Origin of the sequence: Agromyces sp. CCNWLW213 (assembly GCF_037199545.1) — a bacterium.
In the GTDB taxonomy this organism is placed as follows: Bacteria; Actinomycetota; Actinomycetes; order Actinomycetales; family Microbacteriaceae; genus Agromyces.
In genome coordinates this window covers 111,615-160,512 of record NZ_JBBBDX010000008.1, presented here as the reverse complement: position 1 = coordinate 160,512, position 48,898 = coordinate 111,615, and the positions used below count along the sequence as shown (strand labels likewise).

The 48,898-nt window shown below is 73.4% G+C and carries 45 protein-coding genes (1 of these 45 running past the window's edge); 21 read left to right on the top strand and 24 right to left on the bottom strand.

All coding sequences use genetic code 11. The features are described from left to right. Positions 1-89 precede the first annotated feature (89 nt). Both WBQ80_RS14825 and WBQ80_RS14820 read right to left on the bottom strand, forming a co-directional pair. A complete protein-coding gene (locus tag WBQ80_RS14825) occupies positions 90-506 on the bottom strand; it encodes a CBS domain-containing protein (RefSeq protein ID WP_336573581.1) in 417 nt (138 codons plus the stop codon). Between the two features lie 104 nt (positions 507-610). Beyond that, a complete protein-coding gene (locus tag WBQ80_RS14820; protein ID WP_336573553.1) occupies positions 611-1,552 on the bottom strand; it encodes a DUF1214 domain-containing protein in 942 nt (313 codons plus the stop codon). A 164-nt stretch (positions 1,553-1,716) separates the two neighbouring features. Between WBQ80_RS14820 and WBQ80_RS14815 the strand changes: the two genes are divergently transcribed. Then, positions 1,717-3,258: a DUF2868 domain-containing protein gene (locus tag WBQ80_RS14815; protein WP_336573552.1), complete on the top strand. Its 1,542-nt coding sequence runs from the start codon at positions 1,717-1,719 to the stop codon at positions 3,256-3,258. Next, a complete protein-coding gene (locus tag WBQ80_RS14810) occupies positions 3,255-4,748 on the top strand; it encodes a DUF3482 domain-containing protein (protein WP_336573551.1) in 1,494 nt (497 codons plus the stop codon). Before WBQ80_RS14815 ends, WBQ80_RS14810 begins: the two co-directional genes overlap by 4 nt. Before the next feature lie 121 nt (positions 4,749-4,869). Here WBQ80_RS14810 and WBQ80_RS14805 read toward each other — a convergent pair whose 3' ends face one another. Both WBQ80_RS14805 and WBQ80_RS14800 read right to left on the bottom strand, forming a co-directional pair. Further along, positions 4,870-5,319, bottom strand: coding sequence for a DoxX family protein (locus WBQ80_RS14805; protein WP_336573550.1), 450 nt, complete (start codon positions 5,317-5,319; stop codon positions 4,870-4,872). Between the two features lie 77 nt (positions 5,320-5,396). After that, positions 5,397-6,287 carry a bifunctional helix-turn-helix transcriptional regulator/GNAT family N-acetyltransferase gene (locus WBQ80_RS14800; protein WP_336573549.1) on the bottom strand — a complete coding sequence of 297 codons (891 nt, stop codon included), beginning with the start codon at positions 6,285-6,287 and terminating at the stop codon, positions 5,397-5,399. Positions 6,288-6,501: 214 nt separating this feature from the next. On the opposite strand from WBQ80_RS14800, the gene WBQ80_RS14795 reads away from it, so the two are divergent. Next, positions 6,502-6,720 carry a hypothetical protein gene (locus WBQ80_RS14795; RefSeq protein ID WP_336573548.1) on the top strand — a complete coding sequence of 73 codons (219 nt, stop codon included), beginning with the start codon at positions 6,502-6,504 and terminating at the stop codon, positions 6,718-6,720. A gap of 77 nt (positions 6,721-6,797) precedes the next feature. Here the strand turns inward: WBQ80_RS14795 and WBQ80_RS14790 are convergent, their stop codons facing one another. Together WBQ80_RS14790 and WBQ80_RS14785 are read right to left on the bottom strand one after the other, a co-directional pair. Beyond that, positions 6,798-9,119, bottom strand: coding sequence for an immune inhibitor A domain-containing protein (locus tag WBQ80_RS14790; RefSeq protein WP_336573560.1), 2,322 nt, complete (start codon positions 9,117-9,119; stop codon positions 6,798-6,800). A 181-nt stretch (positions 9,120-9,300) separates the two neighbouring features. Further along, positions 9,301-10,266, bottom strand: a complete 966-nt coding sequence (locus WBQ80_RS14785) for a transcriptional regulator TrmB (protein WP_336573559.1) — start codon at positions 10,264-10,266, stop codon at positions 9,301-9,303. Positions 10,267-10,381: 115 nt separating this feature from the next. Between WBQ80_RS14785 and WBQ80_RS14780 the strand changes: the two genes are divergently transcribed. From WBQ80_RS14780 to WBQ80_RS14760, 5 genes are all read left to right on the top strand, one after another. Further along, complete coding sequence (locus WBQ80_RS14780) at positions 10,382-14,269, top strand: S8 family serine peptidase (RefSeq protein WP_337282591.1); 3,888 nt, start codon at positions 10,382-10,384, stop codon at positions 14,267-14,269. A 38-nt stretch (positions 14,270-14,307) separates the two neighbouring features. Beyond that, positions 14,308-15,003 carry a nucleoside/nucleotide kinase family protein gene (locus WBQ80_RS14775; protein WP_336572787.1) on the top strand — a complete coding sequence of 232 codons (696 nt, stop codon included), beginning with the start codon at positions 14,308-14,310 and terminating at the stop codon, positions 15,001-15,003. 53 nt (positions 15,004-15,056) lie between these two features. Next, the gene (locus tag WBQ80_RS14770) at positions 15,057-16,091 is read left to right on the top strand and encodes a hemerythrin domain-containing protein (RefSeq protein WP_336572788.1); all 1,035 of its coding nucleotides are present in this window, start codon (positions 15,057-15,059) and stop codon (positions 16,089-16,091) included. Positions 16,092-16,153: 62 nt separating this feature from the next. Further along, a complete protein-coding gene (locus tag WBQ80_RS14765) occupies positions 16,154-19,207 on the top strand; it encodes a DEAD/DEAH box helicase (protein ID WP_336572789.1) in 3,054 nt (1,017 codons plus the stop codon). A gap of 98 nt (positions 19,208-19,305) precedes the next feature. Next, complete coding sequence (locus WBQ80_RS14760) at positions 19,306-19,779, top strand: GyrI-like domain-containing protein (protein WP_336572790.1); 474 nt, start codon at positions 19,306-19,308, stop codon at positions 19,777-19,779. A gap of 39 nt (positions 19,780-19,818) precedes the next feature. Here the strand turns inward: WBQ80_RS14760 and crcB are convergent, their stop codons facing one another. Next, positions 19,819-20,211 (bottom strand): fluoride efflux transporter CrcB, encoded by a 393-nt coding sequence (gene crcB, locus WBQ80_RS14755; protein WP_336572791.1) that lies wholly within the window; start codon positions 20,209-20,211, stop codon positions 19,819-19,821. Then, a complete protein-coding gene (locus WBQ80_RS14750) occupies positions 20,208-20,666 on the bottom strand; it encodes a fluoride efflux transporter FluC (protein ID WP_336572792.1) in 459 nt (152 codons plus the stop codon). Before WBQ80_RS14750 ends, crcB begins: the two co-directional genes overlap by 4 nt. A gap of 63 nt (positions 20,667-20,729) precedes the next feature. Here WBQ80_RS14750 and WBQ80_RS14745 point away from each other — a divergent pair, with 63 nt between their 5' ends. After that, positions 20,730-22,400, top strand: a complete 1,671-nt coding sequence (locus WBQ80_RS14745) for an acyl-CoA dehydrogenase family protein (protein ID WP_336572793.1) — start codon at positions 20,730-20,732, stop codon at positions 22,398-22,400. A gap of 46 nt (positions 22,401-22,446) precedes the next feature. Then, entirely contained in the window at positions 22,447-22,914 is a 468-nt protein-coding gene (locus tag WBQ80_RS14740) for a methyltransferase family protein (RefSeq protein WP_336572794.1), read from the top strand. A 30-nt stretch (positions 22,915-22,944) separates the two neighbouring features. On the opposite strand, the gene WBQ80_RS14735 is transcribed toward WBQ80_RS14740, so the two are convergent. The 10 genes from WBQ80_RS14735 to WBQ80_RS14690 form a co-directional block, all read right to left on the bottom strand. Beyond that, the gene (locus WBQ80_RS14735) at positions 22,945-24,351 is read right to left on the bottom strand and encodes a maltokinase N-terminal cap-like domain-containing protein (RefSeq protein ID WP_336572795.1); all 1,407 of its coding nucleotides are present in this window, start codon (positions 24,349-24,351) and stop codon (positions 22,945-22,947) included. A 46-nt stretch (positions 24,352-24,397) separates the two neighbouring features. Beyond that, positions 24,398-25,750, bottom strand: coding sequence for an MFS transporter (locus tag WBQ80_RS14730; RefSeq protein ID WP_336572796.1), 1,353 nt, complete (start codon positions 25,748-25,750; stop codon positions 24,398-24,400). 93 nt (positions 25,751-25,843) lie between these two features. Beyond that, on the bottom strand, positions 25,844-29,050 hold the full coding sequence (locus tag WBQ80_RS14725; RefSeq protein ID WP_336572797.1) for a M14 family metallopeptidase: 3,207 nt from the start codon (positions 29,048-29,050) through the stop codon (positions 25,844-25,846). Between the two features lie 148 nt (positions 29,051-29,198). Continuing rightward, complete coding sequence (locus tag WBQ80_RS14720; protein ID WP_336572798.1) at positions 29,199-31,271, bottom strand: ABC transporter ATP-binding protein; 2,073 nt, start codon at positions 31,269-31,271, stop codon at positions 29,199-29,201. Continuing rightward, complete coding sequence (locus tag WBQ80_RS14715) at positions 31,268-33,001, bottom strand: ABC transporter ATP-binding protein (protein ID WP_336572799.1); 1,734 nt, start codon at positions 32,999-33,001, stop codon at positions 31,268-31,270. The genes WBQ80_RS14720 and WBQ80_RS14715 overlap by 4 nt, the downstream gene beginning before the upstream one ends. Positions 33,002-33,145: 144 nt before the next feature. Further along, a complete protein-coding gene (locus WBQ80_RS14710; RefSeq protein ID WP_336572800.1) occupies positions 33,146-33,319 on the bottom strand; it encodes a CsbD family protein in 174 nt (57 codons plus the stop codon). A gap of 150 nt (positions 33,320-33,469) precedes the next feature. Then, positions 33,470-34,216: a DUF429 domain-containing protein gene (locus WBQ80_RS14705; protein WP_336572823.1), complete on the bottom strand. Its 747-nt coding sequence runs from the start codon at positions 34,214-34,216 to the stop codon at positions 33,470-33,472. A 90-nt stretch (positions 34,217-34,306) separates the two neighbouring features. Beyond that, positions 34,307-35,080 carry a lysophospholipid acyltransferase family protein gene (locus tag WBQ80_RS14700; RefSeq protein WP_336572801.1) on the bottom strand — a complete coding sequence of 258 codons (774 nt, stop codon included), beginning with the start codon at positions 35,078-35,080 and terminating at the stop codon, positions 34,307-34,309. Positions 35,081-35,152: 72 nt separating this feature from the next. Beyond that, positions 35,153-36,175, bottom strand: coding sequence for a TerC family protein (locus WBQ80_RS14695; protein WP_336572802.1), 1,023 nt, complete (start codon positions 36,173-36,175; stop codon positions 35,153-35,155). 259 nt (positions 36,176-36,434) lie between these two features. Beyond that, a complete protein-coding gene (locus WBQ80_RS14690; RefSeq protein ID WP_336572803.1) occupies positions 36,435-36,974 on the bottom strand; it encodes a GNAT family N-acetyltransferase in 540 nt (179 codons plus the stop codon). A gap of 81 nt (positions 36,975-37,055) precedes the next feature. Between WBQ80_RS14690 and WBQ80_RS14685 the strand changes: the two genes are divergently transcribed. The 3 genes from WBQ80_RS14685 to WBQ80_RS14675 are packed head-to-tail and all read left to right on the top strand — an operon-like array spanning position 37,056 to position 40,318. Continuing rightward, positions 37,056-38,126 (top strand): permease, encoded by a 1,071-nt coding sequence (locus WBQ80_RS14685; RefSeq protein WP_336572804.1) that lies wholly within the window; start codon positions 37,056-37,058, stop codon positions 38,124-38,126. After that, positions 38,119-38,937, top strand: coding sequence for a TIGR03943 family putative permease subunit (locus tag WBQ80_RS14680; RefSeq protein ID WP_336572805.1), 819 nt, complete (start codon positions 38,119-38,121; stop codon positions 38,935-38,937). The genes WBQ80_RS14685 and WBQ80_RS14680 overlap by 8 nt, the downstream gene beginning before the upstream one ends. Next, positions 38,927-40,318 (top strand): hypothetical protein, encoded by a 1,392-nt coding sequence (locus WBQ80_RS14675; protein WP_336572806.1) that lies wholly within the window; start codon positions 38,927-38,929, stop codon positions 40,316-40,318. Before WBQ80_RS14680 ends, WBQ80_RS14675 begins: the two co-directional genes overlap by 11 nt. A 21-nt stretch (positions 40,319-40,339) precedes the next feature. On the opposite strand, the gene WBQ80_RS14670 is transcribed toward WBQ80_RS14675, so the two are convergent. Together WBQ80_RS14670 and WBQ80_RS14665 are read right to left on the bottom strand one after the other, a co-directional pair. Next, positions 40,340-40,708 carry a DUF2510 domain-containing protein gene (locus WBQ80_RS14670; RefSeq protein WP_336572807.1) on the bottom strand — a complete coding sequence of 123 codons (369 nt, stop codon included), beginning with the start codon at positions 40,706-40,708 and terminating at the stop codon, positions 40,340-40,342. Further along, positions 40,705-41,523: a sulfite exporter TauE/SafE family protein gene (locus WBQ80_RS14665; RefSeq protein ID WP_336572808.1), complete on the bottom strand. Its 819-nt coding sequence runs from the start codon at positions 41,521-41,523 to the stop codon at positions 40,705-40,707. Before WBQ80_RS14665 ends, WBQ80_RS14670 begins: the two co-directional genes overlap by 4 nt. 325 nt (positions 41,524-41,848) lie before the next feature. Here WBQ80_RS14665 and cspE point away from each other — a divergent pair, with 325 nt between their 5' ends. Further along, the gene (gene cspE / locus WBQ80_RS14660; protein WP_067944966.1) at positions 41,849-42,052 is read left to right on the top strand and encodes a transcription antiterminator/RNA stability regulator CspE; all 204 of its coding nucleotides are present in this window, start codon (positions 41,849-41,851) and stop codon (positions 42,050-42,052) included. Positions 42,053-42,217: 165 nt separating this feature from the next. After that, complete coding sequence (locus WBQ80_RS14655; RefSeq protein WP_336572809.1) at positions 42,218-42,574, top strand: TFIIB-type zinc ribbon-containing protein; 357 nt, start codon at positions 42,218-42,220, stop codon at positions 42,572-42,574. Positions 42,575-42,658: 84 nt separating this feature from the next. Here WBQ80_RS14655 and WBQ80_RS14650 read toward each other — a convergent pair whose 3' ends face one another. Both WBQ80_RS14650 and WBQ80_RS14645 read right to left on the bottom strand, forming a co-directional pair. Further along, the gene (locus WBQ80_RS14650) at positions 42,659-42,982 is read right to left on the bottom strand and encodes a DUF7882 family protein (protein ID WP_336572810.1); all 324 of its coding nucleotides are present in this window, start codon (positions 42,980-42,982) and stop codon (positions 42,659-42,661) included. 152 nt (positions 42,983-43,134) lie between these two features. Then, entirely contained in the window at positions 43,135-43,611 is a 477-nt protein-coding gene (locus tag WBQ80_RS14645; protein ID WP_336572811.1) for a VOC family protein, read from the bottom strand. Between the two features lie 192 nt (positions 43,612-43,803). Here WBQ80_RS14645 and WBQ80_RS14640 point away from each other — a divergent pair, with 192 nt between their 5' ends. Genes WBQ80_RS14640 through WBQ80_RS14625 form a run of 4 tightly spaced genes read left to right on the top strand, consistent with a single transcriptional unit; the run spans position 43,804 to position 45,641 of the window. Then, positions 43,804-44,157 carry an ArsR/SmtB family transcription factor gene (locus WBQ80_RS14640; RefSeq protein WP_336572812.1) on the top strand — a complete coding sequence of 118 codons (354 nt, stop codon included), beginning with the start codon at positions 43,804-43,806 and terminating at the stop codon, positions 44,155-44,157. Then, a complete protein-coding gene (locus WBQ80_RS14635; protein WP_336572813.1) occupies positions 44,154-44,645 on the top strand; it encodes an SRPBCC family protein in 492 nt (163 codons plus the stop codon). Before WBQ80_RS14640 ends, WBQ80_RS14635 begins: the two co-directional genes overlap by 4 nt. A gap of 1 nt (position 44,646) precedes the next feature. Further along, positions 44,647-45,087: a VOC family protein gene (locus WBQ80_RS14630; RefSeq protein ID WP_336572814.1), complete on the top strand. Its 441-nt coding sequence runs from the start codon at positions 44,647-44,649 to the stop codon at positions 45,085-45,087. A gap of 32 nt (positions 45,088-45,119) precedes the next feature. Further along, entirely contained in the window at positions 45,120-45,641 is a 522-nt protein-coding gene (locus WBQ80_RS14625; RefSeq protein WP_336572815.1) for a metallophosphoesterase family protein, read from the top strand. Between the two features lie 11 nt (positions 45,642-45,652). Here the strand turns inward: WBQ80_RS14625 and WBQ80_RS14620 are convergent, their stop codons facing one another. Beyond that, the gene (locus tag WBQ80_RS14620; protein ID WP_336572816.1) at positions 45,653-46,561 is read right to left on the bottom strand and encodes an arginase family protein; all 909 of its coding nucleotides are present in this window, start codon (positions 46,559-46,561) and stop codon (positions 45,653-45,655) included. Between the two features lie 96 nt (positions 46,562-46,657). On the opposite strand from WBQ80_RS14620, the gene WBQ80_RS14615 reads away from it, so the two are divergent. Together WBQ80_RS14615 and WBQ80_RS14610 are read left to right on the top strand one after the other, a co-directional pair. Next, positions 46,658-47,524, top strand: coding sequence for a PhzF family phenazine biosynthesis protein (locus WBQ80_RS14615; protein WP_336572817.1), 867 nt, complete (start codon positions 46,658-46,660; stop codon positions 47,522-47,524). A 70-nt stretch (positions 47,525-47,594) separates the two neighbouring features. Beyond that, on the top strand, positions 47,595-48,584 hold the full coding sequence (locus WBQ80_RS14610) for an aldo/keto reductase (protein WP_336572818.1): 990 nt from the start codon (positions 47,595-47,597) through the stop codon (positions 48,582-48,584). Positions 48,585-48,594: 10 nt separating this feature from the next. On the opposite strand, the gene WBQ80_RS14605 is transcribed toward WBQ80_RS14610, so the two are convergent. Continuing rightward, positions 48,595-48,898, bottom strand: partial view of a hypothetical protein gene (locus WBQ80_RS14605; protein WP_336572819.1) — the 3' portion only. The gene runs 62 nt beyond the window's last position; only the last 304 of its 366 coding nucleotides appear in the window; its start codon lies off the right edge, out of view — the gene reads right to left on this strand; its stop codon occupies positions 48,595-48,597.

Sequence of the window (48,898 nt, the reverse complement as noted above, 5' to 3'; positions counted from 1 at the left end):
CCCCCCCCCCCCCCCCCCCCCCCCCCCCCCCCCCCCCCCCCCCCCCCCCCCCCCCCCCCCCCCCCCCCCCCCCCCGCGGATCGGAGGTCCTACTCCTCGGAGATCTCGGCGACGGTCTGTCCCGTCTCGCCCGCGGAGAGCGAGCGCGCGATGTCGGCCTGGCTGATGATGCCGACGAGGTCGTGCCCGTCGATCACGGGCAGGCGGCGCACCTGGTGCTGCTGCATCATCTTCAGCGCCTCGCGGATGTCGTCGTCGGCGCCCACCGTGACGGGCTTGCCCTCGGCGAGGCGGCCCGCGGTCACGCTCGACGGGTCGCCGCCGTCGGCGATGCACTTCACGACGATGTCGCGGTCGGTCAGCATGCCCTTGAGGCGGTCGTCGCTGCCGCAGATCGGCAGCGCGCCCACGTCGAGGTCGCGCATCTTGCGTGCGGCGTCGACGAGCGTCTCGTCCTCCTTCACGCAGGTGGGGTCGGGCGTCATGAGTTCACGTGCGACGGTCATGGGTCGTCCTCTCTCGTGCTCGTGCCGCCCACGCTAGGCACGGCGCACGGATGGCGCACGGGGGTTGACGCGCCCGGCCCGGCGCGGCAACGCGACCCGCGGCGCTACGAGACGGGACGGGCCTCGGGGAACGTCCACGACCCGTCGACGACCTCGGGACGCGGACGGTACAGGCGCACGACGTAGTTCCAGCCGTCCATGAGCCCGAGCCGGTTCGGTCGGCCGTCGTCCGGCCCGCCGAAGTGGATCGTGACCGTGCCATCCGGGTCGCGCTCGGCCGTGACGCTGTTGACGCTCACGAGCCCGCCGGCATCCTGCAGGTAGCCGTCGGCGTTGTAGACGGTGACCGACCAGAACGCGTCGACGGGCACGTCGCCGACCGTGAGCGCGTACTCGCCGACCGGCAGCCGCGGCTCGACGTTGACGTAGAACGCCTCGGACGTCGGCAGCCCGCCCCACCCGGCCGCCGTCCCGATGAGGTGGTGCACCGGGTCGACCTCGTCGCGCCGCCCGAAGGCGCCCGCGAACCCGCCGAGTCCGCGCGCGAGGGCGAGCAGCGCCTGCCGGGTCTCGGTGAGCGAGGCGTCGTCCCACTCGGGCACGGCGTAGGGCTCAGCGGATGCCGCGTCGAGGGCGAACGCGTCCTGCAGCGCGTTCACGGCCGCGACATCCGCCTCGTCGTCGGGGTCGACCAGGATGCGCGCGGCGAGCAGCACGTACCGCGACCCGAGGTCGTCGGCGTGCAGCCGGTGCTCGCCGGGCTCGTGCAGCACGACCGGGATGTGGTGCTCCTCGGTCACGACCATGACCGAGAGGTAGCGATCGCCCGCGTCGGGGACGGTCACCGTCGCGCCCTGCGACGCGTCGACGAGCGCCGTGCTGTACAGCGTGTCGCGGTTCTGCCGGATCACCGGCTGGTTGTCGAGCGGGGTCGGCGTGCGGTTGTGCAGCCACTGCCCCGTGCCGCCCGCCTGGGCGACGATCGCCGCGAACATGCGGCTCGTCTCGGCGCGGGCGAAGTTGTCGACGTTGACGTGCTCGGCCATCCGGGTTCCCCTCGATCCGTCGGCGTTCCTCCGGTTCACCATATCCACCGAACTCGGGCCGCGCGAGGTGCCCTCGCGGAGGGGGGAAGCCGGGATGCAGCGCGGGCGGCGCGCCATCCGCAAGCCCCGACCGGCGCGCCGCCCCCGCGCATAGAGTGACGCGTATGGACGAGTCGGCGGCCCTCGACGTCACCGCCGCGCGCGCCGTCGAGACGGGCGAGCGCGACCGCGTCCTGTGGTCCGACGCCGACCGCGAGTGGGCGAGCCGCGCCGCCGCGGCGATCGTGGGGGAGCGCGCGAGCGCCGACGACTTCCTCGCCCGCCGCGCGCAGCTCGTGCTCGAGCGCATCGGCACGCGCCAGCCGGGCGTGACGCGCACGGTGCGCGGCATCCGGTGGCGCCCCTGGGTCGGCGTCGTGACGGTGCTCGGCGCGTTCGCGCTGGGCGTGCTCGTCGACCGCATCGGCGGCGGATCGAGCATCAACCTGCTCGCGCCGCCCGTGTTCGCGCTCGTCGCGTGGAACCTCGTCGTCTACCTCTGGCTACTGGTCCGTCCGTTCGTGCTCCGCGGCGGCGCGGTCGGGCCGGTGCGGGCGGTCGTCATCCGGGCCGCTGCGGTGCGCGGCGCGGTCGACGGATGGCGCGGCGAGGGCGCGCTCGCCCGGCGATCGGTGCTCGGCGCACTGCCCGGCGACTGGGCGCGCATCGCCGCCCCGCTCTACTCGGCGCGCGCCGCGCGGGTGCTGCACCTCGCCGCCGCGGCGACGGCGCTCGGCGTGATCGCGGGCCTCTACACGCGCGGGCTCGCGTTCGAGTACCGCGCCTCGTGGGAGAGCACGTTCCTCGGCGCCGAGCAGGTGCACGCATTGCTCGCGTTCACGCTCGCGCCCGGTTCGCTCGTCACTGGCATCCCCGTGCCGGATGTCGCGGCGATCGAGGCGATCCGCGCGCCCGCGAGCGAGAACGCCGCGCCGTGGATGCACCTCATGGCCGGGACGGTCGCCGTCGTCGTGATCGTCCCGCGGCTCGTGCTCGCGCTCGCCGCGTGGCTCGTCGAGCGCCGCCGCGCCCGCCGGGTCGCGCTGCCGCTCGACGACCCGTACTTCCGCCGCCTCGTGGGCACGTGGGTCGGCGAGGCGACGCCCGTCCGCGTCATCCCGTACAGCTACACCCTCGCCGCCGAGGCGCGCGCGGGCCTCGAGGCCGTGCTCGCGCAGGCGTTCGGCAACGCGCCCGCGACGATCGAGCGGTCGGTCGCGTGGGGCGACGACGTGCCCCCGGACAGCGGTGCGACCGCGGCGGCGACGGATGGCACGGGCGCGGGCGGCATCCGCCTGCCCCTGTTCTCGCTGACCGCGACGCCAGAGGAGGACGCTCACGGCCGGTTCCTCGACGCGGTCGCCGCACCGGATGCGGCGCCCGCGAGCGCCGGGCGAGGACGCACGGCCCGCGGCGGGCCGGCCGGGGCCGCGCCCTCCGCCCGCACGGTCGCCCTCGTCGACGAGTCGGCGTACCTCTCCCGGTGGCCCGACGACGAGGCGCGCCGGGAGGCCCGCCGGGCCGCCTGGCGCGACCTCCTCGAGGCGCACGGTGCGAGCGCGCTGTTCGTCGACCTCGCCGACCCCGACCCGGCGCCGGCGGCCGCGCGGCTCGCGGACGCGGCATCCGTCGTCGCCCCGCACCCGGACGCGAGGACCGCCCGATGAGCGCGCCCGACGTACCGGGCCTCGACGCCGGCGCGGTGTCGCTCTCGCTCATCTCGCACACCAACGCCGGCAAGACCACCCTCGCGCGCACCCTGCTCGGCCGCGACGTCGGCGAGGTGCGCGACGCACCCCACGTCACCGCCGAGGCGACCCCGCACCCGCTCGTGCAGACCGCCGACGGCGACCTGCTCACGCTCTGGGACACGCCGGGCTTCGGCGACAGCGTGCGACTCGTCCGGCGGCTGCGGCAGGACCGCAACCCGATCGGGTGGTTCCTGTCGCAGGTGTGGGACCGCTACCAGGACCGCGCCCTCTGGCTGAGCCAGCTCGCGGTGCGCAACGTCGCCGAGCAGGCCGACGTGGTGCTCTACCTCGTGAACGCGGCCGAGACGCCCGACGACGCCGGCTACCTCCGCCCCGAGCTCGAGGTGCTCGAGTGGGTGGGCAAGCCGGTGCTCGTGCTGCTGAACCAGACCGGACCGCCCCGCGAGCGGTCGGCCGAGGAAGCGGATGCCGCGCGCTGGCGGGCCGCGCTCGCCGACGCGCCGCACGTGCGCGGCGTGCTCGCGTTCGACGCGTTCGCGCGGTGCTGGGTGCAGGAGTTCACGCTGTTCGACACCATCGAGGACCTCGTTCCCGAGGGGTCGCAGGCGGCGTTCGGCCGGCTCGCCGCCGCGTGGCGCGACCTGCGCATGGACGAATTCGACCGGTCGATGGCCGCGCTCGCGTGGCCGGTCGCGCGGGCCGCCGCCGACCGCATGGTGCTGCCGCCCGAGCCGATGGCCTCGCGCGTGAGCGGGTCGTTCGGGCTGCCCAACCCGGTCAGGTCGCAGGCGCGGGCGGATGCCGCGGAGCGCATGTCGTCACGGCTGCGCGCCGACCTTCGGGAGAGCACCGACGAGCTCATCGCCATCCACCGCCTCGAGGGACGCGCCGCCGACGAGGTGCTCGACCGCGTCGCCGACGACGTCCACGTCGACGCCCCGCTCGACGAGGGGCGGACGGCGGCGCTCGGCGGCGTGGTGTCCGGGGCGCTCACGGGGCTCGGCGCCGACCTCGCGGCGGGCGGGCTCACCTTCGGTGCGGGCATGGTCGCCGGGGCGATCGTCGGCGCGCTCGGCGGTGCGTCGCTCGCGCGCGGGGTCAACGTGTTCCGCGGCCGCAGCGACGCGAGCCTGCGGTGGGAGGACGCGTTCCTCGACGGCCTCGTGACCTCCGCGCTGCTGCGGTACCTCGCGGTCGCGCACTACGGCCGCGGCCGCGGCGCCTGGGTCGAGGGCGAGTACCCGCCCTTCTGGCGCGAGCTCGTCGTCGAGGCGGTGCTCGCGCAGCAGGAGCGGCTCGCGCTCGTGTGGGCCCAGTCGCGCGAGCCGGGCGTCGACGACGAGCGGATGCGGGACGAGCTCGAGGCCGTGCTCCGGTCGACGGCGCTCGGGCTGCTCGAACGGCTCTACCCGGGCGCGCTGCGCGAGGCCGAGTTCGCAGGATGACTCGCGGCACGGGTGCTGTGCGGCGGGCGTGCGCCGCGGCATCCTGCGAACTCGGTGCCGCCGCGCCCGAACGGCGCGGGCACCGGGAGAGGGACGGGCGACGGACCACCCGGCCGGGGACTCACGCGTCGCGCGGCCGGCCTGCGCCCGCGGTGCTCCACAGCGCCCACGCGACGAGCACGGGCTGGAGGAACAACCGCAGGAATCGCGCCCGATCGGTGCGCATGAGCGGGACCGACCGGCCGGTGCGCCAGTGGTGCACGTTGCCGGGGAACACGGCGACGAAGAACGTCGCGACCGCGATTCCCACCCGGCTCCGCTCGCGCGGCGGCGCGGCGACCAGGGCGACTCCGAGCATCGCCTCGGCGACGCCCGACGTGACGACCACCGCGTCCTTGGCGGTGCGATCGGATGCCACCCAGTCGGGCACCGCGATCCGGAACCCGCTCCTCGCGAAGGTCAGGTGCGCGACCCCCGAGAACGCGAGCAGGCCGGCGAGCGCCCATCGTGCGGTCGATCGGATGGCGGAGCGGGGTCGAGGACGGCGGACCGGGCGGCGTCGGCGGGGCATCGCCCCAGTCTCGCACCGGCACCGCCCCGGTCCGGACCGGGGCGGTGCGCCCGGCGCCCGAGCCCGGCCCGTCACGGTCAGCCGAGCCGCTTCTCGAACCAGAAGTCGGCGTAGCGCTCGCCGTTGAAGTCCGGGATCTCGATGTAGCCGTTCGCGCGGTACAGCGCGATGGCCTCGGTCAGCGTGCGGTTGGTGTCGAGGCGGACGGATGCGGCGCCGAGCCGCCCCGCGGCCGCCTCGACCTCGCGCAGCAGGCGCGCCCCCAGGCCGATGCCGCGCGCGTCGGGCGAGACCCACAACCGCTTGACCTCGGCGAACTCGTCGCCGTCGCGGCGCTTCACGCCGACGCATCCGATCGCCGTGCCGTGCAGGAATGCGACGAGGAACGCTCCGTGCGGCGGCCGGAACTCGTCCTCGCTCGTCGGCCGCGCCTTCGCGGGATCGAACCCGATGTCGAACCGGTCGGCGAGTTCGGCGAAGTACGCGGCGATGCTGGCGCGAGCCGCAGGTTCGGCGGGGTCGACCGCGCGCACCTCGACGGCGGAGGCGGTCATGAGCCGCCGCACCTCGTCCATCGCGTCGAGCAGCCGGCTGCGCTGCCGATCGGTGAGCGGGTCCAGGATGCCGCGGGCGAGGTCGTCGGACCCGCGGTCGAGTTCGCGGCGCTCGGCGCGGCCGCGGCCGGTGAGCTGCACGACGCGGACCCGCGAATCGGCGGCCGACGGCGAAACGCGCACCAGTCCGTCGGCCTCGAGCGCCCGCAGCTGGCGGCTGAGGTACCCGGAGTCGAGGCCGAGGCGCTCGCGCAGGTCGCGGAGCTCGGCTCCGTCGGGCCCCGCGGCGCCGACCTCCCACAGCAGCCGCGACTGGCCCAGCGGGCGGCCGCGAGCGAGGTAGTGGTCGTCGAGCGCGCCGATGCGCTCGGTCACGGTGCGGTTGAACTCCCGCACCCGAGCGATGCAATCCATATGTCTGACCGTAGTCAGACATTCCCGTGGTCTCAAGGGGTCGGGGGCGCGAGCCCGCGATCGCGCGTCCGGCAGCGGCGCGATCGGCTTCAGTGGTCGCACGCGCGGATCGGCGGGTTTCCACGGATGCCGGGCCGCCACGGGAGCGGGATGCTCGAAGCATCCACCGACGGGCCCTATCCCGCCACCGCCCGCTCACGGAGGGATCGAGACCATGGACCTCGCGAACCACCACCTCGCCCAGTCGACGCAGTCGTACGACGCCATGCACGCCGAGCGCGTGAACGAGTACCGCCGTGTCGCTGCGGAGCGCCGCGCCGAGGGAGCCGCCGGCGCGACCCGGGGAAGCGAACCGCTGCGCCTCCGGATCTGGAACGCCCTCGTCGAGGCCGCCGCGCTGCAGCGTCCGCGGACCCACCGCTTCGGCCACTGACCGCGCCCGGACGCGGAAGCGGGCCCGCTCCCGGAGGAGCGGGCCCGCCGCGTCATCCGTCGACCTCGGCCGACGACCTACGGCTGGATGGCCGGGTTGACGACGCTGACCGTCATGACGCCGCCGGTCTCCTGCGTGAGGACCTCGACGGCGACGCCGTGGCCCGCCACCTTCACGCCGCCGAGCGGGTTGCTCGCGTGGAAGTAGGCGTCCTCGTCCGCGTCCGAGAAGATCGCCGTCTGGCGGTCGTTCGGCGGGGTCGCCTCGGCGAACCCGACCGTCTGCGACTTGCCCTTGCCGACCGTGACCTCCTTGTGCAGCACGACGCCGTCCGACTCCTGCAGCCCGAAGGTCGCGTCGAGCGGCTGGCGGCGGTTGCTCGGCGCGGTGCCGTCCGGGTAGGTGAACTGCGCCGGGCGGGCGTCCACCGGGAGCGCCAGGCCGTGGCCCTCGTGCTCGATGGTGTTGTTGTCGCTGTACGCCTCGTCGACCGCCCACACGAGCATGCCGTCGGCGAACGGGAAGTGCTCGACCTTGTCGGGCGCCGTCAGGCCGTAGCTGAACTGGTACGGGCCGGTCTGCAGCGTCCGGTCGTAGTCGACGTACGTGCGGTTCTCGACGAGGTAGTAGCGGTCGCCCTCGCTCGTCTCGGTGCCCGTGCTCCGCGTGAAGCCGTCGGCGACCCAGCCGTTGTCGCCCTGCTCGACATCGTCGGTGAAGAGCGTGCTGCCGCCGTTCTTCACGACGAGGTCGTCGAGGAACGCTCCGGCGTAGTGGACGCCGCCGTCGGTCTGGTAGCGGAAGCGGAAGTCCACCTTGCCGCCACCGGGCACGGTGTACCGCAGCGTCGACCAGCGGCCGTTCGACGACCCGTCGAGCGGGCTGCCGATCTGCGTCCAGTTCGCTCCGCCATCCGTCGAGTACTCGGCGTACAGGTAGTCGTACCCGGCCTCGATGTCGTACCACGCCTTCGCGGTGACCGTCGCCGAGCGGATGCCGGTCAGGTCGAGCTCGCGCTCGAGCGTGGTGTTGAGGTCGTCGGCGCTGCCGGACCACCAGGCGTACGAGCCCGAGGCGGGCGCGGTGTACTCGGTCGTGATGCCCGCGTCGGGGACGTCGACGACGAGCGCCTGCTCCTGGCCCTCGACCTGGCGGGCGGCGGGGCTCAGCGTGAACTCGCCGTCCTCGCCGGGCGAGACGACGTCGTAGTCGAGCCAGCCGAGCTGGAGCTTCTCCCACGGACCCATGTAGTTCGGCGTGTTGCCGATCGAGTCCGTGCCGTCGCCGAGCCACGAGCCGCTCGACATGAGCGTCCAGAACCCGGTCGAGTTCTCGCCGCCGGCGGTGTCGTAGAAGTCGGGCAGGCCGAGGTCGTGGGCGTACTCGTGCGCGAACACGCCGAGGCCGCCGTTCTCGGGCTCGGTCGTGTAGTCGCCGATCCAGATGCCCGTGTCGCCGATCTCGGTGCCGCCGAACTTCACCTGGACCTCGCCAGCGTCACCCGCGACGGTGGGGCCCGTGGTGCCGTAGTCGGTCGAGTTGACGTACCAGCGGTGCGACCAGATCGCGTCCTCGCCCTGGGCGCCGCCGCCGGCGTCCTCGCCCTCGCCGGCGTGCACGGCCTGGAAGTGGTCGAGGTACCCGTCGGGCTCGTCGAAGTCCCCGTCCTCGTCGTAGTCGTAGCGGTCCCAGACGTCGAACTCCTCGAGCTCGGCCTGGATCTCCGCGAGCGACTTGCCCGCCGCGACGCGCGAGTCGTACCACGCGTCCGCGGCATCCTCGACGAACCGCCATGCGCCGCCGTAGTCCTCGACGGAGTTGTCGCCGTACGTCGAGGCGTTGCCGGGCACCTTCACCCAGTCGCTGACGGCTCCGTCGACCGTGTAATTGCCCGACGACTGCTTCGAGTAGAAGTCGGCGAACGACTCGCCGTCGCCGAAGAACAGCTCGTCGTAGTAGGCCGGGCTGAAGTCGTCGATCCAGAACGTGCTGTTGTCCGTGCTGCGGTCGGGCTCGGCGATCTGGTTGTGGAGCGGGCCGGGCGTGGTGCCGAGCTTGCCGCTGCCCTGGTCGCCGAACTCGGCGAGGATCGTGAACAGCCGGCCGGTGCCGGTCACGGCCGCCTGGTAGTACTTGTCCTCGGCCAGCTGGACGACGCCGTCCTCGCCGGGCGACGTCTGCCCCGACAGGATGAGCTGCTGCGCGGCCTTGCGCCGCTCGTTCTGCCGTTCGGTGAGGGGACCGGGGCGGTTGTCGGGTCGTGCCTCGGCGGCGCTCGCCGGGGCGGTGTTCGGGTCGGTCGCGGGTGCGGCGATCGCGGCGGGGCCGAAGGCGGCTCCGGCGACCATCGTCGCGCTCGCTGCGACGGCAGCGAGCATTCCGCGCGTGCGTGTTCTCACGTGCTCTCCTTCAGGGAATCGCCCGGGATCCGGGCAAATGTGAAGGGAAGCTAACACGCGACCCGGCTCCGGGAGAAGCGTTTCCGGGGTCTTGACTTAACCTCGCGATTCGGCTGGAATCCGCACCTCGGGGAGCCGGCTCCCGCCCGCCGCCGGAGGTGCGCGGTGCCCTCCGCCGGGCTCACACCCACCCGCGTCGCACTGCCTCCGCGCCGAGCTGGATGCGGGTCGTCACGCCCGCCAGCTCCATGAGTTCGGCCACCCGGCGCTGCACCGTCCGCACCGAGACGCCGAGTTGCGCCCCCGCCGCGGCATCGGTCATGCCGAGCAGCAGCAGTGCGAGCAGTTCGCGGTCCACCACGGCCTCGGGTGCCCGCACCTCGGCGCGATCGGCGAGCAGTCGCGGGGCGTCGCGCCACATCTCCTCGAACATGGCGAGCACGAGGTCGAGCAGGCCGCTCGGGTGCACGAGCAGCGCGCCGGAGACGCGGCGGTCGCCGTGCGAGTACATGGGCAGCAGCGCGAGCGACTCGTCGGCGATGAAGAGCCGGGTCGGAAGGGTGGGGCGCACGCGCACCTCCTCGCCGAGCGGCTCGAGGTCGCGGACGACATCGACGAAGCCGGGACGTTCGAGGACCGCCGTCTCGACGACGACCCGGTAGCGGACGCCGCGCGCGAGGGCGAGGTCCTCCTCGGTGTTGTCGGCGCCGCTCAGCAGCGCGACGTCCTCGAGCACGAACGCGCTGACCTGCCGTTCGGCCGACGCCTGCAGCTGCCCGATCCGCTGCACGACGGCCTCCGGACCCAGGACGACGTCGACCACGTCGGGCGCCGACCGCTGCGCGGCCCCCTCGCGGTAGAGGTCGCTGAGGTGCACGAGGGCGTCGTGCGCCTCGGTGAGCCGTCGTTCGCGCTCGAGGAGGATCGGCCGCAGCGCGACGGACGGCGGCGAGGCCACGACGCGGTCGGGCGCCGACGCCTGCCGCGCGATGAGGCCGAGCGCCTCGAGGTCGTCGAGGATGCCGCGCGCGTCGCGCACGCCGAGCGCCGCGAGCCGCGCGACGTGCTCCGCGTCGGCCGAGGGCAGCCCGAGCAGCAGGCGATAGACGGAGGTGTGCTGCTCGTCGAGCCCGATCGCATCCAGCATGCGGCGAGGGTACCGGATGGCGGATCGTCGCCATGGCGGAACTCCGCCAACCTTTCGGCGGGAAGGGTGTGGGACGGTGCTGAGCACGACCCGTTCCCCGCGAGAGGTTCCCTCCATGCCACGACGCTCCACCCCCGCACGCGGACGCAGACGTCCGATCATCGCCGCCATCGGCGGCCTCGCGATCGGCATCGCCGGCGTCGGCGCCACCCTCCCCGCGGCGGCCGACCCGGCGGGCGGCGACGGAAGCGCCACGGCGGCGCCATCCGTCGCCGCCGCCCCCACGGGGTCGCACCGGGTCACCCTGATCACCGGCGACCGCGTCACCGTCACCGACCTTGCCGACGGCACGCACGCGGTCTCCGTCCAGACCGCCGTGCCCGGCGCCGGGTACCGCAGCGTCACCGCCGACGACGAGGTCAGCATCATCCCGAGGTCCGCCGAGGCGTACCTCGCCGCGGGGGTCCTCGACCCCGACCTGTTCAACGTCACCCGGCTCATCGAGTACGGCTACGACGACGAGTCGGTCGACGCCACCCCGCTCATCGTCGAACTCGACTCCGCACCCGTGGCCCGTCGCGCCGAGGCCTCCGTGCCCGGCCTCGACGTCGGCACCGAGCTCGAGAGCATCGACGGGGCGGCGGCGTCCGCCGGTCATGCCGACGCCGCGGCGACCTGGGCCGCGCTCACCGGGGCCGCCGACGACGGGGCCGCCGGTCCCGGTCCCTTCGCGGCCGACCCGGGCGAGGCGCGGCTCGCAGGTGGGATCGCCGCGATCCACCTCGACGGCAAGGTGCGGGCGACGCTCGACACGAGCGTGCCCTGGATCGGCGCACCCGAGGCGTGGGCCGACGGGTTCACCGGGACCGGGGTCACGGTCGCGGTGCTCGACACCGGCTACGACGACACCCACCCCGACCTCGCCGGCCGCGTGCTCGCCGAGTCGGCGAGCTTCGTGCCCGACGAGGAGGTCGCGTGGGACCCCAACGGGCACGGCACGCACGTCGCGTCGACCATCGCGGGCACGGGCGCGGCCAGCGACGGCGCCCACCGCGGGGTCGCCGACGGCGCGAACCTCCTCGTCGGCAAGGTGCTCGACCAGACCGGCTACGGGCAGGACTCCTGGATCATCGACGCGATGGAGTGGGCCGCGAACCGCGCCCCGATCGTCTCGATGAGCCTCGGCTCGATCCAGCCCTCCGACGGCGAGGACCTCATGGCACAGTCGCTCGACGGCCTCGCCGAGCGGACCGGCGCCCTCTTCGTCGTCGCCGCGGGCAACTCCGGCGCCGCCGAGACGATCGGCTCGCCGGGCTCCGCCGAGCACGCGCTCACCGTCGGCTCGGTCGACGACCCCGACGGCGCCCTGTCGTGGTTCTCGAGTCAGGGACCGCTCGTGCGCTCGGGCGCGCTGAAGCCCGACCTGGCCGGTCCGGGCAACGACGTCGCCGCCGCGCACTCGGCCGACCACCCCGGCGACGGCGCCTACGTCTCGATGAGCGGCACCTCGATGGCGACCCCCCATGTCGCGGGCGCGGCCGCCATCGTCAAGCAGCAGCACCCCGAGTACACCGCGGCGCAGCTCCGCGCGGCGCTGCTCAGCACGGCGAGCGACGTCGGCCTCACGCCCTACCAGGCCGGCGCCGGCGTGCTCGACGTGGGCGCGGCCGTGGATGCGCCGGTCGTGGCATCCGGTTCGGGCGACTTCGGCATGCTCGCCTGGGGCGAGGAGCCGAACCCGGTCGAGCGCACCGTCGAGTACGCCAACCGCACCGACCGCGAGGTGACCGTGTCCCTCGAGGTGGACCTGGCCGACACGACGCCCGGCGAAGGCGAGCGGCTCCCGGCCGACGAGGCCGGAGACGCGGTCGCACTCGACGCCGACGCGCTCGCGATCCCCGCCGGCGAGAGCCGCACCGTCACGCTGACCGCGGACCCCGCGAAGGTGCCCGCCGGAACCCAGCTCTCAGGAGCGCTCGTCGCGTCGGCGGACGGCGAGCCCGTCGCCCGCACCGCCCTCGGCGTGATCGCCGAGGCCGAGCGATACGACCTGACCGTCACCGCGACCGGCTTCGACGGCGAGCCCATCGACGCGGTCGGCGTGCTCTATAGCCACGAGCTCGACGCGTACGACCTCGTCGGCGTCGCCGGGGAGCGCACGCTGCGCCTGCCCGAGGGCACGTACTCGCTCATGTCGGTCCTCGACCTGCCCCGGGAGGCGGACACGATCGCGACCGTGCTCGTGGGCGACCCGGACCTCGTGCTCGACGGCCCGGCCTCGGTCGCGTTCGACGCGCGCGCCGCCGAACCCGTGACGGTCGACGTCGGCGAGGAGGGCCTCGAGGCGATCGTGCGCCGCATGGACGTCACGGCCGACGGCTTCGCCAACGGCGTGCTCGCGCCGGTGTGGACCGACGAACTGTGGGCCGAGCCGATGACGGCGCCGAACGTCGAGCACTTCGACTTCACGACGCGGTGGCGCCTGCAGGAGGCCCGCCTGGACCTCACCGCGGGCAGGACGCCGCTCGACCTGATCCCGCAGGCCGGATCGGTCCGGCTCGACGGCGACCTCAAGGCCCGTGCCGTCGCGGCCGGTGCCGGGAGCATCGACGAGCTGGCCGCGGCCGAGGTGAAGGGCAAGGTCGCCGTCGTCACCCGGTCCGACCTGGTCGCGCCCGCCGAACGCGCCGCGAACGCGCTCGCGGCGGGCGCCGCGATGCTCCTCGTGGTGAACGACGCCGACGGCGAGCTCAGCGAGTGGGTCGGCGGCGACGACGGACTGACCGACGTCGGCATCCCGGTCGCGGCGATGAGCGGCGTCCAGGGCCGGCAGCTGCTCGAGGAGATCGCGTCGGCGAAGCGCGGTGTGACCGTGTCGGGCACCGGTGTCGCGAACGCCGAGGAGATCTGGGACATCGCCCGTTACGACGAGGGCGGCATCCCGGGCGACCTGCACTACGAGCCGAGCGGGCTCGCGCGCGTCGACACCCGGTACCAGGGCGAGGCCGGCGACCCGCTCGCCGAGTTCCGGTGGGACTTCGCCCCGAACGGCGCCTACGGCTTCGGCCTGCCGATGGCCATGGGCCGTGGCATCGTGCGCGCGGAGTGGGTGGACCCGAGCGTCGACTGGTACCAGGACGTCACGGTGCTCGACGTCGGGTGGCAGGTGCGCGACGTGCTCCGCTCGTACGAGCCCGATGAGCGCGTCGAGACCGCGTACTTCTCGCCGATCGTCCGTCCGTACGTCGGGCAGGGCTACTGGGCGCCGCACCGCATGGCCGACGGCATCCAGGTCAACCTCCCGTCGTGGGCCGACGGCGGCGAGCCCGAGCACACCGGCACCTTCGACGTGTTCGCCGGGCACGAGGGCTTCGCGCAGACGACCGAGTTCTACCTCGACGGCGAGCTGCTGGCTTCGTCCCCGTGGCAGGGCGTCAACGTCTGGGAGCTGCCCGACGGCGACGCCGAGGCCCGGGTCGTGAACACCGCCACGCACGACGGCAGCGCGCTCGCCTCGTCGACGCGCACGCACACCGAGTGGACGTTCACGACCACCGGCGCCCGCGACGACTGGTCGACGCAGTTCCAGCCGATGATCCAGGCGTTCTACGACGTCGAGACGGATGCCGCCGGCACGGCCGGCACCGATCGCAGGAAGGGCGCCCCGGTCGCGCTCGGGTTGGAGCTCGGCCACGTGGCCGGCGCGGTCGGATCGGGCGCCATCACCGAGGCGACGCTCGAGGTGCGTCTCCCCGGCGGCGACTGGAGGCGCGTGCCGCTCGAGCTCGTGTCGGCCGACGACTCCGGCCCGGGCGAGGCGCCCGAGGGCGTCTTCGCCGAGGGTCGCGCGTGGGTGAGCGCCTACGAGGCGTCGCTCCCGGTGCCCGACCCCGGCGCATGGGTCGACCTCCGGGTGACGGCGACGGATGCCGCGGGCAACACGTTCAGCCAGGAGATCGAGCGCGCCGTGGCGGTGGCCCCCGCGAAGGGCGCCCGCGGCTGATCGGACCGTGCGGGCGGTGCGTGCGTCATGCTGGAACCATGGACGCGTCGAACGCCGCACCGCCGCACGCAGCGATCGCCCTGCCCGCGCTCGTCGAGCTGGTGCGCGACGCGCTCGCCGCGGCATCCGCCGACCGGGTGCTCATCGGCATCGCCGGCAGTCCCGGCGCGGGCAAGTCGACCCTGGCCGACGCGCTCGTCGCCGAGCTGAACGCGGCGGATGGCGCGGGCGCGGCCGTGCACCTGCCCATGGACGGTTTCCACCTCGCGAACGCGACGCTCGACCGGCTGGGCCTCCGGGGTCGCAAGGGCGCCATCGAGACGTTCGACGGCTGGGGCTTCGCGTGCCTCCTCGCCCGCGTGCGGGCCGAGGCCGACCACGTCGTGTACGCGCCGAGCTTCGAACGCGACGTCGACGAACCGGTCGCCGCGGAGATCGCGATCGAACCGTCGGCGCGGATCGTCATCGTCGAGGGCAACTACCTGCTCGTCGACGCCGAGCCGTGGGACCGGGTGACCGACCTGCTCGACGAGTCCTGGTTCCTCGAGGCGACGGAGTCGGAGCGGGTCGACCGGCTCGTCGCGCGCCACACCGCGTTCGGGCGGACGCCGGAGGCCGCACGGGAGTGGGCGCTCGAGGTGGACGGCGCGAACGCGCAACTCGTCGAGCCGACGGTGGCCCGCGCCGACGTCGTCGTCTCGGCCGCCACCTGGGAGGTCGCGGTCGGCGCCTGACCACGCCGTCCGGCCCCGGCCGCCGGCGTCGCCCACCCGCACCCGAATCGGGGATGCCGTCCGACGCCGCCTCCCTCGCCGCGGCGGTCGCCGCCGGAAGCCTCGTCGTCAGCTGGCTGCGCGTCCCCGAGCGTGTTCCCGCGTCCGCCGGCACCGACCCGTTCGGCGCCGGGCTGCTCGCGGTCGGATTCGTCTCCGGGACGGCGCTCGCGCGCTGGCTCCCCGCCGCGCCGTCCGGCGCTCGCACCCATCGGCTGGGCGGGGCCCCCGATGCGAGGGTCCGCCGCACCTTGCCACGGCGGCACCGGGGTCGTAACGTCGCGCGCAGCAGCATCCGTCGCCGACGATCGGAGCACGACATGGCCGCGACCGCACTGCCGCCCAGCGGCGACCTGCCCGGATCGGGCCCGAGCGGAACGGGACCGGGCGGCCGGCCCGCCGCGAAGACGTGCGACGCGCGCGGAATGGTCGAGATCCACCGGATGTACCGGGCCACGTTCGGCGAGGCCCCGAGCCTCGTCGAAGGCGTGACCGAGGGCGATGCGCCGCACGCCGACACGGTCGGCGACCACCTCTCGATGCTCTCGGTGAGCCTGCACGCCCACCACGAGTTCGAGGACGAGCACCTCTGGGACACGCTCGAGGACCGCGCGCCCGCGTGCACGACGCACGTCGAGCGGATGAAGGAGCAGCACGCCGTCATGCTCGTGCACCTGAACGAGCTCGACGCGGCACTGCCGTCGTGGCGGCGCAGCGGCAGGGCGACGGATGCCGCGCCGGTGCTCGCGGCGCTGGGCGGCGTGAACGACGCCCTCGCCGTGCACCTGCCCGACGAGGAGGACAACATCGTGCCCGTGATGGAGACGGTGCTCACGCAGAAGGAGGTCGACGCGGCCTCCGTGCACGGTCGGCAGGCGACGCCGAAGGGCAAGACGTGGGCGCAGCTCGGCGCGATCCTCGCCGCGCAGCCCGACGGCGGGGACGCGTGGCTGAGGTTCCACCTCCCGCCGCCCGTGCGCGCGGTGTGGCGGCTGGTCGGCCGGCGTGCGTACGTGAGGAACCGCGCCGAGCTCGTCGGCCGGAGCTGACCGGGCTCACGGCTCGGAGGTCGGCGGGCGCCGAGGTCGGCGGTGGGTGCGAGCATGGGACCATGCCCCGATCCGAGTCGTCCGCGTCGCGCGCGGGCCATCCCGGAGACGCGGCCGCGGCGGCCGACTGGCGGTCGCGGCTCGAGGGACTGACCGGCGAACGGTCCGGCCCGGCGAGCGTGGGCGAGCGCCCGCTCGGGCTGCAGTTCGAGCTCCGGCGGCGCGTCATCCGCCGACCGGGCCGGTTCCAGGCCGCGCGCGATGAACCGGCGCGCCGGGCGGCCTCCGTCGACCGGCTCGGGGTGCGCCCCGTCACCCGCGGTGCGCGCGGCGCGTGGATCAAGGCCGGGCTCACGTGGCAGAACATCGCCGACCAAGGCGAGTCGGGCGGGTACGACCCCGCGCAGGCGCGCTGGTTCGCGCAGTTCGCGGCGCTCAAGGGCGCTCCGGCCGGAGGCATCCCCACCTGGGGCTCCGAGCTGATCACGGTCGACGAGTACGCGTCGCCGCTGCTCTGGGCGCTGCTCGCCGAGGCGCGGCGGCTCGGCATCCACCTCGTGGGGTCGGATGCCACGCCCGATCTCCGGCTCGGCGAAGCGGCGTGGGTCGGGCTCGATGCCGGCGTCGACGACGACGGCGACCTCGCGCTGGTGCCGGAGGTCGACGTCGACGGGGTCGCGTCGGAGGTCGAGCACGCCCGGCCGATCGCCGAGCACGGCGTGTACCGGTTCGACTTCGACGCGGGCTCGATCGAGCTCGCGCCCGTCCCGGGCGGGCTCGTCCCGGCTCAGCTCGCCGTGCTCGGCGGCGCCGACGTGCTGCGCGTGCCGGCCGCCGACCTCGACGAGTTCCTCCGCTCGCACCACCGCCCGCTCGCGCGGACCCTCCCCATCCGCAGCGACGACGGCAGCTTCGCCCCGCCGCCCCCGCCGCCGGCGCAGCTCGTCCTCACCGCGACGCACGCACCGGGCGGCCGCCTGCGGCTCGCGTGGGCGTGGGACCACGGCGACGGCCGATCGAGCCCGCTCGCGGCATCCGCCGACCCGGTGCGGTTCGACGGCGAGCCGGCCGCGGCGCGCGGCGAGGTGGTGCGCGCCGCACTCGAGGTGCTCGCCGGGTTCGAGTCCGACCGCGACGCCACCGCCGAGGCGGTCCGTTCCGTGCTCGAGCACGCGCGCGACGACGAGGTCGAGCTGCACGACGCCGACGCGGCGGCGTTCGCCGATCGCGTCATCCGGCGCCTGGACGGGCTCGACCGGGTCGACGTCGTGATCGCCGGCGAACCGCCCCGCTACCGCGAGCTCGCCGAACGCCCCGTCCTCACCGTCACGACCGTCGAATCGGGGCAGTCCGACTGGTTCGATCTCGGCGTGGTCGTCACGGTCGCCGGACGGCAGGTGCCCTTCCTGCCCCTCTTCCGTGCGCTGTCGACCGGCGCCCGGCGGCTCAAGCTCGTCGACGACTCGTACCTCTCGATGCGGCGGCCGGAGTTCGACGAGCTCAAGGAGCTCATCGAGGAGGCCGGCACGCTCGCCGAGTGGGAGACCGGGCTGCGCATCCATCGCAGCCGCGCGAGCCTCTGGGCCGACTTCGAAGACCTGGCGGATGTCGCCGAGCCGGCCGTGAGCTGGCGTGCGACGGTCGCGGGGCTCGCCGACGACGCCCAGATCGAGCCGCTTCCCCAGCCCGGGGGGCTCGCGCTGCCCCTCCGGCCGTACCAGCTCGAGGGGTTCCGATGGCTGGCGTTCCTCTGGCGGCACCGGCTCGGCGGCATCCTCGCCGACGACATGGGGCTCGGCAAGACCGCGCAGACCCTCGCGCTCGTGCAGCACGCGGTCGACGCTGCCCGACCCGCCGAGGCGGCGCGCCCGTTCCTCGTCGTCGCGCCCACGTCGGTCGCATCGAACTGGGTGCGCGAGGCGGCGCGCTTCACGCCCGGCCTCCGCGTGGCGTCCGTCGCCGCCACCGAGGGCGCCGGCCGGCCGACGGTCGCCGACACGGCCGCGGGCGTCGACCTCGTGATCACGACCTATGCGGTGCTGCGCCTCGACGCCGACGCGTTCGCCGCGCTCGAGTGGAGCGGGCTCGTGCTCGACGAGGCGCAGTTCGTGAAGAACCCGGCCACGAAGGCGCACGAGGCGGCCCGCGGCATCCGTGCGCCGTTCCGCCTCGCCGTCACCGGCACGCCCGTCGAGAACCACCTCGGCGAGCTGTGGGCGATCATGAACCTCGTCGCGCCCGGGCTCTTCCCCTCCCGGCGCGCGTTCGACGAGCGGTACCGGCGCCCGATCGAGGAGGACGGCAATGCCGAACGCCGCGACCTGCTGCGTCGCCGCATCCGCCCGCTCATGCTGCGTCGCACGAAGGAGGCGGTCGCGCCCGAGCTGCCGCCGAAGCAGGAGCAGGTGCTGACCGTCGCGCTCACCCCGCGGCACCGCCGGCTCTACGACGCGACGCTGCAGCGCGAGCGGCAGAAGCTGCTCGACCTGCTCGACGACGACCTCGACCGGCAGCGGTTCATCGTCTACCGGTCCCTCACGCTGCTGCGCATGCTCGCGCTCGACGCGTCGCTCGTCGACGAGCGGCACGCAGGGCTCCCGTCGGCGAAGCTCGACGCGCTCTTCGAACAGCTCGACGACGTGCTCGCCGAGGGGCACCGGGCGCTCGTCTTCAGCCAGTTCACCTCGTTCCTCGGCCGGGTCGTGAGCCGGCTGGATGCCGCTGGCGTGCCGTTCGCGTACCTCGACGGCGCGACTCCCGCACGCCGGCGCGACGACGAGATCGCCCGGTTCCGGTCGGGCGAGGCCTCCGTGTTCTGCCTCAGCCTGAAGGCCGGCGGCGTCGGGCTCAACCTGACCGAGGCCGACTACGTGTTCCTGCTCGATCCGTGGTGGAACCCGGCGAGCGAGCAGCAGGCCGTCGATCGGGCCCATCGCATCGGGCAGGAACGCCGGGTCATGGTCTACCGCCTCGTCGCCGAGGGCACGATCGAAGAGAAGGTCATGGCGCTGAAGGCTCGCAAGGGCGAGCTCGTCGCCTCGGTGCTCGACGGCGACCCCGGGGCGACGGAGGTCGCGCTCACGGCCGCCGACGTGCGGGCCCTCCTCGACGGCTGAGGTCGCAGGGTGCGCGCAACAACGGCGGGACCGAAGCCCCTCGCCGCGGCGCCCGCGACGACGCAGACTGCGGGCAGTCCCGAACGCGAGGAGGCGACATGACCCACGACGTCAGCATCACGGCCGTGCCCGAGCGGCACGTCGCCGTCGTCCGCACGAGCACGACCTTCGCCGACATCCCGGCCTTCATGCCCACCGCGTTCGAGCGCGTGGCGGCGCACCTCGGTCCGCTCGGACTGCTCGGCGACGGCCCCGCGGCCGCGAAGTACGCCGACATGGATCCCGCGGGCGGACGCGTCACGGTCAGCGCCGGCTTCGTCGTCCCCGAGCCGATCGCGGGCGACGGGACGATCGTTCCCGACGTGCTGCCCGCGGGCGAGGTCGCGACGACGACCCACGTGGGCCCGTATGCGACGGTCTCCGAGGCGTACGACGCGATCGCGGCGGCGGCGGCCCTGCACGGACGCGAGCTCGACGAGTCGACGATGTGGGAGGAGTACTGGAGTCCCCCGGGCACGCCCGACGACCAGACGAGGACCGTCGTCTCGTGCCCCCTGAAGCCCGTGGCCTGAGCCGTCGCCGTGGCCGCCGCCGTCGGCGCGCGCCGTCCGTCAGGCCCCGAGGCCCCCGAGCAGCGCACCGAGCCCGAGCCCGAGGAGCGCGGCGAGCGTGCACGCGACGAGCGCGCCGAGGCCGTTCACCAGCGCCGCACGGTACCGGCCCTCCTGGACCAGCCGGACCGTCTGCATGCTCGCGGTGCTGAAGGTCGTGTACCCGCCCAGCAGGCCCACGCCCACGACCGTCGCGACCTCGGGCGGGAGCCATCCGTTCGCCGCGACGCCCGCGACCGTGCCGAGCGCGAAGGACCCCGTCACGTTGACCAGCACCGTGCCGAACGGGAATCCGGCGCCCGCGCGGCGGCCGACCGCCACGTCGACGGCGAACCGCAGCGCCGCGCCGATCCCGCCCGCCACCGCCGTCGCGAGGAACAGCACGACGGTCACGTCGATCCCCCCGTCGCACGGCCGCCCGGGCGCGCCGCGGCGAGGCTGCCGCCCAGCGCGATGCCCGCGACGCTCATCGCGGCCCCGAGCGCGACCGTGCCCAGCGCGTACGCGATCGCCCAGCCGGCGAGCCCCGACACGGCGAGCGACGCCGTCGCCGCCGCGAGCGCGCTGTAGGTCGTGAAGCCGCCGAGGACCCCGGTCCCGACGAGCAGCCGGAGGTCGCGTCGGCGCCCCTCGTCGGGCCCGGATCGCACGAGGAGCTCGAGCAGGAGTCCGAGGGCGAAGGCCCCGGCGAGGTTGATCGCGAACGTCGTCACCGGGAAGCGGTCGAGGTCGGGGGCGAGGAGCAGCAGGCCCTGGCGGACCGCCGTGCCCACCGCGCCGCCGACCGCCACCAGGCCGAGCAGTCGCCGGTACGTCCGCGGGTCGGCGTCGGGCTGTGGGTCTCGCATGTCACCTCCGCGGCCAGCCTCGCACAGGGCGATCGGAGAGGACGAGAATCGACGCGGAGGTCGATGATGATCACGCACGAGGTCGAGAACCAGCCGCCGCCGCGGGTCGACGTGGACGAGTTCGCGACGAACGTCCCGCTGGTCGAGGCGATCGAGCGCTGGGGCACGGATGCCGCGGCGCCGACGCTCCTCGCCGCCGGCGCGCTCGTCGGGTCGGCGGGGTTCCAGCGCGATGCCGAACTCGCGAACACCCGTCCGCCGGTGCTCCGCACGCACGACCGGTGGGGCACCCGGATCGACGAGGTCGAGTACGACGACGCGTACCACCGCGTCATCCGCTCGGCCGTCGCCGCGGGCGCGCACACCTCGGCGTGGGTCGACCCCCGTCCCGGGGCGAACGTCGACCGCGCGGCCGCGTTCCTGCTGTTCGCGCAGGTCGAACCGGGCCACGCGTGCCCCCTGTCGATGACGCACGCGGCGGTGCCGGTGCTCGAGCAGGCCGCGCCCGGCCTCCGGGACGCGTGGATGCCGCGGCTGCTGAGCCGGGAGTACGGCGCGGATCTCGGCGCGGGCCCGGCTGCGCCGGGGGAGGGCGCGGGCAAGCGCTCGGCGCTCGTCGGCATGGCCATGACCGAGAAGCAGGGCGGTTCCGACGTGCGTGCGAACACGACGCGCGCCGATCCGACCGGCGACGACGGGTCGTGGGGCCGCGAGTACCGGCTCACCGGGCACAAGTGGTTCTGCAGCGCGCCCATGAGCGACGGATTCCTGGTGCTCGCGCAAGCGCCGCGCGGGCTCTCGTGCCTGTTCGTGCCGCGCGTCCTGCCCGACGGATCGCGCAACCCGTTCCGCATCGAGCGACTCAAGGACAAGCTCGGCAACCACTCCAACGCGTCGAGCGAGGTCGAGTTCGACGGAACCCGCGGCTGGCTCGTCGGAGAGGAGGGCCGCGGCGTCGCGACGATCGTGCAGATGGTGACCCGGACCCGCCTCGACTGCGTCATCGGCACGGCCGCCGGGATGCGGCAGGCGGTCGCCGAGGCGACGTGGCACGTGCGGCACCGGCGGGCGTTCGGCGCGGTGCTCGTCGACCAGCCCGCGATGGCCGCCGTCGTGGCCGACCTGGCGCTCGAGTCCGAGGCGGCGACGCTCACGGCGATGCGGCTCGCCCGGGCCTACGACGCCGACGCCTCCGACGAGGAGCGCGCCTTCCGACGCCTCGCGACCGCGGTCGCGAAGTACTGGGTGTGCAAGCGCGGGCCGGGCCACGCGGCCGAGGCGCTCGAGTGCCTCGGCGGCAACGGCTACACGGAGGCGTTCCCACTCGCCCGCCGGTATCGAGAGCAGCCGCTGCTCGCGATCTGGGAGGGGTCGGGCAACGTCATCGCGCTCGACGTGCTCCGCGTGCTCGCACGCGAGCCGGAGGCGTTCGAGGCGTTCTTCGCCGTCGTCGGCCGGGCGTCCGGCGAGCATCCGGGGTTCGACCTCGGAGTCGCCGAGGCGAAGTCGGTCGTGGTCGAACTGGCGGGCATGGATGCCGCGTCTGCGGCGTCGCGTGCGCGCGAGCTCGCCGAACGGCTCGCCCTCGTGCTCCAGGCGTCCCTGCTGCTCGGGTACTCGCCGCCCCCGGTCGCCGACGCCTTCGTGCGCACACGCGTCGAGGGCGGAGGCGGCACGCTCTACGGCGCCCTCCCTCCCGGAGTCGACACGGCGGCGATCCTCGCCCGAGCGTGAGCCGGCGCCCGCAGCGCCCCCGGGTCCGGTACGCGAGAATGGCCGGGTGAAGGACCGTGCGAACTGGCTCGTCGCCCTGCAGTTCCTGCTCATCGGCGTGCTGCTGGTGGTGCCGTTCGCCGTGCCGGGGGACCCGCTGTGGAGCGGGCAGCAGTCCGCGGTCCTCGCCGTGCTGCTCATGATCACCGGCGTCGTGCTCGCCGGCGCCGGGGTGGCCGCCCTCGGCCGCGACCTCGTGCCCTGGGTGGCTCCGCGCCCGGGCGCGACCCTGCGGACGACCGGGGTCTACCGGCTCACGCGCAACCCGATCTACGTCGGCATGCTCGTGGCCGCGGCGGGATGGGTCGCGTGGTTCGCGCGCGTCGACCTCATCGTCGCGTGGGTCGCCCTCGCCGTCGTGCTCGCGGTCAAGGCGCGCGTCGAGCAGCACCGGCTCGTCGACGCGTTCGGCGACGAGTACGTCGAGTACGCCGATCGCACTCCGCTCATGCTCTGGGCCCGCGGCATCCGCTGACGGCCACCCCAAGGGCGCGGCCGGGTCGGCTCAGCCGACGGGCGGCACCGCGGCATCCGTCGACGCCCGGAGCGGCCCGCTCTGGAGCAGCTTCGCGATGGCCCGCAGCGGGATCGGCGCCCAGTCGGGCCGGTTGCGCGTCTCGTAGATGGCCTCGTACACGGCCTTGTCGAGCTCGAACGCCGCGAGCAGGTCGCGGTACCGCACGAGGTCCATGCCCGACGCGGCGACGTACCCGTCGATGAAGGCCTGGCGAGCGGATGTCGCCCACGCGCGCGCCTCCTCGGCGCGCTCGGGGTGCACGAGCTCGGTCGCGCCGGCGACGTAGTCGAACGAGCGCAGCATGCCCGCGACGTCGCGCACCGGCAGATCGGGTCGGCGGCGCTCGTGCATCGGTCGCATCGGCTCGCCCTCGAAGTCGAGGATGAGCCAGCCGCGCCCGGGCGCCAGGATCACCTGCCCCAGGTGCAGGTCGCCGTGGATGCGCTGCAGTTCGGGCCACGCGCCGGCCTGCGCGCGCGAGTAGAACGCGTCGATCGCGTCGCGATGCGCGGCGAGCGACGGCACCTCGTGCACGGCGATCCCGAGACGCCGCTGCCATGCGACGGCGACGGCCTCGACGAGGTCGGATGCCGCCGGCTCGCGCTCGAACAGGGCGCCGAGCGAGAGGTGCACCTCGGCGACCGCGACGCCGAGCGCGTGGGCGTCGTCGGCGAAGTCCTGGCCCGCGGCCGCCGCGAGGAGCGCCACGCGCCACGCGTCCTCGACACCCGGCAGGAACTCCTGGGCGAACGCGAGGTGGCCGCGCGCGCGGCCGTCGGGGCGACCGGAGTCGTCCCATTCGCCGATGACGTCGCCCACGCTCGCCGGCACGTGTCGTGAGCCCGACGCCGCGAGTGCGGTCTGCAGCGTCACGTCCGGGTTGTCGCCGTGGTGCAGCTGCCGGTACACCTTGCAGATCACCGGTGCCGAGCGCTCCGGGCGGTACACGATGGAGGTGTTCGACTGCTCGCCGCCGAGCACCTCGGCCAGCACGTGCTCGACCGGCGGTGCGGCATCCGTCACCCCGGAGAAGTGGCCCGCCGCCCACGCGCCGTGCGCGACGGCCCGTCCGCCGTGCACGATCAACTCGAGCAGTGCGTCGGTGAAGGCCGGGTCGTGCGGGCCGTCGTACAGTGCCGTGCCGTCGTCGAGCGTCGCGATGAGGTGGGCGGATGCCGCCGGCGAGGCCGAGGACCGCTCGACCACGGGCACCTGGTAGAGCACGGGCGGCTCCGAGGCGTCGTCCATGACCAGCAGCGAGCGCACGCGGACGTCCGCCTGCCGGACGGGGAGCTCCCACGAGCCGATCTCGCGCAGGCGCGGGGTGCGTCCCTTGCCGCCGAACCACCGCTGCTCCGGCATCCACTCCGCGATCGCGGCCACGGCGCTGTCCATGCCTGAACCCTATGGCCGACGCTCTCGCGAGTCGAGGATCGACGCGTCAGGCTTCGGGGTCGCGGCCCCGGTCGCGTCGCCGGCTGCGCGGCTCGTCGAGACCCAGGTGCACGCGCGTGCGCCGCCGCTCGATCACGATGAACAGGCTCCCGATGAGCCAGAGCGGCACCTGGGTGAGGAACGCGAAGCGGAAGGCGTCGAGGGTGTAGCGGTCGGGCGTGCCGGCACCCTGCGCGTCCATCGCGATGCCGATGAGGAGGATCGCGAGGAGCGCCGCGAGGAAGCCGCCCACGTTCGTGATGCCGGTCGCCGTGCTGAGGCGGTGGCGCGGGTTGAAGGTGCGCGCGTGGTCGAAGCCGATCATCGAGGCCGGGCCGCCGGCGCTCATCGCGAAGGCGAGTGCGAAGAGGAGCCACAGCGGTGCCGTCCCGGGCCAGGCGATCACGACGAGCCAGGCCGCCGCCTGGATGCCGATGAGCGGCAGCACGAGCAGGCGCGACCGACGCATCGGGTGGCGGCTCGAGAGCGCGCCGATCACCGGGCCGACCAGCACGCCGAAGACGACGTAGACCGTGAACAGCAGCGAGGCCATCCCCGTGGTGAGCCCCTGCCCGATCGTGAGGAAGGGGAAGCCCCACAGGAGCACGAACGCGGTGCCCGAGAACGGCGTCGTGAAGTGCGACCAGAACGCCAGCCGCGTGCCGGGATGCGCCCACGACTCGCGGAACCCCTGGCGGAGGTCCGCCGACGAGCGGACCACGTGCACGGCGCCCGTCACCGTGTCGACCGAGACGTCGGCGGCACGGCCCGGCGGGCGGTTGCGGATGACGGCGAACGTCAGCACCGTGAACAGCACGCCGAGCCCGGCGAGCGAGCCGAATGCGACGCTCCAGCTCGTGGCGTGGAGCAGCGCCGCGAGCGGGAGCACCGCGATGATCTGCCCCGCCTGGCCCACCAGGCCGGTGAGCTGCACCATGAACGGCGCGCGCCGCTCCGGGAACCACACCGCGATGACGCGGAGCACGCTCGGGAACACCGCGGCGTCGCCCGCGCCGAGCAGCATGCGCGCGAAGATCGCCCATCCGACGTCGGGTGCGAACGCCAGCACCAGCTGCCCGATCGCCATGAGCAGCATGCCCGCGGTGATGATGGGCCGGGCGCCGAACCGGTCGAGCAGCAGCCCGACCGGGATCTGCATCCCGCCGTACACCGCCAGCTGGATCACCGCGAACATCGACAGCGTCGACGCGTCGGCGTCGAACCGGACCGCCGTGTCGACGCCGACGGCGGCGAGCGAGGTGCGGTTCGTCACCGACAGCACGTACGCCGCGACCCCGACGCCCCACACCAGCCAGAGCCGCCACGCGGGGGCTGAGGAGAGGGGGGTCGGGGTCGTCACGGCTCTTCGAGGCTACCCGCCGGCCCGGCGCCGGACGAACGGATGCCGCACCGGGTCGCCCCGGTGCGGCATCCGTCGTCTCGGCGGTTCGGGTCAGCCGCCGAAGTGGGCGAGGATGCGGCCGACGACCTCGGCGCGCTCCTCAGGGGTGGCCAGTTGCTCGAGGCCGAAGCCGAAGAGCAGCGTGTCCTCGGTCGCGGTGACCGACGCCAGCTCGGCGAGGCCGTCCGAGCGCTCCCAGTCGGACAGGTTCTCCGGGCTGCCCTCGGGAGCGCCGAGCACCTCCCACGCACCGAGCCCCTCTTCGAAGCCCTCGGCCTGGGTGGCACCGCTCGTGGTGACGAGCTTGGTGTCGTCGATGATCGCCCCGAGCCCGCCGAAGGCAGGGTCGGTCACGTAACTCACCACGATCTCCACCTCGCCGCCCGCGTACTCGCTGAGGTCGTACGACACGGGGATCCATGCGCCCGACGAGCCGGTGAGCGAGTTCCACTCGCCGGTCTCGCCCGTGGGAAGGCACGGGTCGCCCTGGGTCAGGTAGTGCCCCAGCCACGGGTGCAGCGGGAGGAGGAACGCGTCCTCGCAGTCGGCCGGGACGGCGGAACTCGTCGCTCCGCCCGCCTCGGGCAGCGTGGTCCAGTCGTCGGTGCCGACCGGCCGCGCCTCGACGATCACGTGGTCGTACTCCGCCTCGGTGTCGAACGCGATCTGCGCCTCGAAGGCGGGCGCATCGGCCGCGGTCAGCCCCGTCAGGTCATAGGTGCGACCCAACCGCTGGTATCCGTCGTCGAAGTGGCCGGCCGCAGCGGCCCACTCGCCCTCGATGGCCGCGAACGGGTCGGGGTACTCGGCGACCCCCTCGCTCGCGAACTGCGGGAACTCCTCGACCGGCAGCACGTCGCTCGTCACGACGAAGGAGCCGGCCTCGTCGATCGGGTTGTCGGCCGTCGCCGGACCGCCGAACTCGAACGACAGGTCCTCGAACGGCGGCGCCGTCCCGACGGTGCCCTCCTGGGCGCCGGCGACCTGCCTCGAGTACGCCCCCATCCAGTACTGGGTGAAGTCGTCCGCGAGGAGCAGGCAGTCGGAGAAGATGTCCACCGTGAGGACGCACTCCGACTCCGGTGCCCCGTCGAGCCCGTAGTAGATGCCGCCGACGGTGTCGCCGAGGATGCCGTAGTACGCCGTGGTCTCGCCCGCGTACGCCACCTTGCCGCCCTCGTTCAGGTAGTCCCGGACCGCGATGGTCAGGTACTGCTGTCGCTCGGCCACCGAGAGATCCTCGAACTGACCGCCGAACGCCTCCGTGAGGTAGTCCTCGGGATCCTGGGTCAGCCGGTTGTCTCCCAGGTACCAGACGGCCGCGTCGAAGTGCGAGAGCACGCCGAGGTGGTGGGGCACTCCCTGCGCGTCGACATCCCACGTGGCCGGCGTGACGCCGTTGTCCTCGAGCGCTGCGACGTGCTCGTCGAGGTACTCCGGTTGGGTGTCGCCGCTCGGCGTGGGTCCGGGGTTGACGCCGGTGTAGTCCTCGTTCGCGATGACGAGCACGGGGCTGCCGGAGTCCTCAGCGAGCGTGTACGTGAACCGCTCGCTCTCGCGGGGTCCTGGCTTCTCGCCCGCGCTGACGTCCTTGCCGTTCGCCACTCCCGAGAACCAGACCTGGACCGTGTCGCCGGGACTCGCTCCCTCGACCAGCCCTCGGTACTCGGCGTAGTAGTCGTCGTTCTCGAAGCCGTAGCGCTCGCCGCCCTCCCACTCGGCGACTTCCTTCTCGACGGGTTCACCGCCGTTGATGGAGTACCAGAGCTTCTTGGCCTTGAGCGCGCGCTTCGCCGTCACCGCGACCGGCTGCGGGTCGCCGTAGGAGACGTCGAAGCTGTCGACGCGGAAGTCCTCGGTGTCGCGGTCCACCACCGAGACGGGGTCGTCCGGGTCGAGCGCCGACTCGGCCACGGCCAGCGCGAACGGGATGTTCTTCGCGAACTCCGCCTGGATGAGTGCCTCGTCGTCCGGGAAGTCGAAGCCCTGGAGTCGGTCGTCGCAATCCTCCTCGGTCCAGTCGTCGTCCGGATCGGAGGCGACGGCCGCGAGGCACGTCGACATCTCGGGTGTGAATCCGAGCGTGCCGTGCGCCTCCTGCATGTGCGAGTCGGTGTCGCCGTTGGTGGTGTACAGCTCGGCCGAGATGTCCGGGTCGTACCCCGGAACGGCCGGGTGCGCGTCGTCGCCCACCATCGCCTCGTAGAGCACGTCGTCGGGCGACGGCGTCGCGACCTGCCAGCCGATGCCGTGCAGCAGCAGCTCCGCCGCCGAGTGGTAGTTGATGAGGAACTCCGGCGTGATGTCGGCGAAGAGCTCGTCGAGCGCCTGCGTCTCCGGCTCGGAGCCGGCCGACGGGCCACGGTAGGTCAGGCTCGTCGGATTCGGCGAGGACCCTTCGTTGTCGTAGCCCCAACGGGTCGGGAAGTTGCGGTTGAGGTCGACTCCGTCGGCGCTGTCGAGTTCGCCGTTCCCGTTGTTGTCGCGCAGGTTCTTGCGCCACAGCCGCGAGCCGACGTCCGCCTCCGACGGCGGCACCTGGAACGTGTAGTCGTACCCGTCGGGGTTGGCGACCGGGATGAACCACATCTCGGTGGTCCGCACGAGCTTCGTGATCTGCGGATCCGCGCCGTAACCCGTGAGGACCTCGTCGAGCAGTCGGCGGACCATCTCGGGCGTGATCCATTCGCGCGCGTGCTGGGCCGCCAGGAAGACGGTCGCGGGGCGCTTGCCGTCGGCCACCTTCTTGGGGTTGAGCGTGACGCGCACGGCGTGGATGTCGGTGCCCTCCCAGGTCTGGCCGAACGTGACGAGTTCGGCGATGTCGGGGTAGGCATTCGCCTGGGCCTCGAGCTCGTCCTGGATCCCGCCGTCGCCCAGGTAGGTGTCGAACACGCCCTCGGGCACGGCCTCGGCGGCGAACGACCGGAGCTGCGGTGCGTCGCCCGCGGCATCTCCGGCCTTGGGCTGGAGCTCGACGCCCTTCGCGGCGAGCTGCTCGGCCTGGGCGGCGGGGAGGATGACCTGGACGTCGAACTGCTTCCCGTCTTCGCTCGGGGACACGACCAGTTCGCCCTCGGCGCGGTCCACGCCGAGGTCGGCGATGGCGCTGAGGCCGCCGGCGTCGACGGTGCCCTCGTACGCACCGACGAGGGGATCGCCGTCACCGGAGGGCGGCGGACTCGCCATCGCCGGGGCGACGCTCACCCCCGTGATGACCAGCGCGGAGACGGTGGCGACGGCGAGTCGACGGAACATGGAACCCCCCTTGGTTCAGACATGAACGTCGCTCATGTTGCTCCGCTGTTCGGGAGAGGTCAAGAGGGATGAGGAGATTCGCCTCCGCGAAACGCGGGAAACGTCGCGGGGTGCCGCCGATCGTTCCGGCGACACCCCGTCGAAGTGGTCAGTTCCCGGGCAGGTCCGCGGAGGCCGGGAGGCTGCCCTCGGCGTCGGCCGACGGCGGGCGGGCATCGTCGGCGGTGAGCTCGGCGTCCAGGTCGTACGCGGCCTGCTCGAACTGGGAGTTGTACAGGCGGTAGTACGCGCCCTTGGCGGCGATGAGCTCGTCGTGCGTGCCCTGCTCGACGATGTCGCCGTGCTCCATCACGAGGATGAGGTCGGCATCGCGGATCGTCGAGAGCCGGTGCGCGATCACGAACGACGTGCGACCGTGCCGGAGCGCGGCCATCGCGTGCTGCACGAGCAGCTCGGTGCGCGTGTCGACCGAGCTCGTCGCCTCGTCGAGGATGAGCACGCTCGGCTGGGCGACGAACGCGCGGGCGATCGTGATCAGCTGCTTCTCGCCCGCCGAGACGTTGGACGCCTCTTCGTCGAGCACGGTGTCGTACCCGTCGGGCAGCGAGTGCACGAACCGGTCGACGTAGGTCGCCTTGGCCGCGGCGATGAGCTCGTCGTCGGTCGCCGACTCGCGGCCGTACCGGATGTTGTCGCGGATCGTGCCGCCGAACAGCCACGGATCCTGCAGGACCATGCCGGTGCGGGCGCGCACGTCGCGCCGCGTGAGCTGCGAGATGTCCTGGCCGTCGATGAGGATCCGGCCGCCGTCGAGCTCGTAGAAGCGCATGACCAGGTTCACGAGCGTGGTCTTGCCGGCGCCCGTCGGCCCGACGATCGCCACGGTCTGCCCGGGCTCGACGCGGAACGACAGGTCGCGGATGAGCGGCCGGTCGGGCGTGTACGCGAAGGACACGTGCTCGAACTCGATGACGCCGCGGCCCTCGACCGAGGCCGGCGCATCCGCGGCGTCCGGCGTCTGCTCCTCGGCGTCGAGCAGTTCGAACACGCGCTCGGCCGACGCCGTGCCGGACTGCACGACGGCGGCCATGCCGCCGAGCTGCGAGAGCGGTTGGGTGAACTGCTGCGAGTACTGGATGAACGCCTGCACGTCGCCCAGGCGGAGCTGGCCGCCGGCGACCATGATGCCGCCGAGGACGGCGATCCCGACGTAGGTCAGGTTGCCGACGAACATCATGCCCGGCATGATGACGCCGGCGAGGAACTGCGCCGTGAATGCGGCCTCGTAGAGCTCCTCGTTCTCGGCACGGAACTTCTCGCTCGCGTCCTTCTCGCGACCGAAGACCTTCACGAGCGCGTGGCCCGAGAAGGACTCCTCGACGCGGGCGTTCAGGCGCCCGACCTTCTTCCACTGGACGCCGAAGGCCGCCTGCGACTTGGGCCCGATGATGCCGAAGATCACGGCCATGAGCGGCAGTGCGACGAGTGCGACGAGCGAGAGCTGCCACGAGATCGAGAACATCATCACGAGCACGCCGATCACGGTGAGGATGCTCGTCAGCGCGCTCGAGAGCGACTGCTGCATCGTCTGCGTGATGTTGTCGATGTCGTTGGTGACGCGCGAGATGAGCTCGCCCCGCTGGGTGCGGTCGAAGTAGCTCAGCGGGAGCCGGTGGATCTTCGCCTCGACCTGCTCTCGCAGGTCGTACATGGCGCGCACCATGATCACGTTGATCACGTACCCCTGGATCCAGGAGAGGATCGACGCGACCACGTAGAGCAGCAGCACGATCATCACGAGCTGGCTGAGGCGCACGAAGTCGATGCCCTCGCCGGGCGTGAGCGTCGCGGCGGAGACGATGTTCGCCAGGTCCTCCTGCCCGGTGGCGCGGAGCTGCTGGACGACCTGCTCCTGGCTCACGCCCGCGGGCAGCTGGAGCGAGATGAACCCCTCGAAGATCACGTTCGTCGCCTCGCCGAGCACGCGCGGCGCGATCACCGTGAGCACGACGCCGATCGCGCCGAGGAGCGACACGAAGGCGAACGACCACTTCCAGGGCGCGAGCAGGCCGATCATGCGACGGAAGCTGCGGCCGAAGTCCTGGGCCTTGCCGGGCGCGATGGCGTTCCAGTCGCCGGAGCTGACCCGTGCCTCCTCGGCGAGCTGCTGCTCCTCGATCTCCTCGAGGGTCAGCTTGCGGCCGTTGCCGTCGCCGCTCATGCCTGCGCCTCCACTCCGAGCTGGGATTCCACGATCTCGCGGTACGTCTGGCAGGTCTCGACGAGGTCGTCGTGCCGGCCCACGCCGACGACGCGGCCGTCGTCGAGCACCACGATGCGGTCGGCGTCGGTGATCGTCGACACGCGCTGCGCGACCACCACCTTGGTCACCTCGGGCAGCTCGCGCCACAGCGCCTGCCTCAGCCTCGCGTCGGTCGTGAGGTCGAGCGCCGAGAACGAGTCGTCGAACACGAGGATGTCGGGTCGGTGCACGATCGCGCGCGCGATCGCGAGCCGCTGCCGCTGGCCGCCCGAGACGTTGGTGCCGCCCTGCGCGATGCGCGCGTCGAGCCCGCCCTCCATCTCGGCGACGAAGTCGCGGCCCTGCGCGATTTCGAGCGCGTGCCAGAGGTCGGCGTCCGTCGCCTCCTCGCGGCCGAAGCGCAGGTTCGAAGCGACCGTGCCCGCGAACAGGAACGGACGCTGCGGCACGAGGCCGATCGTCTTCCAGAGCGCGTCGAGATCGGCCTCGCGCACGTCGACGCCGTTGACCAGCACTGCGCCGCCGGTCGCGTCGAAGAGCCGGGGGATGAGCGAGACGAGCGTGGTCTTGCCGGCGCCGGTCGAGCCGACGATCGCGACGGTCTCGCCGGGTTCGGCGCGGAACGCGACGCCCTCGAGCACCGCGTGCTCGGCGCCGGGGTACTGGAAGGCGACGTCGCGGAACTCGACGGTGCCGCGCGTGGGGAATGCTCCGATCGGACGCTCGGGCCGGGCGAGGGTCGACTCGCTCGCGAGCACCTCGCCGATGCGCTCGGCCGACACGGCCGCACGCGGGATCATGATCGTCGTGAAGGCGGCCATGAGCACGCCGCCGAGGATCACGCCGACGTACTGCATGAAGGCGAACAGCGTGCCGACCTGGACCTGCCCCGCGTCGACCTCGATCGCGCCGAACCAGATGACGCCGACGACCGTCACGTTGAGCACGAGCATGAACAGGGGGAACAGCGTGATGAAGAGGGTGCCGACGCGCCGCCCGACGTCCATGATGTCGCGGTTGGCGACGCTGAACCGCTGCTCCTCGATGGGCTCGCGGACGAACGCGCGGACCACGCGGATGCCGGTGAGCTGCTCGCGCAGCACGCGGTTGACCGCGTCGAGGCGCACCTGGAAGGTGCGGAACAGCGGCACCATGCGGCTGATCACGAGGCCCGCCACCACGAGAATGGTGAGCACGGCCGCCCAGATGAGCCAGCTCAGCCCGACGTCCTGCTGGAGCGCCATGATGATGCCGCCGACCGCCATGAGCGGCGCGCTCACGAGCATGGTGCCGCCCGTCATGGCCAGCATCTGCACCTGCTGCACGTCGTTCGTGTTGCGGGTGATGAGCGATCCGGGCCCGAAGTGCGAGACCTCGCGCTCGGAGAACGCGCTCACCTTGTCGAACACGTCGTTGCGGATGTCGCGGCCCGCGCGCATGGCGGCCTTCGCGGCGAAGTAGGTGGCGACCACCGCGGCGATGATCTGGCCCAGCGAGATCGCGAGCATGAAGCCGCCGGTCGACCAGATGAAGGCGGTGTCGCCCTTGGCGACCCCCTCGTCGATGATCTCGGCGTTCAGGCTCGGGAGGTAGAGCGTGGCGAGCACCGAGACGAACTGGAACACCAGGACGCCGGCGATGAGCCATCGGTAGGGTCGGAGGTAGCGGAGGAGGAGTCGGCCGAGCACGTGGGAGAGCCAACCACCGCCCGCCGACATCGGCAAGCGAGGGCCCTCAGCCCTGAGCGAACGGATGCCGCCCGGCGGCGGATCCGGAGATGACGATGGGGCGCGCACCCCCGCGGTACGCGCCCCATCCGCTTATCGGCCCGGCTACGAGCGGAAGGCGTCCTTCACGTTCTCGCCGGCCTGCTTGAGGTTGGCCTTGGCCTGATCGTTGCGGCCCTCGGCCTCGAGGCGCTCGTTGTCGGTCGCCTTGCCGGCGGCCTCCTTGGCCTTGCCGCTGAGTTCCTCGGCCTTGTTGCCGATCTTGTCGCCTTCACCCATGAGTGAGGCCCCCTCTCGATCCCTTGCGAACGCATCAGATGCGCCGTGATGACCACGTTAGGCGGGGGGTCGGAACCGCGACAGACCCTTGCCCCGGGCGAGCCGCTCTGCTAGTCGGCGGCGGGAGCCGCCCGGCGCGGACCGGTCCGGTCAGCGCCGCTGCCCGGGCCGCGCGGGAGCGACGATCGTGGAGGGGCGACCGTCGGCATCCGGCGCGGCGCCGAGCCCCAGCACCTGGCACCGGTCGAGTCCGTGCCGCGCCCAGAGCGCGGCCGTCCAGGCGCAGACGGCGCCGTCGAGCAGGTCCTCGCGGTGCTTGTAGGCGCGATCCGCCAGGGGCGAGGGCACGTCGCGGAGCGCGGCCGTGACGGGGTGGGATCGGAGCTCGAGCGGGGGATCGGCCTCCGCGAGTCGCGACATCCGATCGATGAGCTCGTCGCATTCGCGCGCACGGAACGCCCGCCGCTCGGACGCGGGCAGGCCGGGATGCGGCCGCTTGTACCGCGGCCGCTCGACCTCGTACCCGAGCTCGGCGGCGCCCACGAGCGTGGCGTACGGGTAGCACTCGAACGCCGAGACCGCGTCCGGCGCCGGCGGCTCGAGTCCGCTCACCACGGTGAATCCGTCGACGGATGCCTCGAGGCGACGTCGCAGCGCGACGCCCGCGAGCCATCGCGTGCCGAGGTTGGTGGGGTTCGCGGCGACCTTCCAGCGGCCGTACCGTCGCCCGACCTCGCGCTCGGCCTCGCGCATGCCGCGCGCATTCGACACCACGAGCGGTGCGTCGACCGCGACGACGTCCCCCGGAGACATCCGCTCGACGAGCCATTCGGCGACCGCCTCGACGCCCCGCGCCCAGCCGGCGTCGAGCACGACCCCGTCGGCGGCGAGCTGCACCAACCCGGTCTCGTTCGCCGGTCGCGCCGGCGAGCCCTCGCCCCATGCGAGGTCGACCCCGAAGCACGTCGGCACGTCGTCGCGCCGGTGTCAGCGACCCCGCGACGCGCGCCTCGCGGCGCGGGCGGCCTCGCGCTCGGCGTCGGCCGCCGCCGCCTCCTCGGGCGTCGGCGCAGTGCCGCCGAGGTGGCGGGGCTGCCACCACTGCCCGGTCCCGTCGACGGGGTAGTCGCGCTGCAGGCGGTCGACCATGCCCTGGATCGTCGTCCGCAGGCGCTCGGTGGCGGCTCGCGGGTCCGCGTCCGGTGCGACCGTGACCGGCGCACCGACCTCGAACGCGACGGGCACGCCGAAGCGCTCGGTGAAGCGCACGCGGTGCCGCTTGGTCATGAGCCGGTGTCCGCCCCACACGGCGACCGGGATGACGGGCACCCCCGCCTCGGCCGCCAGTCGCACCGCACCCGTCTTGAAGTCGCGAACCGTGAACGACGCGCTCACGCCCGCCTCGGGGAAGACGCCGATGAGCTCGCCCCGCCGGAGCGCCGCGACGGCGTCGGCGTAGGCGGCCGCGCCGGCCTGCATGTCGACCGCGATGTGCTTCATTCCGCGCATGAGCGCGCCGAGGACCGGCTTCTCGAACACGGACTGCTTCGCCAAGAATCGGATGCGACGACGCGCGGCCAGCCACGTGACCCACTCGACGAGCGCGAACTCCCAGTATCCGAAGTGCGTCATCGCGATCACGGCGCCGCCGGATCGGGGGAGGTGCTCGGTTCCGGTGGTGATCCGGCGGAGCCGGAGCGTGCCGAAGAGGCCGCGCCCGACGGCGATGGCCGTGTCGTACAGGGGCTCACGCGTGCTCATGCCCCGAGCGTACGACCCGGCGCTGGGGCGCAGCCGTGCGGCTGCCCCCCAGCACCCCCGATCCCCGTGGGGTCAGGTGCGAGTGAGCTCGCGCGGTCGCCGGAACACCGGCTCCGCCTCGGCGAGCTCCTCGTCGGTCGCGGTCCGGAACGCGCCCGCGGGCGTGGCCTCGACCTCGTGGCGTCCCTGCCCGCGCGTCGCGATGAGCGACGCGGTGATCGACACCGCGATGATGGTCGCCACGACCGCCAGCGAGACCGGCGTCGGGATGTAGAGGACGTCGAGCAGCGCCATCTTCACGCCGACCCACACGAGCACGAGCGCGAGGCCGAGCTTCAGGTAGGTGAAGCGGTGGATGAGGTCGGCGAGCAGGAAGTACATCGCCCGCAGTCCGAGGATCGCGAACGCGTTCGCGGTGAACACGAGGAACGGCTCGGTCGTGACCGCGAAGATCGCCGGGATCGAGTCGACCGCGAAGATCACGTCGGTGACCTCGACGAGCACGAGCACCGCGAGCAGCGGCGTCGCCACGATCACGCCGGCGCGTCGGATCAGGAACCTCTGCCCGTAGTACGCGTCGGTGGTGGGCACGAACCGGCGGAACAGCTTCAGCGTGCGCGACCGCTCGGGGTGCACGTGCTCGTTGCGGGTGAGCAGCATCCGGATGCCGGTGATGATCAGGAACGCGGCGAACACGTAGAGCACCCAGGAGAAGTTCTCGATCAGGGCGGCGCCCGCGGCGATGAACAGCCCGCGCAGCACGAGCGCGCCGAGCACGCCGAGGAACAGCACGCGGTGCTGGTACTCGCGCGGCACGGCGAACGAGGCGAAGACGATCGCCCAGACGAAGACGTTGTCGACCGCGAGCGACTTCTCGATCAGGTAGCCGGCGAAGTACTGCTGGCCGTACTCGGCGCCCCATGAGTTCCAGACGATGATGCCGAACGTGATGCCCGTCAGCACCCAGACGATCGACCAGCCGAGCGCTTCACGCACGCCGATGACGTGCGCTCGCCGGTGGGCGAACAGGTCGACGGCGAGCATCGCGGCGATCGCGGCGAGCACCGCGAACCAGGCGTACAGGGGTACGTCCACAGGGTCCTCCAGTTGTCGGTGTGGCAACCGGAGGTCTCGTCCGAGCGTCGCGCGCCCGGCTCGTGCCGGGCTCGCGGCCCGGATGCGCCGGGGCCCGACGGCGGGCCCGGAATGACGACGCATCCTGCGGGGACTACTCCCCTCCGAGACCATGGAAACACATGAAGGGCACTTCATGCATTGGTCGAGCTCGCCGCGCGCGATCCTCACAGCCTTCTCGAAGCCGGCCCCGTGCGGCAGGCGTCGCCGGGGCCCGCCCTCAGAGCGGCCGTGTGAAGCCCACCCGGTGCTCGCCGGGGCCGTCGTAGTCTCGCCAGGCGAGCACGCCCTCGATCTCGGTGTCGCCCGTGAGCTCGAAGCCCATGGCGCGGTGGAAGCGCTGCGAGGCGACGTTGCCGGGGCCGGTGATCGCATCCACGCGACGGCATCCCCTCGCCCGCATCGCCTCGAAGTACCGCCCGTACAGCGTGCGCGCGAGGCCCGTCGACCGCAGGTCGGGCCGGACGCCCACGAAGTGGATGTACGCGACATCCCGCTGCGACGGCGAACGGAACCCGACGAGGAATCCCGCGAGCTCGCCCCGGTCGTCCTCGACGATCGTCGACGTGTCGGCGAAGTGCTGGAAGAACAGGCGGGGGAGGAGCAGTCCGAGGTTCGCGGTGCCGGGCAGGTCCCACCACGACGGGATCGCGCCGACCACCGCGGCGTGGTCGCGCTCGCCGGGTCGGCGGAAGACCAGCCCGGGGTGGGCGGGGTCCGCGGCGAGGGAGGGCGCGGGAGGGTCCGTCGGTTCGTTCACGCGTCGATCATGTCGCGCGGATGGCTCCGACGCACCGTCCGCGGGCGCGGTTCGCTCCATCGGCTGTCTACCCTTGAAGGGATGTCCTCCCCCGCGAGCGCCCCCACGCGATCCGCCCCCACCGCCCGACGTGCGACCCGACGAACCGTCGGCTTCGCCGTGGGCGTCGCGGCCGTGCTGCTGCTCTCGGTCCGGTCGTTCGCGCCCGCCGAGACCGGCGCGGCGCTCTCGGACGGCGTGCGCGACGGCATCACGCTCGCCATCAGCGTCGTGATCGAGTCGCTGCCGTTCGTGTTCCTCGGCATCGTGCTCTCGATCGCCGTGCAGCTGTTCCTGCCCGCGGACTTCCTCGTGCGCCGGCTGCCGCGGAACCCATGGGTGCGACGTGCGGTCGTCTCGATGTTCGGGGTCCTGCTGCCGGTCTGCGAGTGCGGCAACGTCCCGCTCGCTCGCGGGCTCATGCTGCGCGGGCTCTCGGTGGGGGAGTCCATGACGTTCCTGCTCGCCGCGCCGATCCTCAACCCGGTGACGATCGTCGTGACGTACCAGGCGTTCGGGTGGGAGGACGGGATCCTCGCGTGGCGCATCGTCGGCGGGTTCCTCGTCGCCAACCTGATCGGCTGGATCTTCAGCCGGCACCCCGACCCGATGCGGCTGCTCACCCCCGGCTTCCAGGCCACGTGCGCGCACGCGGCGGACGAGCAGGCCGCTCACGCCGGCGGCGGCACCGGCGGGCGCGGCTCCGCGTCCGCCAAGGCGCGGCAGGCGGTGCGGATGTTCGCCGACGAGACCTCCGCGATGCTCCCGGCGCTCATGGTGGGCTCCGCCATCGCGGGCGCCATCCAGATCGCGATCTCGCGCGACGTGCTCGTCGCGGTCGGCCAGGACGCGGTGTGGTCGGTCGTCGCGCTCATGCTGCTCGCGTTCGTCATCTCGATCTGCTCGAACGTCGACGCGTTCTTCGCCCTCGCGTTCGGCTCGACCTTCCTGCCGGGAGCGATCATCGCGTTCCTCGTGTTCGGCCCGATGATCGACATCAAGATGCTCGCGCTCATGCGCACGACGTTCACGGCCCGCACGCTCGTGCAGGTCACCGCGGTCGTGGCGCTCGCGTCGGCCGCGATCGGGCTGGGGGTGAACGCGCTTGCGTGAGTTCCTGCGTCGCTGGCAGGGCGTGATCCTCGCCGCCATCGGGGTCGTCGCCACCCTCTGGCTCGCCGCCACCAACCGGCTCGGCTTCTACATCCACCCGCGGTACTTCCTGTTCACCGTCGTCATGGCGGTGATCGCGGTGGTCTTCGTCGTGGGCGCGTTCGCCGTGGTGCCACTCCTGCGGCGAAGGGCGACGGATGCCGCGGGCCCGGAGGCGGACGGCGACGAAATGGACCACGACCACGACCATGACCACGACCACGGCGCCGATGCGGCGGAAGCCGGCCCCGCGGCATCCGCTCGCCGTCGCCTCGGCACCGCCGCCGGCGTCGCGATCGTCGCCGGGACGGCGGTCGCACTGCTCGTGCTGCCGCCGGCGACGCTGACGACGGCCACGGCCGAGAACCGCGAGCTCAACGCCGCCGCGGTCGGACCCGATTCGGCTGCGCCCGACCTCGTCGGCGGCGACACGTCGTCGTTCACCGTGAAGGACTGGGCGCTGCTCCTCCGGCAGAACCCCGACCCGGCCGACTTCGTCGACCCGGTCGAGGTGACCGGCTTCGTGCTGCCGTCCCCCGACGACCCCGACGTGTTCTACGTCGCCCGGTTCACCGTCACGTGCTGCGCCGTGGACGCCCAGCCCGTCGGCGTGCCGGTGCACCTGCCGGGCTGGCAGGACCGCTTCTCGGCCGATGACTGGGTCGCGGCCGAGGGCCGCCTGGGCGACGACCCCGCGGGCGGGCCGTCCCCCGTGCTGATCCCCGAGTCGCTCGAGCCGACCGAGCAGCCGGAGCAGCCGTATGTCTTCTGAGGCGACCGCGCACCGGGCCGCGGGCGTGCGGTTCACCCGCCTGGTCGTGGCGATCGTCGCCGTGCTGGCGGTGCTCGTCGTCGCGCTGGGCGCAGCGAACGCGCTCCGCGGCCCGCGGGTGCTCGAGACCGTGGCCTCCGTCGACGACGCGACCCGGCTGGCCGGCACGACGATCGAGTTCCGGCTGAACCAACCGGTCGCCGACCTCGAGGCCGGCGCGGTCCGGGTCGAGCCGTCGACGGATGCCGCGGTGTCGGTCGAGGACCGCACCGTGCGCGTCGAGCTCGCCGCGCCGCTGCGCCCGTCGCAGGACTACGCGGTCGAGGTCGTCGGCGTGCGGGCCGCCGCCGGGGGACCCGAGTCCGCGCTGCGGCACGGGTTCCGCACGGCCGACGAGACGCTCCACGTGCTGCAGCGCCGCGCGGACGGCGACGACACGGTCGTGCGGGCGTCGACGGGCGACGCCGAGCCGGAGGTCGTCCTCGCCGTCCCGCGCATCGAGTCGTTCGCCCATGCGGGCGACGTGGTCGCGGCGGTCGAGCTCCTCGACGACGGCTCGCACGTCCTCCGGCTCGCCGCGGCCGGACAGGATGCGCCTGCGGCGCGACTGGCCCTCCCGCGACCCGGCGACCTGCGTGCGCTGCAGGGCTCGACCACGAGGCCGCTGCTCGGGTTCGTGCAGGACGGCGAGGACGGCTCGGCGACCCTCCACCTGCTCGACGTCGCCGACGGCGTCACCGCGGCGCCGCAGCCGGTGCTCGCGCTCGACGGCGCGCCGATGCAGGTCGCGGACTACGCCTTCGTGCCCGGATCCTCATCCGTGGTCGTGCGCGACCGCGACGGCGCGATGTTCCTCGTGGACGCGACGGGCGCGCGCCCGTCGACGCCCCTCGGCTCGCACGCGGAGCTGCGCGGGATGCTGCCCGGCACGAGCACCGTGGTCGTCGCGGATCCCGATCGCGGCGCGACGATCGACCTCGCGACCGGCGAGACCGCGACGCTCGAGCTGCCGCCCGCAGTCCTCCCGGACGGCGCCTACCCGGGACGCGTGACCGCCCTCGACGCCGACGGCGCGCACCTCGTCGACGTGCTCCTCCTCGACGGCGCGGGCGGCCAGGCGTCGCTCGTCGCGCGCGCGGATGCCGCCGGCACGTCGATCGTGTACGCGCCGCCGGCGGGATCCACGGTGCTCGACCACTGCCTCTCGCCCGGCGGCACCCTCGTCGCCGTCGAGACGGGCGCCGCGGGCGCGTCGGCCGCGGACGGCCCCGGCGACGAGGACGACCCGGGCGTGGCGGACACCATCACGACGCTCGTCGAGGTGGACGGCGGGCGCGTGGTCCTGAGCCTCGCGGGCGGTTCGACGGACTGGTGCCGCTGACGCCGGGCCCCGCCGCGCGGATCAGCCGAGCAGCGCGACCGCGAGTGCCGCGCACGCGACCACCAGCGCGGCGGCGGCGGTCAGCGTCCCGGGCGAGGGGACCGCGGGTCGCGGCGCTGCACGGCCCGGTGCCGCGCCCTCCGGCACCGGCGGAGCGGGGACGGTCGTGTGATCGGCGACGGCGTCCATGAGGCGCACCGTGCGATGCAGCGCCGGCTCCGGCGCGGCGGCCGCGCCGGCGGCGACGGCGGCGACGGGGGCCGCGGATGCCGCGCCCGCGCCGCCCCGTGCGGCGGTGTGCGGCGTCCAGCCCGAGCCGTCCCAGTAGCGGAGGAGCGTGGCATCCGTCTCGTCGGGGTGCCATCCCGGCGCGCGGCGGGGGCCGATCACGAACGGCCCGACCGGCCGGCGCGGATGGCGCGCACGGTCAGCTGCGCGGCCGCGGCGATGAGCAGCGCGGCGAACAGCCACGCGGCCACCGTCGGCGGCAGGAGGAACGCGAGGGCCACGCCCGGGAGCGCGGCGAGCGTCGCCGCGACGCCGACGATGAGGCCGTCACGCGCCGACAGCATCCGCCCGCGGAGGTTGGCGAGGCTTCCGGAGATCGACGTCGGGATCATCGCGGCGAGCGAGGTGCCCTTCGCCAGCAGGTCGCCCATGCCGAACACGGCGATGAACGCCGGCACCATGATCAGCCCTCCACCGATGCCGAAGAGGCCGGCCGCGACGCCGACGACGAACCCGAGCGCGACGTACGCCGCGCCGATGCCGAGGTCGAGCTCCGCCGGCGCCGACAGGCGGTCGGGCGGGGCGATCACGAGGCGCACCGCGACGACGACGAGCAGGGCGATGAACCCCCAGCGCAGCCATCCGAGCGGCAGCCGCCGCAGCAGGTGCGATCCGATCCACGACCCGGCGATGCCGCCGACGGCGACGAGGGCCGCCGCGGCGAGGTCGACCTCGCCGTTGGCGAAGTAGGCGACGGAGCCGACGACGGCCGTCGGCACGATCGCCGCGAGCGAGGTCGCGGCGGCCCGCCGCTGGTCCATGCCCGCGAGCAGGATGAGCAGGGGAACCATGAGGATTCCGCCGCCCACGCCGAACGCGCCGGAGAGCAGGCCGCCGAGCGCGCCCACCACGGCGAGCCGGATCGGCGGGGCCGGCCGCGGCGCGGGGGCGACGGGATCGGCGGGCTGGTCGGACATCCGTCCCACTGTATCGACGCGGTGATCGCCGGCGATGGGGAGGACTTCCCGTCGAGACGTTACGCAAACGTATTGCGGACGTACAGGGAGGATGGGATAGCCTGAAGTTTCCTCCAACTTGCGGGCGCCCGCCCGTGTCACGACTGATTGCCCGGAGGCGGCACGATCCGCAGGCATGACCCGAGAGCGAGGGATCGCCGCCGTCACGGCGGAGCATCCCTCGGACATCGTCCACCGACATCCGTCGGCGGACTGCGGACGGCCGCATGGCCGAACGTGACGGGCCGAACCGTTCGGCCCGGTTCGAAGCAAGGGAATACACAGCATGGCAACCGGAACCGTCAAGTGGTTCAACGCCGAGAAGGGCTTCGGCTTCATCGCCCCCTCCGACGGCAGCGCCGACGTCTTCGCGCACTTCAGCGCCATCACGGGCAGCGGCTACCGCTCGCTCGACGAGGGCCAGAACGTGGAGTTCGAGGTCGTCCAGGGTCAGAAGGGCCCGCAGGCCGAGAACATCCGCGCGATCTGAGCGCACGACGCGCCTCGCGCGTCGCACCCGAACGCCGGGCCGGACTCATCGTCCGGTCCGGCGTTCGCCGTTCCCCGGCGGGGCTGCGTCGGAGCGGCATCCGCTCGCTGATCTCGCAGCTTGCCCCGATAGGCTCGCGGCCCCACCTGTGATGAAGGAGTCAGCATGCAGTGCCCCAACGACGGTGCCGTCCTCGTGATGAGCGAGCGCAGCGGGATCGAGATCGACTACTGCCCGACGTGCCGCGGAGTGTGGCTCGACCGCGGCGAGCTCGACAAGATCATCGAGCGCGCCGCGCAGGAGTTCTCGCGCGGAGCTGCCGCACCGGCTCCGGCGCCGGCGCCCCAGATGGCGCCGCAGCAGCCCGCACCGCCGCAGCAGGGCTTCTCGTCGAACCCCCTCGACGCGCTCCGGCAGGCGACCGGCGGGTACGACGACCGCCGCTACGACCAGCGCGGTTACGACCAGGGCTACCCGCGCAAGAAGCGCAAGGACAACTGGCTGTCCGAGCTGTTCGACTGAGCTCCCGCGGTCGGCACGCGGAACGGGCCCCCGAGCCGCCTCAGCGGTTCGGGGGCCCGTCGCGTCCCGGAGCGGTCGGCGGCGTCAGCCGACGAGTGCGAGCGGCGGCTCGCTCGGCTCGGTCTCGATGCTCATGCCGCCGGCCGAGTTCGCGGCGGCGACCAGGCGCTCGAGCCACGCCCGGTCGAGCGGGCCGGACTCCTCGGCGTCGAACACGAACCGGAGCGGAATCGCCGGTTCGATCCAGAGCGTTTCGGCGGCGCTGCCGGCGGCGGCCTCGCCGCGCAGCGTCAGGGCGAACGGCTCTCGACGCCGGAGCTTGGCGAATACGGCGGCGCGCAGGTGGCGCAGCGTGCGGTCGTCGATGACGTAGTGGTGGCCGTCGAACCCGTACGCGAGCTGTCCCATCGTGTCCCCTCGATCGTCATGGGCCGGTGTCTCGGCCCGTCGTGCTGTTCGGTGTGTCGAGACTATCGTTTTACTAGACGGTCTAGCGAAAAATCGACGAAGGAGTGCCGATAACGGATGTTCGGTTCCACGAGGGGCGCTCCCGGCCCTCGTCAGGACCCGGCGGCCTCGTCCGCGACGGCATCCTCCTCGGCGCGCACGGTGGTCGAGGGCGCGGAGGGGCGACCGATCGCGACCATCCACTGCACGCCGAACCGGTCGACGACGAGGCCGAAGGCGTCGCCCAAGGGCGAGGCCTCGAGGTCGACGGTGACCTCGCCGTCCTCGGTGAGGCGTTCCCAGTACTCCCGCAGCCGGGACTCGTCCTCGGGGCCGCCGCTCAGCGAGACGGCGAAGTTGGTGCCGGCCTCGAAGGGCATCTCGTTCGGGGTGTCCGCGCCCATGAGGTTGAGGTTGCCCGAGACCAGGTGGCCGTGCATGATCTTGTCGGCCTCGGCGGGGTGCTCCGCCGCGTCGTAGTCGCCGAAGGTGCTGAGGGTGAGCTCGCCGCCGAAGATCGAGTGGTAGAACGCCATCGCCTCGCGGGCCTCCTCGCGGAAGCTGAGGTACGGGGTGAGCAGCACGGGCATGGGGCCTCCTGGGTGTGACCGCGGGATGCGGACGGCGGGCGGCCGTCGTCGGCCGCCGCGTGCTGCGATTCTGCCCGCTCGGGGTGCCGTCGCGCGAGGGGGCGGATGCCGCGGCACGGCATCGACGCTTGACGCGGACCGCCGGCGAGCGTATGTTTTCAACCGAACAGTTGATCAAGGGATGAGTTGAATATGACGACCGCCGCCTCCACCGCCGACGAGCGGCTCGACCGTGCCTTCATGGCGCTGGCCGATCCCGTCCGCCGTCGCATGGTGGCGCGGCTCAGCCGCGGACCGGCCACGGTCAACGAGCTCGCCCGACCGTTCGACATCACCGTCCAGGCGGTGTCGAAGCACATCCGAGTGCTCGAGTCCGCCGGACTGGTCACCCGGACCCGCGACGCCCAGCGTCGCCCGGTGCACCTCGACGCGGCCGCCCTCGAGACGCTCACCGAGTGGATCGACCGGTACCGCATCATCCACGAGCAGCAGTACCGCAAGCTCGACTCGCTGCTCACCCGCAACGACCCGGAGGAGTCGTCATGACCACCGAGACCCGCAACCCCGTCACCATCACCGCGCCCGAGGGCCTGCCGTTCATCGACATCGAGCGGGAGTTCGATGCCCCGGTCGCCGCCGTCTTCGCGGCCCACCGCGACCCCGAGCTCGTGCGCCAGTGGCTCGGGCCCGACGGCTACCAGATGCGCATCGAACGATGGGACTTCCGCACGCAGGGCGGATACCGCTACGTGCACACCGACCCCGACGGCAACGACTGGGGGTTCAACGGCACGTTCCACACCGTCCGCGAGAACGAGTTCGCCATCCAGACGTTCGAGTTCGAGGGCGTCCCCGACGTCGTCGCCGTCGAGGCGCTGACGTTCGAGGACCTCGGCGGAGGCCGCACGCGCCTGCGCGTGCACTCGGCCTACCCCAGCCTCGAGGCGCGCGACGGCATGGTCCGGTCGGGCATGGAGACCGGGCTCACCGAGGGCTTCGCCCGGCTCGACGCGCTGCTCGCCGGGGAGGGCTGACATGGACTGGACGCTCGAGGTCGTCCTCGTGCCCGTCGCCGATCTCGACCGCGCCATCGGGTTCTACCGCGATCGAGTGGGATTCGAGCTCGACCACGACACGCACGCCGGCGAGCACCGCTTCGCGCAGCTCACGCCGCGCGGCTCGGGATGCTCGATCGTCATGGGCACCCTGCCGTCTCAGCGCGAGATGGCGCCCGGCTCGCTGAAGGGACTCCAGCTCGTCGTGGCCGACGCCGAGGCGGCACGCGCCGAACTGGTCGCGCGCGGGGTCGATGCGAGCCCCATCCAGGTGATCGACCCGCGCGACGGCGGCACGTTCTTCGGCTTCGCCGACCCCGACGGCAACACCTGGGCGGTGCAGCAGATCCACGCGCGAGCCGACCGGCCGCTCATCCCCATCGAGGCGCGCCAGCGCTTCGGCGCCGAGCAGGACGCCTGAAGCCGACGGCGGACACGGGGGAGGATGGTGACGTGACCTCCCTCGTGCTCCTCGCCGACACGCACGTGCCCAAGCGGGCGCACGACCTGCCGCCCGAGGCCTGGGCCGCCGTGGATGCCGCGGACCTCGTGATCCACGCCGGCGACTGGGTGGACGTCGCGACGCTCGACGCGCTCGAGGCCCGCGCCCGCCGCCTGGTCGGCGTCGTCGGCAACAACGACGGACCGGGCCTCAGGTCGCGGCTGCCCGAGGTCGCCCGCCTCGAGGTCGGCGGGCTGCGGTTCGCGGTCGTGCACGAGACGGGCGCCGCGGCCGGGCGCGAGGCGCGCATGCGGGCCGCGTTCCCGGATGTCGACGTGCTCGTGTTCGGCCACAGCCACATCCCGTGGGACACCACTGCGCAGGGCGGCCTGCGCCTGCTCAATCCCGGCTCGCCCACCGATCGTCGCCGTCAACCGGCGGCGACCTTCATGACCGCGACCGCCCGGCACGGTCGCCTCGAAGACGTTCGCCTGGTGCCGGTCGACGCGTCCTGGCGCGACTCGGGACGCTGACCGCGCGCCGTTCAGGCCGAGCCGCTTCCGAGGCGGGCGAACCCCGCTTCGACCACGTCGACCAGGCGCCGCGCCGCGCTCCCGTCGGGATCGAGGTCGGGATCGAAGATGGCGACGTCGGCGCCGATCGCGCGCGGCGCGAGGGCGGCGAGGAGGGCGACCAGTTCGTCGGGGCCCAGCCCGCCCGGATCGGGGCTGTCGACCGCCGGCATCCAGCGCGGATCGAGCACGTCGACGTCGACGTGGATCCAGAACCCGTCGAGGTCGTCGCGTGCCAGCACGTCGAGCACGCGCGCGGCCGCGGCCGCCGCCCCCGACTCGCGCACCTCGCGCGCCGGGATCACGTCGCCCAGCGTCGCCCCGAGTTCGGTCAGGTCGACCTCGTCGTCGCGGCAGCCCACCTGCACCGCGTCGCGGCCCGCGATGAGCGGCCGGAGCCCGTCGAGGTCGCTCACGGCCGCGACGTGGAGCCCCACGGCGGCGGCCAGCGCCTCGCCGCCGAGCGTGGTGGCCGCTTCGTCATGACCCGGATGCCGGAAGTCGCCGTGACCGTCGAGGTACGCGAGCCCGAAGCGGCCGCGCCGCCGCAGCGCCAGGGCGGGGCCGAGCACGAGGCTGCAATCGCCGCCGATCACGAGCGGGGCGCGCCCCGAATCGAGGGAGGCCGACACGCGGTCGGCGAGACGGCGGGTGTGCGCGAGGATCGCGGACTGGTTGCGCAGCGCATCGCCCGGCCGGACGTCGGGCCGGTACCGATCGGCGAGGACCACGCCGGCGTCGCGCGCCCCCAGTCGCGCCATCCGCTCGGACAGGCCGGCCTCGCGAAGCGCCTCGGGCGCCTTGGCGGTGCCGGGCACCGCGCCCGGCTCTGGCGGGCGGAGGCCGAGGTTGGTCGGTGCGGCGATGAGGTCGACGGGCACGAGCCCATGCTGGCGGCATCCGCCGACACCGCGAGCAGGCCACGCGACCGCGACTGGACCGCGACAGGTCGCCGGCGCCCGGGGGACCATGGACGCGTGATCCCCGCACCGCAGATCCTCCGCTACGCCGCGTTCACGTCCGACCCCGCCGGCGGCAACCCCGCGGGCATCGTGCTCGACGCCGCCGGGCTCGACGACGCCGACATGCTCCGCATCGCGGGCGAGGTCGGCTACGCCGAGACCGCGTTCGTCACCGGCGACGACGACGGCGCCCGCGGCATCCGCTACTTCTCACCCGTCGCCGAGGTGCCCTTCTGCGGGCACGCGACCGTCGCGACGGCCGTCGCGATCGCCGAGCGCGAGGGGCCGGGCCGGGTGCGCTTCGCGACGCCCGTCGGCGAGGTCGGCATCGAGACCGCCGAGGTCGACGGGTCGCTCCGCGCCGCGTTCACCAGCGTCGAGCCGCACGTCGAGCCGATGCCCGGGTCCGTGCTCGCCGAGCTCCTCGAGCTGCTCGGCCTCGACGCGTCGATGCTCGACGAGCGGCATCCGCCCCGCATCTCGTTCGCGGGCAACCGGCACCCGATCCTCGTCGTCGCCGACTCCGGCGCATTCGACGCGTTCACGTTCGATCCGCCCGCAGCCCGTCGCCTCATGGACGCGCGCGGCTGGCCCGCCACGATCACGGTGCTGCACCGGCTCGCGGACGCCGACGACGGCGGCCTCCGCTTCGAGGCGCGCAACGTGTTCCCCGTCGGCACGATCTCCGAGGACCCGGCCACCGGCGCCGCCGCTGCGGCCGTGGGCGGGTACCTGCGCGAGCTCGGCGCCGTCCGGCCCCCGGAACGCGTCCTCATCGCGCAGGGCCGACACGTCGGCCGGCCGAGCGAGCTGGTCGTCGACATCCCGGGGACGGGCGGGATCGTCGTCAGCGGCCGCGCCGTCGAGATCGGGCGGGGTTAGGCTCGGACGGGGCCGCGGCGGCATCCGTCGACGACCCCCCGGGCACGCCAGCCGACCAGAGGAGCACCCATTGCAGACCCGCACGCTCGGCCGTACCGGCCGCACCGTCTCGGCCATCGGACTCGGCACGTGGCAGCTCGGGGCCGACTGGGGCGAGGTCGAGGAGGCCGACGCGCTCGCGGTGCTCGACGCCTCGCACGAGGCCGGCGTCACCGTGTTCGACACCGCCGACGTGTACGGCGACGGCCGCTCCGAGTCGCTCATCGGTCGCTGGCTCGCGGCGAACCCCGACGCGGGCGTGACCGTCGCCACCAAGATGGGCCGGCGGATGCCGCACGAGCACGACAACTACGTGCTCGAGAACTTCCGCGCCTGGACCGACCGCTCGCGCCGGAACCTCGGCGTCGACACGCTCGACCTCGTGCAGCTGCACTGCCCGCCGAGCTCCGTCTACGTCGACGACGCGGTCTACGACGCGCTCGACACGCTCGTCGACGAGGGCGCGATCGCCGCGTACGGCGTGAGCGTCGAGAAGGTCGACGAGGCGCTCGCCGCCATCGCGCGGCCGAACGTCGCGACGGTGCAGATCATCCTCAACGCCTTCCGCCTGAAGCCCGTCGACGAGGTGCTGCCCGTCGCCGAGCAGTACGGCGTCGGCATCATCGCCCGCGTGCCGCTCGCGAGCGGACTGCTCTCGGGCCGGTACACCCTCGACACGCAGTTCGCCGAGAACGACCACCGCAGCTACAACCGGCACGGCGAGTCGTTCGACGTCGGCGAGACGTTCTCCGGCGTCGACTACGCGACCGGGGTGCGCGCGGCATCCGAGTTCGCCGAGCTCGCCCGGCAGGCGGCACCGGATGCCACGCCCGCGCAGGTCGCGCTCGCGTGGGTCGTCCGGCAGTCCGGCGTCTCCACCGTGATCCCCGGGGCCCGCAACCCCGATCAGGCCCGCGCCAACGCCGCGGCCGGCTCCCTCGAGCTTCCGGAGTCGTTCGACGACGCCGTGCGCGAGCTGTACGACCGGGAGATCCGCGCCTCGGTGCACCACCGCTGGTGATCCCGGCGAGTCAGCCGCCGCCCTCCGGGCGGAGCAGCACGAGCTCCGCCTCGGCGGGCACCGCCGGGCAACCCGCCCACTCGAGCCGGAATCGCTGGGCGAACCGGAGCGTGCCGTCGTCGGCCCGCGCCGCGAGCGTGACGGCCGCCGGCCGGTCGCCCGCCAGGGGAACCGTCCAACGGTCGTCGCCCGAGCGCTCGAGGAGCCTGACGCCGTCGGCGCAGCCCGACCAGCACTGCACGGACGCCACGCCGGGCTTGGCCGCGCGCACCGTCGCGGTCGGGCCGTCCGGCGCGCAGTCGGACGCGGGAGCG

What these genes read in the sequence shown, in the direction of transcription:
- cspE (WP_067944966.1), top strand. Translation starts at nt 41,849, where the DNA reads ATGGCAACCGGAACCGTCAAGTGGTTCAACGCCGAGAAGGGCTTCGGC.
- WBQ80_RS14825 (WP_336573581.1), bottom strand. Translation starts at nt 506, where the DNA reads ATGACCGTCGCACGTGAACTCATGACGCCCGACCCCACCTGCGTGAAG.
- WBQ80_RS14765 (WP_336572789.1), top strand. Translation starts at nt 16,154, where the DNA reads ATGCCCCGATCCGAGTCGTCCGCGTCGCGCGCGGGCCATCCCGGAGAC.
- WBQ80_RS14675 (WP_336572806.1), top strand. Translation starts at nt 38,927, where the DNA reads ATGTCTTCTGAGGCGACCGCGCACCGGGCCGCGGGCGTGCGGTTCACC.
- WBQ80_RS14635 (WP_336572813.1), top strand. Translation starts at nt 44,154, where the DNA reads ATGACCACCGAGACCCGCAACCCCGTCACCATCACCGCGCCCGAGGGC.
- WBQ80_RS14775 (WP_336572787.1), top strand. Translation starts at nt 14,308, where the DNA reads ATGGACGCGTCGAACGCCGCACCGCCGCACGCAGCGATCGCCCTGCCC.
- WBQ80_RS14630 (WP_336572814.1), top strand. Translation starts at nt 44,647, where the DNA reads ATGGACTGGACGCTCGAGGTCGTCCTCGTGCCCGTCGCCGATCTCGAC.
- WBQ80_RS14665 (WP_336572808.1), bottom strand. Translation starts at nt 41,523, where the DNA reads ATGTCCGACCAGCCCGCCGATCCCGTCGCCCCCGCGCCGCGGCCGGCC.
- WBQ80_RS14745 (WP_336572793.1), top strand. Translation starts at nt 20,730, where the DNA reads ATGATGATCACGCACGAGGTCGAGAACCAGCCGCCGCCGCGGGTCGAC.
- WBQ80_RS14770 (WP_336572788.1), top strand. Translation starts at nt 15,057, where the DNA reads ATGCCGTCCGACGCCGCCTCCCTCGCCGCGGCGGTCGCCGCCGGAAGC.
- WBQ80_RS14650 (WP_336572810.1), bottom strand. Translation starts at nt 42,982, where the DNA reads ATGGGACAGCTCGCGTACGGGTTCGACGGCCACCACTACGTCATCGAC.
- WBQ80_RS14820 (WP_336573553.1), bottom strand. Translation starts at nt 1,552, where the DNA reads ATGGCCGAGCACGTCAACGTCGACAACTTCGCCCGCGCCGAGACGAGC.
- WBQ80_RS14655 (WP_336572809.1), top strand. Translation starts at nt 42,218, where the DNA reads ATGCAGTGCCCCAACGACGGTGCCGTCCTCGTGATGAGCGAGCGCAGC.
- WBQ80_RS14685 (WP_336572804.1), top strand. Translation starts at nt 37,056, where the DNA reads ATGTCCTCCCCCGCGAGCGCCCCCACGCGATCCGCCCCCACCGCCCGA.
- WBQ80_RS14815 (WP_336573552.1), top strand. Translation starts at nt 1,717, where the DNA reads ATGGACGAGTCGGCGGCCCTCGACGTCACCGCCGCGCGCGCCGTCGAG.
- WBQ80_RS14700 (WP_336572801.1), bottom strand. Translation starts at nt 35,080, where the DNA reads ATGAGCACGCGTGAGCCCCTGTACGACACGGCCATCGCCGTCGGGCGC.
- WBQ80_RS14735 (WP_336572795.1), bottom strand. Translation starts at nt 24,351, where the DNA reads ATGGACAGCGCCGTGGCCGCGATCGCGGAGTGGATGCCGGAGCAGCGG.
- WBQ80_RS14800 (WP_336573549.1), bottom strand. Translation starts at nt 6,287, where the DNA reads ATGGATTGCATCGCTCGGGTGCGGGAGTTCAACCGCACCGTGACCGAG.
- WBQ80_RS14645 (WP_336572811.1), bottom strand. Translation starts at nt 43,611, where the DNA reads ATGCCCGTGCTGCTCACCCCGTACCTCAGCTTCCGCGAGGAGGCCCGC.
- WBQ80_RS14720 (WP_336572798.1), bottom strand. Translation starts at nt 31,271, where the DNA reads ATGAGCGGCGACGGCAACGGCCGCAAGCTGACCCTCGAGGAGATCGAG.
- WBQ80_RS14750 (WP_336572792.1), bottom strand. Translation starts at nt 20,666, where the DNA reads ATGCGAGACCCACAGCCCGACGCCGACCCGCGGACGTACCGGCGACTG.
- WBQ80_RS14710 (WP_336572800.1), bottom strand. Translation starts at nt 33,319, where the DNA reads ATGGGTGAAGGCGACAAGATCGGCAACAAGGCCGAGGAACTCAGCGGC.
- WBQ80_RS14785 (WP_336573559.1), bottom strand. Translation starts at nt 10,266, where the DNA reads ATGCTGGATGCGATCGGGCTCGACGAGCAGCACACCTCCGTCTATCGC.
- WBQ80_RS14810 (WP_336573551.1), top strand. Translation starts at nt 3,255, where the DNA reads ATGAGCGCGCCCGACGTACCGGGCCTCGACGCCGGCGCGGTGTCGCTC.
- WBQ80_RS14795 (WP_336573548.1), top strand. Translation starts at nt 6,502, where the DNA reads ATGGACCTCGCGAACCACCACCTCGCCCAGTCGACGCAGTCGTACGAC.
- WBQ80_RS14780 (WP_337282591.1), top strand. Translation starts at nt 10,382, where the DNA reads ATGCCACGACGCTCCACCCCCGCACGCGGACGCAGACGTCCGATCATC.
- WBQ80_RS14640 (WP_336572812.1), top strand. Translation starts at nt 43,804, where the DNA reads ATGACGACCGCCGCCTCCACCGCCGACGAGCGGCTCGACCGTGCCTTC.
- WBQ80_RS14760 (WP_336572790.1), top strand. Translation starts at nt 19,306, where the DNA reads ATGACCCACGACGTCAGCATCACGGCCGTGCCCGAGCGGCACGTCGCC.
- WBQ80_RS14805 (WP_336573550.1), bottom strand. Translation starts at nt 5,319, where the DNA reads ATGCCCCGCCGACGCCGCCCGGTCCGCCGTCCTCGACCCCGCTCCGCC.
- WBQ80_RS14725 (WP_336572797.1), bottom strand. Translation starts at nt 29,050, where the DNA reads ATGTTCCGTCGACTCGCCGTCGCCACCGTCTCCGCGCTGGTCATCACG.